The following is a 57,671-nucleotide window of genomic DNA, read 5'->3' on the forward strand; positions in this document are numbered from 1 at the left end:
ACCCGCTGCCTCAAGCGCTACATCGCCCGACAGCTCTACCGCACCATCACCAACCACCACCGAACCACTTGACAACCCCCACTCACAGATCGACGGGCGGGGGTGAGGGCGGGGCGGGACCGAGGTGGGGTGGGTTCGGTGTCGCGGGGGCGGGGCGGGCGGTGGCAGACTGCGCCAATGGGCGATACGACGGGTGACCGGCATCTGGTTCTCCTGCACGGCATGGGCGCCACCGGTGAGGTGTGGCTGCCCTGGGCGCCGCTGCTGGAGCGCCGCTGGCCCGGCCGCTGGCTCGCCAGCGATCTGGCCGGTCACGGCTGGTCGCCGCCGCTGCACGGCTACTCGTTCGAGGCCCTGGCCCAACGCGTGGCCGACGGGCTCGGCCCGGTCCGGCTCGGCCCCGACGACCGGCTCGTGCTGCTGGGGCACTCGCTCGGCGGGGTGGTGGCGCTGGCGCTCGCCGCCCGGCAGCGGGGTCTTCCGATCGACGCGGTGGTGGGCCTCGGCATCAAGGCGGTCTGGTCCCCGGCCGAGCTGGCGAAGTCGGCGGAGCTGGCCGCCCGGCCGGTCACCTGGTTCGCCACCCGCGACGAGGCGGCCCGGCGCTACCTGCGGGTATCAGGGCTGGCCGGACTGTTCGCCCCGGACCATCCCGTGGTGGAGGCGGGGCTGCGGCGGGAGGACGGCCGCTGGCGGCTCGCCATGGACCCGGCCGCGTTCGCGGTCGGGGAGCCCCGGCTGCCGGCGCTGCTGGCCGCCACCGACGTGCCGGTGCTGCTGGCCCGGGGCGAGCTGGACCCGATGGTGACCGACGCGCAGCTCAAGGAACTGGGCGTGCCGGTTGCCACGCTGCCGGGGCTGGGCCACAACGCGCACGTCGAGGACCCGGCGGCGGTGCTCGCCCTGCTCGACCCGTACCTCTGACCTGGCCTACACCACGGCGCGCGGCGCCGGGACCGCCCAGTCGGGTTCCAGCTCCCGGCGGGCGGCGGCGAGGAACGCCTCGGCGTAGGCGTCGGCGGGGAAGTCGCCCAGGTAGCGCGTCCGCGCGGCCCAGCGCTGCGCGGCCTTCGGGTCGGCGTCGAGCAGGTCGGTGAGCACCTCGTCCACGTTCGACATGTCCCGCCGCAGCACGTAGCCGGACGCCGCGAGCGGGAACCGCTCGACGAAGTGCTCGCCGTCGGCGCCGGTGTCGGTGACCGCGTACGGCTTGCCGGAGTAGAGCCAGTCGGAGATGACCCCGGAGACGTCGGAGACCAGCGCGTCGGCGCGGTTGACGCACTCGGTCAGCGTCAGCTCGCGGGCCGCTGCGGCACCCCACAGGTGCGGCCGGCCGGTCTTCGCCCGGTCGGCGGCGAGCAGTTCGGTGAGCCGGGCGAGCTGACGGGCCGAGGCCGGGTTCTTGCCGGTGTATGGGTGGGCGCGCAGGATCACCGCCACCTCGCGGTCGATCAGCCGGCGGATCAACGTCTCGGCCACCGGCAGCGAGCAGTAGTTGGCGTCGGCGTGGTGCCCGGTCCAGGTCGGGGTGTAGAGCACAGTGGGGTGCGCCGACGGGGTGACCGGCTCCCGGCGTACCTCGATCGCCTCGACCTGGGGACGGCCGACCACGACGAACTTGTCGGCGGGGATCTCCACGCCGGCGCGGGCGTACCTGTCGACAGCCGCCTGCCCGGCCACGAAGATCTTGTCGAAGATGGCCGAGACCGGGTTGGCGCTGGGGGCCTTGTCGCTGTCGCCGTGGTGCAGCTGCACGTGGGTGAGCTGGTTGAACCGGATCAGGTGGGCGTTCTTCGCGCCGTGGTTGACGTAGAACGCCACGCGCAGGCTCGGCACCAGCGCCTCGTCCAGCGCCTTCAGCGTGGGGCAGAGGACCACCGGGGCGCGGGTGGCGGCGGCCACCGCGGGCAGGAGCTCCGGCTCGCGCAGCACCACCACGAACGGGCGCCCGATCCGTTCCAGGTACGGCAGCCACATGGTGACCTGATATTCCGAGCCGGGCGGCGCGGAGAAGTGCAGCACGAACTCGGGCTGGTGGCGGCGCAGCGCCCGGCCGACCGGGCCACCGCCGGCGGGCGGCCGGAACCGCCGCCGGGCGAGGTCCAGCGCGACCGCCCCGCACCCGGCGCCCACCAGCAGTGCGGCGGCCAGCGCCGTCCAGGCCGGCAGCGCCAGGACGGCGGCGAGCGCCACCACGGCGAGCAGCACCAGCAGCGCGTCGCCGAGCCGGGCCGCGACCACAGGTGTCCAGGTGCGGACCGGGAGGTTGGCCGCGCGGAGCTCCAGCGCGCCGGCCTGCCGCAGCGGCCCGACCAGCAGCACCAGCCCGAGCAGCACCAGCGCGGTGGCGGCCAGCACCGGGTCGAAACCGTCGTCGAGACGGCGGGCGTAGCCGACCAGGATGCCGGCGGCGACGAGCACCGTCTCGGCGAGGCCGTCGGCGGACGGCCGGACCCGGCGCTCCCACGCGGTCGCGGCGAGCGCCGCGACGGCCAGGGCCAGGCCCCAGCCGGTGGCCCCGGTGAGTGCCACGACGAGGAAGGCCAGCACCGCCAGCCCGGTGGTCAGCACCCGGGCGAGCAGCTTGCGGACCAGGTCACCACGCATCTGGTACGTCCCGTCGGATTCAGGCGTCGGCGGACAGCTCGGACCGGTCCGGGCCCGGCTGGGCCGGTACCGCGGCGGCCTGCTCGCCCGGGGCCCGGCGCACGTCGACCACCTGGCCGGTCAGGTCGGAGATCAGCACGTCCAGGGACGCCTGCGCGACCGCCTCGGAGGAGAGCAGGGTGTGCTCCGGCTCCTCGCCGAACGCCCGCGTCCGCATCGGGGTGGCGGTGCGCTCCGGGTTGACGCAGTTGACCCGTACGCCGAACTCGGCCCACTCGTCGGCGAGCGCCTGGGTCAGGTTGACCAGCGCGGCCTTGGTGGCCGAGTAGAGCGCGTAGCGGGCCCGGCCCCGGGTGTACGAGCTGGACGTGTAGAGCAGCAGCTGGCCCTTTGTCTGCTGCAGGTACGGCAGCGACTGGCGCGCGATGGTGACCGGGCCGACGAAGTTGACGTGCAGGAGACGGTCCATCGTCTCCTCATCCATCTCGGCCAGTGCGCCCTTCTCCAGGATGCCGGCGGTGACCACCACGTGGTCGATCCGGCCGGTCGCCTCGAACGCGGTCTTCAGCGCGGCGGCCACGTCCTCGGCGCGCTCGACGTGCGTGCCGGTGGTGGAGCGGCTGAACGGGAAGACCTGGGCGCCGTAGCCCCGGGCCAGCTCGGCCAGGTCGTGGCCGATGCCGTAGCTGCCGCCGAAGACCACGATGGTCCGGCCGGTCAGCTCCTCGGCGTAGCTGCGGTGGTCGGTCAGCCGGGGCGCCTGGGCGGCGGCGAGCTGGAACAGCTTGTCGGCCAGGTGCACGTCGACCGGGTGGGTGACCTTGATGTTCTCGTCCGAGCCGTCGATCACCTTGATCGGCGTGCCGGGCAGGTAGCGCAGCACCACCCCGCAGTCGTCGGTGGCGGCGAAGTCGGGGTCGCCCTCGGCGCGGCGGTACGCCTCGCGGATCGTGCCGGAGCGGAACGCCTGCGGGGTCTGGCCGCGGCGCAGCCGGGAGCGGACCGGAATGTCGGTGATGCACTCGTCCGCGTCGACCTGGATGATCGTGTCGGCGGACGGGATGGCCACGTCGACGGCCGAGTAGGTCCAGAGCGCGTTCACGCACTCGCGCACGATCCGGGCGCTGACCAGCGGGCGGACCGCGTCGTGGAAGAGGATGTTGACGTCGCCCTCGCCGACCGCGTCGAGCGCGATGCGGGTGGTGTCGTTGCGGGTCTCGCCGCCCTCGATCACCTTGGTGACCTTGCGGAAGCCGGCGTCGGCGACGATGCGCCGCGCGTCGTCGACGTGCCCGGTGGCCATCAGCACGATGATCTCGTCGATCTCCGGCGCGGCCTCGAAGACGGCCAGGGTGTGCTCGATGATCGGCTTACCGGCGATCTTGAGGAGCTGCTTCGGGATGCCCAGCCCGAGGCGCGTGCCGGTCCCCCCGGCGAGGATCACGGCCACCGTACGTGCGGGGCGCCAGGGTGCCGGGCTCGCCGGCGTGGCGTCCGGTGCGGTGGTGTGGTCCTGCGTCATTGCCGTACCTCACTCTGGGTGAAAGGGGATGGATCCGAGAACCTTAACGCGGACGCCGGAGCGCACCGCCGCGGGCGGAACCCGGTGCGGTGCGCTCCGGGGCGCTACTTCTGGTTCTCGTACGCGTCGCAGACCTCCTTGGTGGGGCCGTCCATCTTCAGGACGCCGCTCTCCAGCCAGATGGTCCGCTCGCAGGTGTCCCGGATCGAGCCGATCGAGTGGCTGACCAGGAAGACCGTGCCGGCGCTGTCGCGCAGCTCGCGGACCCGCTGCTCGCTGCGGACCCGGAACTTGCGGTCGCCGGTGGCCAGCGCCTCGTCGATGAGCAGCACGTCGTGCTTCTTCGCCGAGGAGATCGCGAAGCGCAGCCGCGCGCCCATGCCGGAGGAGTAGGTGCGCATCGGCAGCGAGGCGAAGTCGCCGCGCTCGTTGATCCCGGAGAACTCGATGATCTCCGGGGCGATCCGCTTGACCTCCTCCGGCGGCATGCCCATGGCCAGGCAGCCGAGCACCACGTTGCGCTCGCCGGACAGGTCGTTCAGCAGCGCGGCGTTCACGCCGAGCAGCGACGGCTGGCCCTTCGTGTAGACCGCGCCGCGGGCCGGCGGGAGCAGCCCGGCGATGGCCCGCAGCAGCGTGGACTTGCCGGAGCCGTTGCTGCCGATCAGGCCGATCGCCTCACCCTCGTACGCGGTGAAGCTCACGCCCTTGACCGCGTGCACCTCGCGGATGTTCGGCGCCTTGGTGCGGGAGACGATCCGCTTGAGCGCGGAGACCGGGGTGGTGCCGCCGCTCGCGCCCTTGTGGATCCGGTAGATCACGTGCACGTCGTCCACCACCACAGTGGGGACGCGGCCCGAGTCGGTCACCGGGCCGGCGTTCAGCGGCAGGGTCTGCTCAGCCACGGCCGTACTCCTTCTCTCCGCGCCAGAAGTAGACGAATCCGCCGGCGCCCATCACGACCGCCCAGAACAGGCCGAGCGCCCACAGCTTCAGCGGCGAGCTGATCAGGTTCGCCTGGTGCGAGTCGAGCAGCGCGTAACGGGCCAGCTCGATGAAGACCAGCGGCGGGTTCCACTCCAGGACGTTCGCCGCCCAGCCCGGCAGGTGCTGGCGGATGAGCGACACCGGGTAGAGCACGCCGGAGGCGTACAGCCAGGTGCGCATCACGAACGGCATGATCTGCTTGAGGTCGGTGGCCTTGGAGCCGAGGCGGGCCATGACCATGCTCAGCCCGACGTTGAAGATCGTCTGGAGCAGCAGCATCGGCGCGATCAGCACCCAGCGCAGGGTGATCGGCTCGCCGGTGATCAGCACGATGACGGCGAGCACCACCATCGACATGAGCAGCTGCTGGAGCTGCACCAGGGTCACCGTGATCGGCAGCGCCGCCCGGGGGAACTGCAGCGCCCGGATCAGGCCCAGGTTGCCGGTGATCGCGCTGACGCCGTTCGTCGCCGCCGTCTGGGTGAAGATGAAGATGAAGATGCCCGTGCACAGGTACGCGATGAAGTTCGGCACGTTCCGGTGCTGGGCCAGGATCACGCCGAAGATCAGGAAGTAGACGGCCGCGTTGGTGAGCGGTGTCAGCACCTGCCAGAGCTGGCCGAGCTGGGTGTTGCTCAGCGAGGAGGCGACCTTCGCCCGCGAGTACGCGGTCATGAAGTGCCGGTACGCCCACAGCCGCCGGGCGTACTCGCCCAGGGCTGGTCGTTCCCCGGCCACCCGTAGTCCGTACCGCTGGGCCAGTTGGGCCCGGGTCAGTCCGGATTCGGGGTCGGCCACCGCGGTGTTGGCCATGTTCAGGCGCTCCGATCTTTCGTGCTGATGGGGAGCAGTGCGGTGAAAGAGATCCAGCGTGGCCGGGCGGGAGCCGCCTCGCTGCTGCATGGAAGGTAGTCCACCGAACGTCGGGACGCAACCGTACCGTCGTTGCGCTACATTGTTCCACGTGACGACCGAGAAGAGGCGTGCCCCGGCCGGCGCGGCGGTGCTGCGTGGCGAGATCACCAGCGCCATCCGCGCGGCGGTGATGCAGGAGTTGGCCGAGGTCGGCTACGGTCGCCTCTCCATCGAGGCGGTGGCCCGCCGCGCCGGTGTGAGCAAGACCGCCATCTACCGCCGCTGGCGTTCCAAGCTCGATCTGGTGCTGGACATGGTCTCGGCGGTGGCGGGCCGGAACATCCCGCTGCTGGACACCGGCAGTCTCCTCGGTGACCTGGAGATCCTGCTGCACGTGATGGCGCGCGCGTTGCGCCACCGGCTGGCCGCGCAGATCATCCCGGACCTGCTGGCCGAGGCCGCCCGCAACCCGCAGATCGCGGAGAAGTTGCAGGCCGCCCTGGACGACTACCAGCAGGCGGTGGGCCGGATCCTGATCGGCCGGGCGGTCGAGCGCGGCGAGCTGTCCCCGGCCACCGACCGGCGCGCCGCTGTCGATCTGATCGTCGGTCCGGTCTACTGGCGGATGGCGATCTCCCGGGCCCCGCTGGAGCCGGTCGAGGTGCCCCGGATGGCGGCCGCGATCGTCGCCGCCCTGCGGGTAGCATGCGTGGAGCCTGCGCGCGACGAGGTGGAAGTGTGAGCCCCGGGCCGCCCCCGGAGGTCCGTCGCCGATCATGAACAGAAGGTCACAACCAGTCGGACAATCAGTGCGAACGGCTGGTTTCCCCGACAGAGCGGTACCATCCCCCGAAATGTCTCCCATGAACCACGCGTCGACAGGAGGAAGCCCCATGGCCGGGCCGCATCCAGAGTTCATTCCCCCCGCACGGCCGATCATCGGCGAAGCCGAGATCGAGGCGGCCGTCCGGGTGCTGCGGAGCGGCCGGGTCGTGCAGGGGCCCGAGGTCGCGGCGTTCGAGGAGGAGTTCGGCGACCTGGTCGGCGGCCGGCACTGCATCGCCGTCAACTCCGGCACCTCCGCGCTCCAGCTCACGCTGATGGCACTCGGCTTCGGCCCGGGCGACGAGATCATCGTCCCCTCGTTCTCGTTCGCCGCCAGCGGCAACGCGGTCCGGCTGGTCGGCGCCGAGCCGGTCTTCGTGGACATCGAGCCGGGCAGCTTCTGTGTGGACCCGGAGGCGGTCGCCGCCGCGGTCACGCCGAAGACCGTCGCGATCATGCCGGTGCACCTCTACGGCCACCCGGCCGCGATGGACCGGATCATGGCGATCGCGCAGCAGCACGGCCTCGCAGTGGTCGAGGACGCCGCCCAGGCGCACGGCGCCGAGCTCAACGGCACCCCGGTCGGCGCGTTCGGCACCGCCGGCTGCTTCAGCTTCTACCCGACGAAGAACATGCACTCCCTCGAGGGCGGCATGATCAGCACCGCCGACGCCGAGCTGGCCCGTACCCTGCGGCTGCTGCGCAACCAGGGCATGGAGCAGCGGTACGCAAACGAGATCGTCGGCGCCAACATGCGCATGACGGACGTGGCCGCCGCCATCGGCCGGGTGCAGCTCACCCAGCTCGCCGAGTGGACCGAGCAGCGCCGCGCCAACGCCAAGTTCCTCGACTCGGCGATCACCGGCATGATCACCCCGCCGGTCGCCGACGGCGCCAAGCACGTCTACCACCAGTACACGGTGCGGGTGCGGGGCAACCGCGACGCCGCCCAGGCCCGCCTCACCGAGCTGGGCATCGGCAACGCGGTCTACTACCCGACCCCGATCCACCGGCTCAAGCCGTACCTCGGCACCGACGGCAAGCCCGGCCCGTGGGACCTGCCGGAGACCGAGCGGGCCGCCGCCGAGGTGGTCTCGCTGCCGGTGCACCCGTCGCTGAGCCAGGCCGACCTGGAGCGGATCGCCGAGGGCGCGAACCTGGCCGGCGGTGCCCGATGAGTGAAGGTGAAGGTCGCAAGCTGCGGGCCGGCCTGATCGGCCTCGGCGCGATGGGCCGCAACCACGCCCGCGTGCTGTCCAACCTGGACGGTGTCGAGCTGGTCGGCGTGGTCGACCCGGCCGGCGACGTCACCGGCACGCTGCGCGCTCCGGTCGTACCCGAGCTGAGCGACCTGCTCGCCCTCGGTGTCGACTACGCCGTGGTGGCCTGCCCGACGGCGCTGCACGAGCCGATCGGCATGGAGCTGGCCGCCAACGGCGTCTGCGCGCTGATCGAGAAGCCGCTGGCCCAGTCCGTCGAGGCCGCCACCCGGCTGGTCGAGGCGTTCGAGAACGCCGGCCTGGTCGCGGGCGTCGGGCACATCGAGCGCTACAACCCGGCGCTGCAGAGCCTGCGCACCCGCCTGGAGGCCGGTGAGCTGGGCGAGGTGTTCCAGGTCGTGACCCGGCGCCAGGGCCCGTTCCCGCACCGGATCGCCGACGTCGGCGTGGTGATGGACCTGGCCACCCACGACATCGACCTGACCGCCTGGGTGACCGGCCAGCAGTACAGCTCGGTCGCCGCCCGCACCGTCTCGCGCAGCGGCCGGCTGCACGAGGACATGGTCGCCGTGGTCGGCCAGCTCGCCGACGGCACGATGGTCAACCACCTGGTGAACTGGCTCAGCCCGCTCAAGGAGCGGTCCACTGTGGTCACCGGTGACAAGGGCTGCTTCGTGGCCGACACGCTCACCGCCGACCTGACGTTCTACGCCAACGCCGCCATCGACACCGAGTGGGAGGCGCTGCGCGCCTTCCGCGGTGTGGCAGAGGGCGACATGGTCCGCTTCGCCATCCCGAAGCGGGAGCCGCTGCTGGTCGAGCACGAGCGCTTCCGGGACGCGGTGGAGGGCAAGCAGAGCGACATCGTCACGCTGCGGCAGGGCCTGCGTACCGTGCAGGTCGCCGCCGCCCTGCTGGAGTCCTCCGCCGACGGCAAGGTCGTGTCCGTCGCGGCCAGCGGCAGCGACGCGGAGCCGGCACTGCGATGAGCCCGGCGCCGGTGCGGCGGACGGTCTCGGCGGTACGGCGGCGGATCCCCCGGCGGTGGCGCATCGCGCTCCGCCGGGCCGCCGCCGGCACGCGGCCCTGGCAGACCCCTTCGGTACGCGAACTGTGTGAGCTTCCCGCCGGCACGCCGCTGCTGGTGCACGCCGGCGGGATCACACGCGACCGGGCGCTGGACGGCGTGCTGCGCGCCCTGGCCCGGTTGCCCGAGGTCCACCTGGCGCTGGCCTGTGACGGGGCGGAGCGGGCGGCGGCACAGGACCTGATCAGCCGGGCCGGCAAGGCCCGGCGCCGGGTCCACGTGGTGCCGCGTCCGCGCACCGTGACGGCCGCGTTCCTCGCCTCCGCGGACGTGGCGGTGTTCGGGTTCGACCCGGACGCCGGCCTCGGCCTGCTGGACACCTTCCGCACCGCCGGGCTACCAGTGGTAGCGGCCGACAGCCGGGCGGTCCGCGAGCACCTGGCCCGGCACGGCATCGGCGATCTCTTCGCCCCCGGCTCGCTGCCCTCCTTCACCAAGGCGGTGGAACGGGCCCGGCAGCGCGGCGGCGATGAGCCGCCGGAGCCGCCGGTCGCGCCGATCGAGGCCGGCACGCCCGGCCCGTGGCGTCCGCTCGGCGCCGGGCCGATCCGGTTGGGGCTGGGCACGGCGAACTATGCCGGGCAGCTCTCCGCCCTGGCGGTGGCGATCACCACCGCGCGCGCCGACGTCGGCGTCGAACTGGTGATGGCCAAGCCGCCGGCCACCTACCGCTACCCGGCCGACCGCTACCTGAACTACCCCGGCGAGCACCGGCTCGACGTACAGGCCGCGCAGGCCGAGCGGGTGCTCGGCTGGTACACCCACCTGATCGTGGACGCGTTCCGCCCGGTGCTCGGCCGGGCCAACGGCGACGACATCTCGGCGGACCTGCCCGCGCTGCGCCGGGCCCGGCTCAAGGTCGCGCTGCTGGCGCACGGCAGTGAGATCCGCCACCCCGGCGCGCACCTGGAACGGCACCCCGAGTCCGCGTTCCGGGACGCGCCGGAGGACCTGATCGGGCAGCTCACCACGGTGACCGAACGGAACCGGCGCACCGCCGAGGAGAGCGGCCTGCCGTTCTTCGTGACCACCCCCGACCTGCTGGACGACGTGCCGTTCGCCACCTGGGCGCCGCTGATCGTCGACGTGGACGCCTGGGCCTGCGACCGCCCGGTGCTGGAACGCGCCCGGCCGGTGGTGCTGCACGCGCCGTCGAAACGGTGGACAAAGGGCACCGACCGGCTCCTGCCCCGGTTGCGGGAGCTGCACGACCGACGGATCATCGAACTGCGCCTGGTGGAAGGGCTACCGCACCACGAGATGCGTCGCCAGGTGCAGGAGTGCGACATCGTGGTCGACCAGCTGGTGATGGGCAGCTACGGCACCTTCTCCTGTGAGGGGATGGCTGCCGGCAAGGTAGTGGTGGCGTACCTCAGCGAGGGTCCGCACCGGGCCGCGGGAGTCGCGCCGCCGATCGCCAACGCCACGCCCGCCACGCTCGTCAAGACCATCGAGTCGCTGCTCGACGACAGGCCCGCCGCGGTCGCCCTGGCCGCGGAGGGCGCACGTTACGTCCGTGACCACCACGACGGGCGACGCACCGCCGAGGTCTTCGACGCGTTCCTGCGGTGACCGCCCACCCACCACCCCACGCCCGCCCCGTCAACGAGGAGAAACACCCGATGCAAGCTGGCGCTCACAGCGATGCCCGACCGACCCGGGGCCGGGTGGTGATGCTGGTCGACAACGGCGTCCACGGCGACTCCCGGGTGCAGAAGGCGGCGCGGTCGGCCGCCGACGCCGGCTGGGAGGTCTTCCTCCTCGGCATCCGTAACGCCCGCTCCGACGTCGACACCTGGCGCATCGGCGACGCCGAGGTGCGGCTGCTGCGCGTGCCCAAGCCGCTGCACCGGCTGCCCCGCGAGTACAGCCGGTCGCTGCGCCGGCCGCTGGCGTACGCGAACACCACCAAGGCCGCCTACCGGGTCCAGGAGATCAAGGCCTGGCAGGCCGACCTGTACGAGCGCCGCGTCCGGGCCCAGGCGCTGGGCGGCGGGCTGCCGGCCACCGTGGGCCGGGCGGCCCAGCTGCCGGCCCGCGCCGCCGCCACCGCGCTCGCCCGCTGGGTGCGGTTCCGCAGCGGCGAGACCCGCCGGCTGCGCAAGTCGCAGGCCGATCCGGAGGCGCTGTTCAGCCGCCTGCCCGTGCGGTTCTGGCAGGGGCTGATGGGCGACCGGTCCTGGCGCCGGCTGGACCCGGGCCTGTGGGACTTCGAGATCGCCTTCCGCAAGACGCTCGACGAGCTCAAGCCGGACATCATCCACGCCAACGACTTCCGGATGCTCGGCATCGGCGCGCGCGCGACCCTGCGGGCCCGGGCCGCCGGGCGGCGGACCAAGCTGGTCTGGGACGCCCACGAGTTCGTCGGCGGCATCACCGGCCGGGCCGACAACCCGCGCTGGCTGCCGGCCCAGATCGCCTACACGGCCGAGTACGCCGCCTACCCGGACGCGGTGGTGACCGTCTCCGACACGCTCGCCGACCTGCTCCAGGAGACCCACGGCCTGTCCGACCGGCCGGCCGTGGTGCTCAACGCGCCGATGGCGCCGCCGGCCGAGGCCGACGGCGACGTGCCGGACCTGCGGGCCCTGTGCGGCGTGGACGCCCGTACGCCGGTGCTCGTCTACTCCGGTGCGGTGAACCCGAGCCGGGGCTGCCAGATCATGGTGGAGGCGCTGCCGGAGCTGCCCGGCGTGCACGTCGCGTTCGTGACCATGAACCCGAACGGCGACAACCAGTTCTCCGAGGCGCTGCGGGAGCGTGCCGCCGAACTCGGCGTCGCGGACCGCGTGCACCTGCTGCCGTACGTGGCGCACTGGCAGGTGGTGCCGTTCCTGTCCGGCGCGGACGCCGGTGTCATCCCGATCCACCACAAGCCCAACCACGAGCTGGCGCTGATCACCAAGTTCCTGGAGTACTCGCACGCCCGGCTGCCGATCGTGGTCAGTGACGTGAAGACCATGGCGCAGACCGCGCGGGCCACCGGGCAGGGTGAGGTGTTCACCGCCGAGGACCGGGCCGACTACGTCCGCGCGGTCCGGGCCGTGCTCGACGACCCGGAGCGCTACCGGGCCGCCTACGACAAGCCCGGCCTGCTGGAGGGCTGGACGTGGGAGGCGCAGGCCCGGATCCTCGACGAGGTGTACGCCTCGCTGCTGGGCGCGTCGACGGGCGGGACGCGTCCGCCGTCGTCCCGGCGCCCCGAGGACGAGCGGGAGTACGCCGCCACGACGCGCTGACCCCCGGCACAAACGGTTCGGCCGGCCCCCCACAGGGGGAGCCGGCCGATCTCCGTCGTAAGCCGGTTCAGCCGGCGGTGGCCGGCGGCTCCAGCAGCAGCCGGTCGAAGTCCTTCTGCGTCACCGACCAGTCCCAGGTGCTCAGCACGTGCGACGCCGCGGCCCGGCCCGCCTCCCGCCAGACCTCCTCGGTGGCGGTGAGGGCCAGGATCCGCTCGGCGGCCTCCTGCGGCGTGCCCACCACCCAGTCGCTGGGGAACAGGCTCCGGGCGCTGTGCGGACGGCCGGCGAAGAACGGCCAGTCCCGCACCACCGGCACCGCGCCGCTGGCCGCGCCCTCGACGAGCGCACAGTGGAAACTCTCCCGCAGCGAGGTGCTGAGGATGACCCCGACGTCGGTGAGCGCGCCCGGCACGTCCGAGGTGCGGCCGGTCCGCACCACCGCGCCGGACGGCTCCAGCTCGGCCAGTTCGGCGTCGAGTTCCCGCACGTAGTCGGAGATCGCCGGGCTGAGTTCCGGGTTGAGGTCGTCGCCGACCAGCTTGAGGCGGTACCGCTCGTCGCGGCGGCGCAGCTCGCGCAGCACCGCCAGGGCCCAGCGCGGGTCCTTCGCCAGCGAGCTGAGCCCGACCAGCCCGAGGGTGAACCGGCTGTCCGCGGAGACCTTCGGCGCCACGTACCGGTGCAGGTCCATCGCGTTGCTGATCATGTGCGTCCGGGGCCCCTGCGGGGCGCGCAGCCGAGGCACGGCGGCCAGTGCCAGGTCGCGCAGGTGCTCGGAGACGAACACCACGTCGTCCACACGCGACCAGTCGGTCAGGTGCGGCCACCAGCTGAACGCCTCGAAGCTGTGCAGCCGGACGATCACCCGGGTGGTGCCCGGGTCGATCATCGTCAGCATGGCGGCGCCGAGGTTGCACCAGTCCACGAAGACCGTGTCCGCCCACTCCAGGTGAGGGCCCCACGCCTCCTGGACCTCGCCGGCCCGCTTCGAGGCCCCGGCGAGCATGTGGAGCGTCACGTTGGTGCGGCCGTTGCTGAGCACCGGGAGGATGGACTCCTCCATCAGGTTCAGCCGGCGGACCTCCACCCCGGGCATCGCCTCGTAGCGCTCCAGGATCGGCCCGAGGAAGTTGTCGTTCAGCCCGGTGAAGAAGAGCATCCGGTGCGGCCGGCCGGCCGGCGGGAACGCCGCCGGGCTCTGCCGCCCGCGCGGCGTCGCCATCGCCTTCCCGGCCTCGCTGTTGTGCAGCGGCGCGAGGAACTTCTCCGGATCCTCGGCCAGCGGCGAGGTGGTGCCGTCGAACTGCACGATCCGGTGGAACATCAGGTTGAACGCGCGCAGCACGTGCGGTGCGGCCTTGCCCGGGTTGCGCTTCTTGAGGAAGCCGTCGGCCAGCTTGAGCTGCCCCCGCACCACTGTCATCAGGTGCTCGGGCACCTTGCCCTGGCTCAGTTCCGCGTCCACGATCGGGCCGAGGAGCTGGCCCTTCGTCGCCGGGCTCGTGAGCCGGCCCTGCGCCGCCAGCGCCAGCCGCTTCGCGCTGGCGCCGTGCCCGGTCTTGAGCATGGTGCCGGTGACCCGACGGGCGATCTTGCCGCGGTGCCGTTCCGGCAGGCCAGGCGCGGTGACGGCGCCCTGCCAGAACCAGCGCACCGGGCCGAGCTTCATGGCCCGCTTGCCGGTGCTGATCTCGAACACCCGCTTCGCCAGGTCGACGGTCTGGCTGCGGGTGGCGCTCGCCAGCACGCTCGGGGCCGGGCCGACGGTGTTCAGCCGAGGACGGCGGTAGCGGGCCGGGTCGGCGGACCGCTTCTCCACCGCGCGCAGCGCCGGCGCGATGCCGTAGACGGCGTCGGCCCGCCGGTACCGCTGCGCGAGCTGCCAGACGGTGTGCAGTGCCTGCGCGTCCAGCGCGACCAGGACGTCGGCCCGCTTGGCGTGCCGGCGTACCCACGGGTCGCGCTGGGCGCGCAGCCACGGGCGCCGGGCCGGGGCCGCCCGCTTGACCATCCGGCCGAACCGGGGGCCCAGCTCCTTGGCGGTGGGCAGCAGGTGCACCTCGGCCAGCTCGGTGGCCGCCGGGATCTTCTCCACCGGGTCGAAGGTGGTGGCCACCCGTACGGTGACGCCCTTGTCGCGGAACTGCTGGAGCGCGTCGGTCAGGACCGCCACCCGTCCGGGGACGGTGCCCATAACCATCAGGACCTCGATCATGACCTACCTTCTCGGGCCAGGACGCGCGCGCCGGCGGGGGCGGGCTGTGCGGTGCCGGCCGGACCGCCGGCGCCCAGCACCAGGTCGGTCACCTCCCGGACGGCGGGGATGAGCTGCTCCTCGCGGGCGTACTGCCGCGCCTCGGCGCGGGCCTTCTCCCGTTCGGGCGCGTCGGCGGTACGTGCCATCGCGGCGGCCCGCCGGAAGGCGCCGGCCAGCTCGGCCGGGTCCAGCCCGACCGCGCCGGTCCAGAGCGGGTAGGTGGAGAGCACGGTGGAGGCGTCGTGGTCGGCCTCGTGGGCGGAGACCACCGGCAGGCCGGTGGCCATGTACTCGTACACCTTGCCGGACGTCATGTACCGGCCGCCGGTCACCATCAGCACCACCGCGTCCCAGCGGGAGTAGAGGTCGACCACCTCGGCCTTGGGCACCGAGCCGCCGACCAGCACGCCGTCGACGGCGGCGGCCCTGAGCAGCTCCGCGTGCGCGTTGTCGCCGCGCGCCCAGGCGGCGCCGATGTGGCCCCGTACCTCGAAGCGGGCGTCGGCCAGCGCCGGGTCCTCCGCGCGCGCCGTGCGCCAGCCCTCCAGCACGGCGCTCAGCAGCGGTACGGGAAGGTTCAGCGCGCCGAGGTAGCCGAAGGTCAGCGGCCGGTCCGGCGGGGCGGGGCGGACCTGGGCCGGGATGCTCGCCGCGTCGTAGCCGTTGCGCACGACGCGCATCTTGTGCGCCAGCTCCGGATAGCGCTCGCGGTACCAGCGGGAGATCGGCTCGTTGACGTTCCAGATGGCGACGGCGTTGGTGAGCAGCTTGATCTCCCACTGCCCGGAGACCGACTCGCGGGTGAACGCCTCACCGTTGTTGATCACGTCGACCGACCAGCCGTCGCGGAAGTCCACGACGTACGGCACCCGGTGCGTCTCCCACAGCTTCCAGGTCGCGGAGAGGTTGACGTACGGCGCGCAGGTGGTCACCAGCAGGTCGACGTGCCGCTCCTTGTGGATGCGGAGCAGGGCCTTCTCCAGCGCCGGACGCCAGCCGCCGAAGACCGGCTCGGGGAAGATCTTCAGGTTCTGCTTGCGCAGCTCGGCCAGGTAGTCCAGGTGCGCCAGGGCACGCTGCTCGGTGAACGAGCGGATGTCGGTCTCGAGGTCGTCGCGGAACAGCGGCAGCTTCACCACGCGCACGTTGGGGTCCACGCCCTGGGAGAGGGTGTGGTCGAGTCCGTACTCCCGTTCCCAGGCCTCGTCGGCGATGGTGACCGCGGTCACGTCCCAGCCCGCGGCGGCGAACTGGTTGGCGGTCTCCCGCATCCGGTAGGCGCAGCTCTTGGCCGCCGGTGGGAAGCCGATCGCGAGGTAGACCATGTGCGGCCGGGACCCGGACCGTCGCGGCCGGGGGAGTTTCAACGAGTCCCAGAGAGTTCGCCCGTTGTTCATCGATTCCGATCCTGGGGAGGTGGGGAGATGCCGTGTCACGGCCTGGACGGCTCGGCCGGACGCGGCGCCTGCTGTGCCCGGTGGCCGGTAACGACCGCCGGAGCGCCTGCGGACACTACAATAACGCCGTCGCGTGCGCCGGGCCCGCCGCCGCTCGGCCGCCACCCCGGGCGCCGTGCCCCGGATCACCGCACCTCCGCCGGGTGGCCCGGCCGGCCGGACACGCCGTCTCGGCCGGTCCTCGACCGCGGCCTCCGCTTTCGTAGACTCCTCAGCCATGACCGCGCCTGCGCCCGACACCCGCGACCGTGAGCCCGCCCCCACCGGCGGCGACGGGTCCGCGGCCGACGACTCGTCCGATCCGGGGTCGTCCACCCCGCGCCCGACGACGACCACGGCCCCGGAGCAGCCGGAGCCGGACACGGCGGCCGAAAAGCGGCGCGGCGGCCGGTGGCGGCGGGCCGACGCGCTCGTGGCGCTGGTCTACCTCGCCGGGGCGTTCTGGGTCACCGCCCGGGGCTGGCGCGACTACGACGGCCGGCTGCTCGGCAGCCGCCCGAACGACCAGGGCTTCAACGAGTGGATGCTGGCGTACGCGGCGCACGCTGTCACCAACCTGGAGAACCCGTTCTTCACCACGCTGCAGAACGCCCCGGCCGGCGTGAACCTGATGACGAACGTCGGGATGCAACTGCCCGGCCTGGTGCTCACCCCGTTCACCCTGCTGTTCGGCGCGTCCTTCTCCTATCTGCTGTTCATCACGCTGAACCTGGCCGGCACCGGGTACGCCTGGTACCACGTGTTGTCCCGGCACGTCGTCGGCTCCCGGGCGGCCGCGTTCGTCGGCGGGCTGTTCTGCGCCTTCGCGCCCGCGCTGATCTCGCACAGCAACGGCCACCCGCACATCACCGCGCAGTGGCTGGTGCCGTTCATCGTCTGGCGGGTGGTCGCGCTGTCGCGGGGCGAGCGGGTGATCCGCGACGGCCTGATCCTGGGCGGGCTGGTGGTCGCCCAGTTCTTCATCAGCCTGGAGATCCTCTTCCTGACCGCGCTCGGCTGCCTGATGCTGGTCCTGGCCTACCTCGCGTTCCGGCCCCGCGACGCGGTGCGCCGGCTGCGCCCGCTGCTGTCCGGCCTGGCGATCACCGGCGTGCTGGTGTCGGCCGCGGCGGCGTACCCGCTGTGGATGCAGTTCGCCGGTCCGCAGCACCGGGTCGGCCACCCCGGCACCCCGGACATCTACGCCCTGAAGCTCGGCTCGTTCGTCCAGTTCGCCACCAAGTCGCTCGCCGGTGGCCCGACCAGCGCGATCGGCTGGGCGCCGAACACCACCGAGCAGGCCAGCTTCTACGGCTGGTCCCTGGTGGTGCTCGCGGCCGGTGTGCTCTGGTGGCTGCGCCGGGAGACCACGGGCCGGGTGCTCGGCGCCGTCGCAGTGGTCTCGGCGCTGTTCTCCGTCGGCACCACCTGGACCGTCGGCACCCGCCGCACCGACGTCCCCGCACCGTTCGCCCTGGTGCAGGACCTGCCCGTGTTCGACTCCGTGGTGGTGTCCCGGTTCGCGCTGATCACCACGGTGGCGCTCGGCGTGCTGCTCGCGGTCGCCGGTGACCGGCTCGCCGCCCGCCGCACCGAACCCGCCGGCCGGCTGGCCGCCCGCGTCGGGGCCGTCGCGGTGGCCGCCGCGCTGCTGCCGATCATGCCGATGCCGCTCGATGCCAAGGGCCGCACTCCGGTGCCGGACTTCGTCACTGCCGGCACCTGGCGGGACCACGTGGCCCCCGGCCGCACGCTGGTCCCCGTGCCGGTGAACGGCATGACGTCGCTGTACTGGAGTTCCGCGGCGGTGGCCGGCTTCGCCGTCCCCGAGGGCTACTTCCTCGCCCCGGTCTCCGCCACCGACAACACCGGCCGCTGGGGCGTGGACCCGCAGCCCACGGCGAAGCTGCTCACCGCCGTCTCGCTCGGCGAGCGGGACACCGCGGTCGGCCCGGCCGACGTCGACCAGGCGCGCGCCGACGTCCGCTACTGGAAGGCCGACGCGGTGGTGCTGCCGGACCGGGGCGCCCGCCGCCACGACAACCTGAAGACCGTGCTGGACGCGCTGTACGGACCGGGGGAGCGGGTCGCGGACGTCTGGGTGTGGGACGTCCGGCCGTTCACCCGCTGACCGGTCAGGGCGACTTCGTCCAGATCATCAGCAGGTAGCCGCCGAAGTAGGCGGAGAACGCGACGAGTGTCGCCAGCACCGTGGCGGCCCGGGCCCATCCGGCCCGGGCCAGGCCCACGGCGGCGGGCAGCAGCAACGGGAACGCCGGCAGCAGGAACCGCGCCTTGGAGTGGTAGTAGCCGGCCGCGCCGAGCGTGGTGACGAGCATCAGGCCGCTGTAGAGCAGCAGCTGCCACGGCTGCCGGTCGATCGCGCTCAGCACGAAGAACATGATCGACAGCAGCGCCACCACGGTGACCACCAGCAGCGGCAGCGCCGCCACCTGGACCAGCGCCTGCTGCCCGCGGTCGACCGTGTAGACGCCGAAGTCGAACGTGGTGCCCCAGCCGGCGGACTGGATGTGGAACCAGCCGTCCAGCCGGCCGGTCCGGTCGCCCACCCAGGCCAGGTAGCCCAGCCAGCCGGCCGGGGCGAGCAGCAGCGCCGCCCACGGCCGCCAGCCGTCGCGCCGCCTGACGATCGCCAGCAGCGCGGCCAGCCCCACCACCGGGATCAGCGACGAGGCGGTGGGCCGGGTCAGGCCGGCGAACAGGCACACCACCCCGGCGGTGACCCAGTGCCGGCGCAGCAGCGCGTACAGCGTCCACGCGGCCAGCGCGGTGAACAGGCTCTCGCTGTAGCCCATCGACTCCACGACGGCGTGCGGCACGGCGCCCCAGAGCGCGGCGAGCAGGATGCCGGTACGCCGGTCGTGCAGGTGCGCGCCGATCGCGTACAGCCCCCAGGCGGCGGCCAGCGCGGCCAGCCACGCCACGATCAGGGCCGACTCGCGCGGGCTGAACGGGGAGACCCGCTCCAGGGCCGCGGTCAGGCCCGGGTAGAGCGGGAAGAACGCCATGTTGCTCTGGGTCTTCTCGTACGCGTCGTAGCCGTGCTGGACGATCCCCGCGTACCAGTTGCCGTCGGCCCGGGTGAGCCGCTCGACCGGGGACTCGCCCAGGTTGCGGGCCCACAGGTAGACGACGAGCAGGCCGATCAGCCGGATCACCGCGAACACCGCCAGCGCGGGTGCCGCGTCCCGGGCGGCGTCGCGCAGCCGCCGGACGGGGCCGGGCCGGACGCGTTCGGCTGTGGCCGGCCCGGTCGGCGGGGCTGGCGCGGGCCGGCTGGGTTCCTCGGTGGTCACCACGTCCATTGTGCGGTCCCGTTCGCGCTGAGCTGGGGTTGTCCGAGGGCCCGCGTGGCGCGGCCGGCGACCCGGCGAACGACCCGCAGCGGGCGCCGGCCGTTGAACAGGATGGAGGGTAGCAACCGGTCCGGCAGATCGTGGGGTACCGGCGGCGGTGGGCGTTCGCGTCGCGACCGCTGTCGTAGACTCGCTCGGGTCCGCGGGCGCGGTGCTGGCGACGACGAAACGAGCAGGAATGGGATCTGACGGCACGACCGCAGCGGCGGGCACCCGGGGACGGGTCGTGATGCTGGTGGACAACGGGGTCATCGGGGACTCCCGGGTGCAGAAGGCGGCCCGCTCCGCCGCCGACGCGGGCTGGGACGTCGTGCTGCTCGGCCGGGCGCCGGCCGGTCAGCCGCAGAGCTGGCGGCTCGGCGCCGCCGAGGTACGCCTCGTGCCGATGCCCGAGCCGCTGGCCCGCCGCCGGCACGAGTTCCGCCGGGCCTGGCTGCGGCACCCGCTTGCCTATCCGCCCAGCGGCATCGCGGCGCACCGTACCCAGGCGGTCAAGGCCTGGCGCGCGGACCTGACGGTACGCCGGGCGGCGCTCACCGTCGCGGCCCGCGAGTCCGGTGTGGGCCGGCCCGGCGGGCTGCCCTGGGCCGCGTTGCGCGCCGAGGAGAAGCTGTCCGGGCTGACCCGCAAGTGGGTCGGGTTCCGCAACCGTCAGCTCACCCGGGCCCGCAAGGGCCGCAAGCTGGACGGTCCCTGGGACCGCGCGTACACGCTGTTCTGGCGGAGGCTGCGCGGCGACGGCGCGTGGCGGCGCCTGGAGCCGGGCCTGTGGGACTACGAGCTGGCCTACGGCCCGGTCGTCGACGAGCTGGCGCCGGACCTGATCCACGCCAACGACTTCCGGATGCTCGGCGTCGGCGCCCGCGCGAAGGTCCGGGCCGCCGCGAAGGGCCGGCGGATCGCGCTGCTCTGGGACGCCCACGAATATCTGCCCGGCGTGCAGCCGTGGCGCGACAACGCCCGCTGGCTGCCCGGCAACGTGGCGCACGAGCGGGAGTACGTGCCGTACGCCGACGCCACCATGACCGTCTCCGGCGGCCTGGCCGACCTGCTGCGCACCGAGCACGGGCTGGCCGAACGGCCGGCGGTCGTGCTGAACGCCCCGGCGGTGGACGAGCTGCCCGCCGACGCGGCCGAGCCGGCGCCGGACATCCGCGCCCGCTGCGGGCTCGGCCCGGACACCCCGCTACTGGTCTACAGCGGGGTGGCCGCCGCCAAGCGCGGCCTCGGGGTGATGGTCGAGGCGCTGCCCCGGCTGCCCGGAGCGCACGTCGCGCTCGTGGTGAACAAGCCCGACTCGGCGTACGTCCGGGGCCTGGTCACCCGGGCCGGCGAGCTGGACGCGGCGGACCGGCTGCACGTGCTGCCCTACGTGCCGCACCACCAGGTGGTCCGCTACCTCAGCGGCGCCCAGGTCGGCGTCATCCCGATCCAGCACTGGCCGAACCACGAGATCGCGCTGATCACCAAGTTCTTCGAGTATTCACACGCCCGCCTGCCGCTTGTCGTCTCCGACGTGCGCACCATGGCCGAGACTGTCCGGGAGACCGGTCAGGGCGAGGTGTTCCGCGCCGAGGACGTGGCCGACTTCGTCCGCGCGGTCACCGCGGTGCTCGCCGACCCGCAGCGCTACCGTGCCGCGTACGACCGGCCGGGCCTGCTGGCCGGCTGGACCTGGGAGGCGCAGGCGCGGGTGCTCGACGAGGTCTACGCCCGGCTGCTGCCCGGCGCGCCGCCCCGTCCGGCGTCGCCGTCGCCCGCCCCGGTGCGACCGGCACAGGTGGAGGTGGGGGCGTGAGCGGGCCGGACGTGACAGTGGTGGTGGCGGTCTACAACACCATGCCCTACCTGACCGCCTGCCTCGACTCGCTCGTCGGGCAGACCATCGGCCTGGACCGGCTGGAGGTCGTCGCCGTCGACGACGGCTCCACCGACGGCAGCGGCGCGGAACTGGACCGCTACGCCGAGCGGTACCCGGGCACGGTCCGGGTGCTGCACCAGGCCAACTCCGGCGGCCCGGCGGCGCCGAGCAACCTGGCGCTCGACCACGCCCGCGGCCGGTACGTCTTCTTCATCGGCTCGGACGACCACCTCGGCCCGGAGGCGCTGGAGCGCCTCGTCGACGCCGCCGACCGGTGGGACTCCGACGTGGTGCTGGGCCGGATGGTCGGCACCAACAAGCGGTACGTGCACCAGGCCGTCTACGCCACCACCCAGGAGCGGCTCGACCTGTTCGACAGCGACCTGCCGTGGTCGCTGTCGAACACCAAGCTGTTCCGGCGGGAGCTGGTCGAGCGGTACGGCCTGCGGTTCCGCACGGACATGCCGATGGGCAGCGACCAGCCGTTCACGCTGGAGGCGTGCTTCCGGGCGAAGAAGGTGTCGGTTCTCGGCGACTACGAGTACTACTACGCGGTCAAGCGGGACAACGCCCAGAACATCACCTACGCCAGCCGGTTCTCCGAGCGGCTGCGCTGCGCCGAGGAGCTCGTCGGTTTCGTCGCCGGCCTGATCGAGCCCGGCGCGCGGCGCGACGCGGTGCTGGTGCGCCACTTCACCTGGGAGGTGGCGAAGCTGCTGCGCGAGGAGTTCCTCACCCTCGACCCGCAGGAGCAGCGGCACGTCCACGACCGGGTCCGCAAGCTCGCCGAGGCGTACCTGACCGACGGCGTGACCGCCCGGATGGCGCCGGAGGAGCGGCTGCGGGTGGCGGTGGCGCGCGACGGCGACCTCGACGCCCTGCGCACGTTGATCGAGCAGCAGTCGGACCGGTCCCTGCCCGATGTCGTCGTCGAGGGTGACAGCTGGTACGCCGACCACGTCGGCTTCCGCGACCCGGCGTTCGGCTATCCGGACGACTGGTACGACGTGACCGGCCGGGTCGCCGCGCTGCTGGCCAGGCTGACCGCGACCGGGCTGGCCTGGGGGCGCGACGCCGCCGGTGCCCGCGCCCTGGTGATCACCGCGCGCAGCCGCCGGGCCGAGCTGGCCGAGCTGAGCGCGGACGCGCTGCGCGTCAGTGTGGGCGATCTGACGGGTGTCACGTCGGTGGAGTCCGCCGCGCCCGGTACCGTCGTACGGACGGATTTCGCGGTGGACCGGTTGCTGGCGGTCGTCGCGGCGGCCGGCGAGCGTCGTATCGTACGCGCCGAGGTCTCCGCCCTGGGCGGGACGGGCTCGGCGCCGCTGCGCGCCGACCGCCCGGTCGGCGCACCCCGGCTGGTGGTCCGGCGCGGAGTCCGGTGGCACCTCGTCACGCCCACCACGAACCACAAGGGCCAGGTGATCGTCGCGATCACGCCGGTGACCCCCGGTCGGTTCCTTGCCCGCCTGCGCCGAATCTGGCCCTCTGGAGGAAAGTAGTTCATGAACATCTGCGTCGTCGCGCTCGGCAAGATCGGTCTTCCCCTGGCCGTGCAGTTCGCGTCGAAGGGGCACCGGGTGATCGGCGCCGACGTCTCCGAGCGGGTCGTCCAGCTGGTCAACGACGGTGCCGTGCCCTTCCCGGGTGAGGCCGACCTGGACGTCAAGCTCAAGGAGGCGGTGGCCGCCGGCCTGCTGTCGGCCACCACCGACACCGCCACCGCGGTCGCCGAGTCGGAGGCGGTCGTCGTGGTCGTGCCGCTGTTCGTGGACGCCGAGGGCGTGCCGGACTTCGGCTGGATGGACGACGCCACCCGGGCCATCGCCCGTGGGCTGAAGCCGGGCACGCTGGTCAGCTACGAGACCACGCTGCCGGTCGGCACCACCCGTAACCGGTGGGCGTCGATGCTCGCCGAGGGCTCCGGCCTGACCCCCGGCGCCGACTTCCACCTGGTGTTCAGCCCGGAGCGGGTGCTCACCGGCCGGGTCTTCGCCGACCTGCGCCGCTACCCGAAGCTGGTCGGCGGCATCGACGAGGCGTCGGCCGCGCACGGCGTCCGGTTCTACGAGGCGGTGCTCGACTTCGACGAGCGCCCCGACCTGGACCGCCCCAACGGCGTCTGGGACCTCGGCTCGGCCGAGGCGTCCGAGCTGGCCAAGCTCGCCGAGACGACCTACCGGGACGTGAACATCGGCCTGGCGAACCAGTTCGCCCGCTTCGCCGACACCGTCGGCGTGGACGTCACCAAGGTCATCGAGGCGTGCAACACGCAGCCGTACAGCCACATCCACTCGCCCGGCATCGCGGTCGGTGGCCACTGCATCCCGATCTACCCGCGGATGTACCTGTGGAACGACCCGGCCGCGACAGTGGTCCGCTCGGCCCGCGAGGCAAACGCGGCCATGCCGGAGTACGCGGTCGACCTGCTCGCCGCCGCGTACGGCGACCTGACCGGGGTGGGCGTGCTGGTGCTGGGCGCCGCCTACCGGGGTGGCGTGAAGGAGACCGCGTTCTCCGGTGTCTTCCCGACCGTGGAGGCGCTGCGCCGCCGGGGTGCGGTGCCGTACGTCTCCGACCCGATGTACACGAACGAGGAACTGGTCGCGCACGGCCTGCCCGGCTACGACGGCGAGCCGCTCGGCGCCGCCGTCATCCAGGCCGACCACGCGGAGTACCGCACCCTCGCCCCGGCCGACCTGCCGGGCGTGACGGTGCTCGTCGACGGCCGCCGGGTCACCGACCCGGCGCGCTGGACCGGCGTGCGCCGGGTGGTCATCGGGGGCTGACCCCAGAGGCTCCACGGGCCCCGGCCGTCGCGGACGGCCGGGGCCCGTCGCGTGCCGCCGTCGCAATCACGCCGTGCGGAGTTCATCTGCCGGACACCCCGGCAATACTTGTGTCATGTGATCCGTTTAGGGTCGCAGCCGTCGGAAATCGACCCGGACCGACATCGGTGGGGCAGACAGGGAGCGTGTCGTTGTTCAGCAGAGTACGCAGCCAGCAGGGTCTCGCCGCGGTCGGCGCGACGCTTCTCGGCTACGCGGTCATGGTCCTCGCCGGAGTCCTCGGCCTGGTGGTCCCGTACGCGGTGGCCGCGGTGGTCGCCGTCGCCGGTGAGCTGGCCCTGGCCGGGCGGCACACCGGGACCGCCACGCTGCTCGACAAGGCCGGTCTCGGCACCACCTTCCGGCGGCTGGTCCGGGATCTGTCGGTGGTCCTGCTGGTGGTCGCCACGGTGCGCCCCGGCGTGGCCGGCACCGTCGCCGTCCTGCTGCTGCCCGCCGCGCTGTGGACGGTCGCGGTCGCCACCGGCGCGGTGACCAAGGTGATCGACGGCCGGGTCGACCCGCCGGCGTACACCCGCAACATCGACCTCGGCGCGCTGCGGCGGGTCCCGGTGCCGCCGGCCTGGGCGCGGCGGCTGGCCGGGTTGCGGATGCCGCTGCTGAACGTGCTGCTGGTGCCGGCCGCGGTGCTCGCCGCCGCGCTGGACCGGGTCGCCCCGGTCGTGGTCACCGGCCTGGTCACGCTCGCCGCCGGCCTGGTCACCGCCGCGGTGCTGGCGCTCACCGCGCTGCGCGGCCGGGGCAAGGCCCCGGGTGTGCTGCCCGCCGTGCACGACTGGATGGCCCGGGAACGGCCCGAGGTGGCGCTCTACTTCGCCGGCCCGGCCAAGGACGTCTACCAGGCCAACATGTGGCTCGCGCCGGTGGAGGCGACCGGCCGCCGCGCGGTCGTGCTGCTGCGCGCCGCGGACGCGTTCGGGCAGCTCGCCGACACCCGGCTGCCGGTGATCTGCGTGCCGGCCGGCGTCGACTTCATGAACCTGGACCTGAGCTCGCTGCGCGTGGCGCTGTACGCCGCGAACGTCGGCGCCAACATCCACCTGCTGCGGGAGCCGGGCGTGAAGCACGTCTTCGTCGGCCACGGCGACAGCGACAAGCAGGCCAGCGTGAACCCGTACAGCAAGGTGTACGACGAGGTCTGGGTGGCCGGTCCGGCCGGGCGGGAACGGTACGCGCGGGCCGACGTCGGCGTGCTGGACCGCGACATCGTGGAGATCGGCCGGCCGCAGCTGGCCGGGGTGCACACGTTCGGCTCCGGCGCCGCCGACCACCGTTTCACGGTGCTGTACGCGCCGACCTGGGAGGGCTGGCTCGACGACGACCCGTACCACACCTCGCTGGTGCTGATGGGGGAGCGGATCGTGTCCGGCCTGCTCGCCGCCGGGGACGTGCGGGTGATCTACAAGCCGCACCCGCTGACCGGGACGCGCTCGCCGAAGGCCCGCGCCGCGCACGAGCGGATCGTGTCCCGGATCAGCGCGGCCGGCGGCGAGACCGAGCCGTCCGCACTGGACGGCGCCGCGCACCTGGTGGTCACCGGCCGCACGCCGGGGCTGTTCGACTGCTTCAACGTCACCGACCTGCTGGTCAGTGACGTGTCCAGCGTGGTCTCCGACTTCGTGCAGAGCGAGCGGCCGTACGTGGTGGCCAACCCGGCCGGCCTGCCCGAGGACGAGTTCCGGCGGCAGTTCCCGACCGCGCGGGCGGCGTACCTGCTCTCGGCGGACTGCGGCGAGCTGACGAAGATCCTCGACGTGACCCGGGCCGGCGACGACCCGATGACCGGGGCGCGGCGGGAGCTGAAGGAGTACCTGCTCGGCCCGGCCGGGTCGAACCCGATGGACCGGTTCCGGGACGAGATCGGCCGGCTCTGCGGCTGAGGCGTACCGGCTACGGGGCGACGACCGGCGCGGTCGCCGCCCCGTACCGCGTTCAGCCCTGGTGCGGCGGGTTGTCGACGTCGCGGGAGACGACCTCGCCCTTGGCGTCGACCCAGCCCTTCGGGCGGGCCGGGTTGCCGGCCACCAGCTGGTACGGCTTGACGTCGCGGGTCACCACCGAGCCGGCGGCGATCATCGCGTACTCGCCGACCTCGATGCCGCACACGAGCGTGGCGTTCGCGCCGATCGACGCGCCCCGGCGGACCAGCGTCGGGGTGATCGTCCAGTCCGGGTTCTGCGCGCGGGGGCGGAAGTCGTTCGTGAACACCGCGCACGGGCCCACGAACACCTCGTCCTCGATGGTCACGCCCTGGTAGACCGAGACGTTGTTCTGGATCTTCACCAGGTCGCCGACGGTGACGCCCGCGTCGACGTAGACGTTGCGGCCGATCACGCAGCCGGCGCCGACCTGGGCGCTGGACCGGATGTGCGCCAGGTGCCAGACCTTCGTGCCGTCGCCGACCTGGGCGCCGTCCTCCACGTCGGCCGTCGGGTGGACGAAGACGGAGGCGGACCGGTCGTTGCTGTCAGTCATCTCAACTCGCATCATGCAGGGCGCGTCGCGCCGACGGGCGGGCTCGACGCAGCATAACGAGCGCTCACCCGAGCAGTTCGGCCACCGCGTCGGCGGCCGGCCGGTCGGCCGGCAGCGGGTGCGCGGCGACCACCGCGTCCACCGGCAGCGCGGCGTACAGGTGCGGGAACCGCGCGCCGCCTCGGGACACCTCCCAGCGCAGCGCGTCGCCGAGCCGGGACTCGTCCACCGCGAGCACGGTCAGGCCGGTGACCCCGGCGAAGAACCTCCGCGCGGTCTCCACCACCTGGTCGGCGGCGGACAGGTGCACGTAGCCGTCCTGCCGGTCCATCGCGGTGCCGGCGAACCGCCCGTCGGCCCGTGCCCGCGCCCACTCGTCGTCGGTGAGAATCTTGTAGATCACCACCGCAGCCTAGAGCGGCCTCGCGTCCCGGCGGCGCGTCTGCCACCATTCGCAGGGCAACACGTCGAGCGGAGGGAGGCACGGGTGCGGATCCTCCTGGTCGAGGACGACCGCCGGGTCGCCGCGGCGTTGTCGTCGGCGCTGACCCGGCGCGGCTACCAGGTGGAACACGCCGCCACGGTGGCCGCCGCGCTCTCCGCCGCCCCCTGCGACCTGGTGCTGCTCGACCTGGGTCTGCCCGACGGCGACGGCACCGAACTGTGCCGCGAGCTGCGGCGGCGCAGCAGCCGGCTCGGCATCATCGCGGTGACCGCGCGCGGCGAGGAACGCGACCGGGTGCTGGGGCTGCGACTGGGCGCCGACGACTACGTGGTGAAGCCGTTCTCCATGGTGGAGTTGCAGGCGCGGATCGAGGCGGTGCTGCGGCGGGCCGCCCACACCGCGCCGCAGCGCAACCTGATCGAGGCCGGGGCGGTCCGCATCGACGTGGGCGGCCGGACGGTGAACGTGGCCGGCCGGGACGTCACGCTGACCCGCAAGGAGTTCGACATCCTGCTGTCCCTGGCCCGCCAGCCCGGGGTGGCGGTGCCGCGCGAGCGGATCCTGCTCGACGTGTGGGGCACCACCTGGGCCGACCGGCACACCGTCGAGGTGCACGTCGGGTCCTTGCGCGGCAAGCTCGGCGACCCGACGCTGGTGGAGACCGTACGCGGGGTCGGCTACCGGCTCCGCGACGCGTGAGGAGGGGCCCGTGCGCCGCCGGCTGGTGATCAGCTACCTGCTGTTGATGGTGCTGGTCCTGCTCGCCCTGGAGACGCCGCTGGCGGCCACCCTCGCGACCCGGGAGACCGACCGGGTACGCGCCGACCGCCTCGCCGACGCCACCCGCTTCGCCTCGCTGGCCGGACCGGCGTTGCGCGGTGGCGGTTCCGGCCCGCTGGACGGGGAACTGGCCGCCTACGACGCGCTGTACGGCATCGGTGCGGCGGTGGTGGACCGGGAACGGCGCACCGTTGTCGCCTCGACCGGCTGGAAGCCGGACGAGGGCGCCGGCCCGGCGCTCGACACCGCGCTCTCCGGACAGCAGTTCAGCGGCCCGGAGTCGGTGTGGCCCTGGGACAGCGGGCCGGTGGTGACGGCCGTACCGATCAACGACGGCGGCGAGGTGCTCGGCGCCGTGGTCACGACCAGCCCGGCGGACGGCGTGCGCCGCTCCGTCACCGTGTGGTGGCTGCTGCTGGCCGGCATCGGGCTGCTGGCGGTGCTGGCCTGCGTCTCGACCGCGTTCGGGCTGGCCGGCTGGGTGCTGCGCCCGGTCACCGAGCTGGACGCGGTCACCCACGAGATCGCCGAGGGCCGCCGCGCCGCGCGGGTCCGCCCCCGGGTCGGCCCGCCCGAACTGCGCCGGCTGGCGACCAGCTTCAACCACATGGCCGACGCGGTGTCCGACGTGATGGACCGGCAGCGCGCCTTCGTCGCGCACGCCAGCCACCAGCTGCGCAACCCGCTCACCGCGCTGCGCCTGCGGGTGGAGGAACTGGGTCCCAGCCTCACCGACCCGGACGGACGCGCCGAGCACCAGCTGGCGCTGGAGGAGACCGACCGGCTCGCCACCGTGCTCGACGCGCTGCTCACCCTGGCGCGTGCGGAGCGGGAGGAGAACCAGCGGGTCACTGTGGACGCCACCGCCACGGCCGCCTCCCGGGTGGCGGCCTGGCTGCCGCTGGCCCGGCACCGCGAGGTCGCACTGCGCCTCGACGCGACAGACGCGCCGGTGTACGCCTGGACCGTGCCGACCGCGATCGACCAGGCGCTGGACGCCCTGATCGACAACGCGGTGAAGTTCAGCGGCGCCGGGGGAGAGGTGACGGTGACCGTACGCGCCGACGGCGGCGGGACGGTGCTGACCGTCGGCGACACCGGCCCGGGCATGACGGCGAGCCAGCTCGACCAGGCCACCGAGCGGTTCTGGCGGGCGCCGGACGCGCAGAACGTGGACGGCGTGGGTCTCGGCCTGACCATCGCGGCGGTGCTCGTGGACGCCTCCGACGGCCGGCTCACCATGCGTCAGGGCGAGCCTCGGGGCCTCGTCGCCGAGCTGTGGTTCCCGGCGCCCGCCCCCGGCCCGCCCGAGGTCGTCGCCCCGCCCGAGGTCGCCGGCCCGCCCGAGGCCGTCGGGCCGCCGGAGGCCGTCGGGCCGGTCTGGCGCTGACCCGTCGTCAGGGCTTCGCGTCGCGATACCACTGCGCCGCGCCCGGGTGCAGTGGCAGCGGGGTGGTGACGATGGCCGACCGGGGGCTCATCCGTCCGGCCGCCGGGTGGGCTGCGGCCAGCTCCTGCCGGCGGTCCATCAGCAGCCGGGTCACCTCCCGCACCAGCGCGGCGGGCAGGCCGGCGCGGACGATCAGGTAGTTCGGGTTCGCCACGGTGCTGACCGGGTCGGCCCGGTACACCGAACGCGGCACGTCCCGGGTCACGTAGACCTGCCCGTACGCACGGCGCAGCGGCTCGGTCCAGGCGCCCAGGTCGACGATCCGCAGCGAGGTCCGCTGGGCCAGGTCGGCGACGCCGCGCACGGGTAGCCCGCCGGAGAAGAAGAACGCGTCGATCCGTCCCTCGCGCAGGGCCGCCACCGAGTCGTCCAGCCCCAGGTGCTCCTGGCGTATCCGGTCGCCGTCGAGCTGGGCCACCGCCAGCAGGCGGGTCGCGGTGATCTCCGTGCCGGAGCCGTCGGCGCCCACCGACACCCGCCGGCCGCGCAGGTCGCCGAGCGTGCGGATCGGCCCGCCGGCGCGGGTGACCAGGTGCAGCAGGTCGTCGTAGACCCGGGCCACAGCCAGCACCGACGGGTGCTCGGGCTCGCGCGGCGGCAGCACGTCGGCCTGGGTGAAGCCCAGTTCCGCCTCCCCGCCGCCGACCAGCCGGACGTTCTGCGCCGAGGCGGCGGTTACCACCACCTCGGCCCGCACGCCTGGTAGCTCCCGGTTGAGCAGCGCCGCGAGCGACTGGCCGAAGGCGTGGTAGACGGCGGTGGGGCTGCCGGTCGCGATCCGGATGCGGGTCGGCTCGGACGGCTCGTCCCGGCACGCGGTGAGCCCGGTGACGAGCAGGAGCACCAGCACGAGCGGGGCGGCGGCGCGCACAGGCCAGTGTCGGCTCACGGGCTGCACTCTGCGCCGTGCACCCGTCGCCGCGCAAGCCCGGACCGTGCACCTGCCGCCCGGGAGCCCGGACCGGGCCGGTCAGTTCGCCGGGGCCAGCTCCGCGCTCTCGGTGATCCGGTCCCGGTGCTCGCCGTTCGCCACCACCACGAGGAAGCAGCCCGAGCCGGGCCGCAGCGCCGCCGGCACGTCCAGCAGCGCCGCCCCGCGTACCAGCACCGCCGCCAGGTCGCGGTCGGCGAGCCGGATGCCGAGGCAGTGCCGGCGTACGTGCCGGCCGCCGGCGAGCAGTGCCGCCCGCCAGGCCGCCGCGGCCAGCCGGGGCCGCCACAGCCGCCGCGCCGCCGAGGCGCCGGGGAACGGCCCGCCGAGCAGCTCCCGGCGGCCCTGCCGCCAGCCCGTGGCCAGCAGATTCGCGTACGCCGCCCGGTGCTGCTGCGGCACCGAGAGCCGGTGCAGCTCGTAACGGCGGCGCAGGCCACCGGTGGTCAGCTCGTGCTCCACCGGCACGTCGAGGCGGCCCAGGAGCTGCCGCATCCGCTGTGCCGCGTCCTCGCGGTTGAACTCGGCGATCCCGGCCCGGTGCGATCCGGAGTCGAGCCGGCGCACGCCGGCGGCCGGTGGCGGGGTGCAGCGCACCATGCAGGCGATCTCGAAGGCGTCGGTCAGGGTCAGCCAGTCCAGCGGCGGTGGCGACGGGCTCGGGCGGTCGAGCAGCGTGGTGAGCATCGGCGCGGCTCCTCGGTCAGATTCGGGGTGCCTCTACCGTGGCCCCCCAGCGCCGGACCGGGAACCGCTGCGCCCGAGCCTTGAGCAAAATTTGCGGGAAGCGCGCGCCTCAGAGTTCGGTGACCACGAGGTCGACCTGCCGGGGGCGGCCGGCCGCCCGGGGCGCCTCCTCGACCGTGTACTTCAGCTCCCGCAGCGCCCCCACCAGCGCGTCGGCGGTGCGCGGCCGGGCGTCGGCCAGCAGCAGATCCCGCACCAGCCGGCCCTTCGTGGCCTTGTTGAAGTGGCTCACCACCGACCGGGTGGGCGTGGCGTCCACGGTGCGTTCGTGCAGCACCCGCACCGTCACCGTGCGTTCGGCGAGCGCGCCGCGCGGCGTCCAGGTGGCCGCGTACGCGCCGGAGCGCAGGTCCAGCACCGGGCCGCGTCCGGCGGCGGGCTCCAGCACCGGGCCGAGCGCCTCCCGCCAGTACGCCGACAGCGCACCGAGCCCCGGCAGCCGCGCCCCGATCGGGCAGCGGTACGGCGGGATCCGGTCGGCGAGCCGCACCGCGCCCCAGAGCCCGGAGCTGATCAGCACCTGGCGGCGGGCCGCCCGTTGCGCGTCGGGGGGCAGCGTGTCCAGGCCGAGCGCCTCGTAGAGCACCCCGGTGTAGAGCCGTCCGGCCGGTGCGGTGGCCGCCTTCCGCAGCCGGGCGTTGCGCCGCAGCTCGCCGCGCTGCCCCTCGGTCAGGCCCAGCGCGGTCCGGGCCGCCGCCTCGTCCGGCCCGGCGCACAGGTCGACGAGCGCGGTCAGGACCGCCTCCCGGGCCGGGTTCAGCTCGGTCAGGGACAGCCGGGACAGGTCCAGCCGGCGGCCCGTGCCGGCCTCGGCCTTCCCCTCCGACGGGGGCAGCAGGATGAGCACCGGCACAGCGTACGGGCCGGGTTCAGCGCCACGGCCGCACGGCACGGTCGGGGTGGTACACGCGACTGCCGCCCACCTCGGCGACCACCGCCGCGTCGGCCCGGTCGCCCAGCAGCCGCCGCAGCGTGCGCTCGGCCGGGGAGCCGGCCGTCACCACGTACCCGGGCCGCTGGGCGCGCGCCACCCGCCGCCAGTACGCCGGATAGCGGTTCTGCCCCGGCGTGAGCGCGCCGTCGAGCACCCCGCACGCGACAGTCTCCCCGGTGTTGAAGATCAGCCGGTTGCAGGTCCAGTAGTCGCCGTACACCTCGCGCAGCCCGGCCCTCTCCACCGTGTCGGCGAGGCGGCGGGCGGTGCGCTCCTCGTCCCGCACCGCCGGCACACCGGCCAGGAACGCCACGGTGCCGGCCAGCGTGGCGGCGGTCAGCCCGGCCAGCACCACAGTCGCCGTGACGCCGCCGATCCGGGCGGCCCGTCCGGCGGTGGCCCGCAGCGCGTGCGCGGCGGCCAGCCAGAGCGGCCACAGCACGGCCGGCAGCGAGATCTGGAGCACCGACAGGTAGCGGGCGTTGCCGAGCGGGTCGGTCGCGGCGAGCGGGCTGCGCACGTACGCCAGGAGCGTCAGCGCCGCGCCCGCGACGAGGCCGAGGATCGCCGCGGCCCGGACCCGCGCGGCATGGTCGGCGGCCCGGCGGTACGCGCGCAGGCCGAGCGCGGCGGCGGCCACCAGCAGCACCGGGTAGAGCAGGCCGAACCACTGCGCCCAGCGTGCGCAGCCGTCCATCGGGCACATGCCGGACGCCAGCGGCACCCCCTCCAGCAGCCCGCCGCGCAGCCGTTCGGCCAGCGGCGGCGCGACCCCCTCCTTGGTGCTGATCTCGCGGAACACCGACAGCGAGTCCTGTCCGGGCGGCGCGACGAGGTTGTCCTTGATCACCGGGGCGATCCCGGCCAGGAAGCCCACGACCAGCAGCACGCCCGGCCAGCCGATCAGGTCCCGGGGCACCGCCACCGCCAGCACCACCGCCGCCACCAGCAGGTACGGCGCGATCAGCCAGTCCGACCAGAGCGCCAGCCCGGCGAGCAGCCCGAACGCGCCGGTGGCCAGCCAGTGGTGCCGGATCCGCCGGTCACCGAGCGCGACCGCGATCAGCAGCATCGCCAGCACGGCCGGCTTGACCTCGGGACGGCCGCCGACCGCCGTGAGCTGGTCGCGGACCACGCGTTCCGAGCCGAGCGCCAGCAGACCCACCACGGCGACGGCGAGCCAGGGGGAGAACAGGCGGCGGGTCAGCCGGTACGCCAGCCACAGGAAGACCGCGAAGAGCGCGAGCAGCGGCAGCCGCAGCAGCGGCCAGGCCGGCCCGCCCCAGCCCACGAGCGGCGCGGCCAGGTACGACTCCAGCATGCCCATGTAGCGCTGGCCGTAGAGGAAGACCGGCCGTTCACCGCGCCCGGCGATGTGCAGCGCGGCCAGGCCGAACGTGGCCTCGTCGCTGTTGGACGCGGGCACCGTGAGCAGCGTCAGCACCAGCCGGTAGCCGACCCCCGCGGCGCCGAGCAGCAGCGCCACCAGCGCCGGCGCGTCCGGACGCGGTCGCACCGGGTCCCGCTTCGTCGTCGACACGACAAACGCCCCCGTCGTCGTCCCGACCGCAGTCTGTCACGGCGGCGGCCGGCGCCGGGCCGGATCGGCGTGGATCACTCGCGTGGCCCGGCCGGGCCGGTTGTGGCACTGTTGCCGTGTGCCGCCCACACCACCGGACCAGTTGGCCGTTCCGCAACTGCACCGCGCCGCGCGCTTCGAGGACGCCGTGCACGGCCTGGTGGAGCGCCGGTTGCGGCGCACTGGGTGGCAGCCCAACATCATCGCGTACGCGGGCTACGGCGCCCCGGGCTGGGCGCGCGTGCTCTGCCGGGTGCTGCTCGGGCGTCCGGACACCCGGCGGCGGGGCCGGCTGGACAAGGTGCGGGGCTGGCGCAGCTTCGCCACGCTGCCCGCCAAGCACATCACTGTGACGATCGAGGCCGACGGCGTGCGCCAGGAGGTGACAGCCGACCGCAGCGGCTTCGTCGACACCGTGATCGAGGGCGACTTCACCCCCGGCTGGGGCTGCGTACGCCTCAGCGTCGCCGACGCCGAGCCGGTGGAGGCGCTGGTCCGCATCCTCGACCCGGCCGTCCGCTTCGGCATCCTCTCCGACATCGACGACACGGTCATGGTGACCGCGCTGCCCCGGCCGCTGCTCGCCGCGTGGAACACGTTCGTGCTGGACGAGCACGCCCGCACCGCGGTGCCGGGCATGGCGGTGCTGTACGAGCGGCTGGCCACCGCCCACCCGGGCGCGCCGGTCTTCTACCTGTCCACCGGCGCCTGGAACGTCGCGCCGACGCTCACCCGGTTCCTGTCCCGGCACCTCTACCCGGCCGGGCCGCTGCTGCTCACCGACTGGGGTCCGACGGCGGACAGGTGGTTCCGCAGCGGCCGGGAGCACAAGCGGGCCACACTGGCCCGGCTGTCCCGGGAGTTTCCCGAGGTGCGCTGGCTGCTGATCGGCGACGACGGGCAGCACGACCCGGAGATCTACCGGGAGTTCGCCGCCGCCCACCCGGACAACGTGGCGGGGGTGGCGATCCGGCGGCTGTCGCCGACCCAGTCGGTGCTGGCCGGCAGCCTGCCCGCCCCGGCCGGACGGTCGTCGTCGGGCCCGATCGGCCAGAAGTGGCTCAGCGCCCCCGACGGCGCCGGCCTGTGGAAGCTGCTGCGCGAAGCCGACCTGGTCTGACCGCTCACAGCGTCGATCATGAGGTTGACGACCTTGTGGAGATCCACAACTGCGTCAACCTCATGATCAACTCGGGCGGAGCCAGAGCACGCCGAGCGGGGGGACGCGCAGGGAGACCGAGGCGGGCAGGCCGTGCCAGGGGATGTTCTCGGCGTGCACCTCGCCCAGGTTGCCGACACCCGATCCGCCGTAGTGGTGGGCGTCGGTGTTCAGCGCCTCGGCCCACGTACCGGCGGCGGGCAGGCCGATCCGGTAGTCCTCAAGCGGCAGCGCGGAGAAGTTCGTCACGCACACCAGCGTCTGCCCGTCCGGGGCGATCCGGATGAACGACACCGTGTTGTTGGCGACGTCGTCTCCGGCGATCCAGCGGAAACCGGCCGGGTCGGTGTCCTGCGCCCAGAGCGCCGGACTCGCCCGGTAGACCCGGTTCAGGTCGGCCACCAGGCGCTGCACGCCGGCGCGGGCCGGGTCGTGGGTGAGGTACCAGTCGAGGCCGCGCTCCTCGCTCCACTCCCTGTCGTCGGCCAGCTCGCAGCCCATGAAGAGCAACTGCTTGCCCGGGTGCGCCCACATGTACGCCAGCAGCGCCCGTACCGTCGCCAGCCGCTGCCAGGTGTCGCCGGGCATCTTGCCGGTCAGCGAGCCCTTGCCGTGCACCACCTCGTCGTGGCTGATCGGCAGCACGTAGTTCTCGCTCCACGCGTACGCCAGGGAGAACGTGAGCTGATGGTGGTGGTGCTGCCGGTAGATCGGGTCCTTCGAGGTGTAGAGCAGGGTGTCGTGCATCCAGCCCATGTTCCACTTGAACCCGAACCCGAGCCCGCCCTCGGAGGTCGGCTTCGTGACCCCGGGCCAGGCGGTGGACTCCTCGGCGATCATCAGCACGCCCGGGTGGTGCCGGTAGACGGTGGCGTTCACCTCCTGGAGGAACGCGATGGCCTCCAGGTTCTCCCGGCCGCCGTGCACGTTCGGCGCCCACTGCCCGTCGGAGCGGGAGTAGTCCAGGTAGAGCATCGAGGCGACCGCGTCCACGCGCAGCCCGTCGATGTGGAACTCGTCGAGCCAGTAGAGCGCGTTGGCGACCAGGAAGTTGCGCACCTCGTTGCGGCCGAAGTCGAAGACGTACGTGCCCCAGTCGGGGTGCTCGCCGCGACGCGGGTCGGGGTGCTCGTACAGCGGGGTGCCGTCGAAACGCGCGAGGGCCCACTCGTCCTTGGGGAAGTGCGCCGGCACCCAGTCCAGGAGCACCCCGATGCCGGCGGCGTGCAGCCGGTCCACCAGGTGGCGGAAGTCGTCCGGGTCGCCGAACCGGGCGGTCGGCGCGTAGTAGCCGGTGACCTGGTAGCCCCACGAGCCGCCGAACGGGTGCTCCATCACCGGCAGGAACTCCACATGGGTGAAGCCCATCTCCAGCACGTACGCGGTGAGCTGCTCGGCCAGCTCCCGGTAGCCGAGGCCGGGCCGCCAGGAGCCCAGGTGCACCTCGTACACGCTCATCGGCTCCTGGTGCGGGGCCTGCCGGGACCGGCGCGCGAGCCAGTCCGCGTCGCCCCACTCGTACCGTGACCGGTGCACCACCGACGCGGTGGCCGGCGGCACCTCGGTGCGCGCGGCCATCGGGTCGGCCTTGTCCCGCCACCGGCCGTCGGCGCCCAGGACGCGGTACTTGTAGCGCGCGCCCACCGGCATGCCCGGCACGAAGATCTCCCACACACCGCTGGAGCCGAGCGACCGCATCGGCCAGCCGTCGTCCGGCGCCCAGCCGGTCACGTCGCCGACGAGCCGCACGGCACGCGCGTTCGGCGCCCAGACGGTGAACGCGACGCCCTCGTCGAAGACCCGGGCGCCGAGCGCCGCCCAGAGCCGCTCGTGCCGGCCCTCGCCGATCAGGTGCAGGTCGAGGTCGCCGAGGGTGGGCGGATAACGGTACGGGTCGTCGTGCGTCGTGCCGTCCACCTCGACCCGGTAGTCGAGCACCTCGCCGGGGACCACCGCCTCGAAGACACCGGCGTCGTGCACCCGCTTCATCGGGTGCCGGTCGCCGTCGACGAGCACCGTCACCTCGCCCGCGCCCCGGCGCAGCGTCCGGATCGTGGTGCTCCCGTCGGCGGGATGCGCGCCGAGCACGGCGTGCGGGTCGTGTACCTCGCCGGCGATCAACTGGTCCATCGGGTGTCGTCCTTGTCGGCCGGTGCGGTCGGGGCGGTGCCGCCGGAGAGGTCGGCGGGTACGTCTTCGACTGTGAGGTCGGGCGCGGCCGGGTGCTCCGGCTCGGCGGGGGCCGGTGCGGCCGGGCGGCGCACGGTGAGCACGTGCGCCGGTTGCAGGTACGGGTCCAGGCGCACGGCGTTGCGCTGCCCCCAGTCGTACTCGGCACCGGTCAGCTCGTCGCGCACCGTGAACCGCTCGTGCCAGTCCAGCCCGAGCGCCGGCATGTCGAGCGTGGTGTTGCCCCACTGCACCTCGTGCGAGTCGAACGAGCACACCACGATCACCGTGTTGCCGGTGGCCGGGTCGTGCTTCGACCAGCACAGCAGCGCCGGGTTGTCGATGTCGTGGAACCGCAGGTTGCGCAGCTGGTGCAGGGCGGGGTTGTCCCGGCGTACCCGGTTCAGCGTGGTGATGAACGGCGCCAGCGACCGGCCCTGCGCCAGCGCGGCGTCCCAGTCCCGGGGCCGCAGCTCGTACTTCTCGTTGTCCAGGTACTCCTCGGCGCCCGGCCGGGCCACGTGCTCGAACAGCTCGAACCCCGCGTACATGCCCCACGAGGGGGAGAGCAGCGCGGCCAGCACCGCCCGGATCTTGAACATCGGCGGGCCGCCGTGCTGCAACGACGAGTGCAGGATGTCCGGCGTGTTCGGCCAGAAGTTCGGCCGCATCCAGTCGACCGAGGCGACCAGCTCCTCGCAGTACTCCCGCATCTCGGCCGCCGTCGTGCGCCAGGTGAAATAGGTGTACGACTGGGTGAAACCGATCTTGCCGAGCCCGTGCATGATCGCCGGCCGGGTGAACGCCTCGGCCAGGAACAGCACGTCCGGGTCGACCTTCTTGACCTCGGCGATCAGCCAGTGCCAGAAGTCGAACGGCTTGGTGTGCGGGTTGTCCACCCGGAAGATCCGGATGCCCTCGCCGACCCAGTGCAGCACCACCCGCAGCACCTCGGCCCGGATGCCCTCGGGGTCGTTGTCGAAGTTCAGCGGATAGATGTCCTGGTATTTCTTCGGCGGGTTCTCCGCGTACGCGATGCTGCCGTCGGCGCGGGTGGTGAACCACTCCGGGTGCTCGGTGACCCACGGGTGGTCCGGCGCGCACTGCAACGCCAGGTCCATCGCCACCTCGAGACCCTGCTCGGCGGCGGCCGCGACGAAGTCGCGGAAGTCCTCAGGCGTACCCAGATCGGGGTGGATGGCGTCGTGGCCGCCCTCGGCCGCGCCGATCGCCCACGGCGAGCCCACGTCGTCCGGCCCGGCGGTGAGCGCGTTGTTGCGGCCCTTGCGGTTGACCCGGCCGATCGGGTGGATCGGCGGCAGGTAGAGCACGTCGAAACCCATCGCCGCGACACCCGGCAGCCGCTCCATGGCGGTGGCGAACGTGCCGGAACGGGCGGGCGCGTCGACGGTGGCCGGGACCGCGCCCTCGGAGCGGGGGAAGAACTCGTACCAGGCGGAGAAGAGCGCCCGGGGCCGGTCCACCCAGAGCGTGCGCTCCTCGCCGGTGGTGACCAGCTCACGGACCGGGTGCTCCCAGAGCAGGTCGGCCAGGTCCAGCGCCGCGCTCACCCGCCGCGGCAGCTCCAGCCCGTCGTCGGTCAGCGCCCGCGCGGCCTCGCGTACGCGCTCACGGTCGCCCTTCGGCACCAGGTCGAGCGCGGCGGTCAGCACGCGTGCGCCCTCGGCCAGGTCGTTCGCCAGCTCGGCCGCGCCCTGACCGGCGGCGAGCTTCTTGGTGACCGCGTTCTGCCAGGTGAGGTACGGGTCCTGAAACGCCTCGACGGCGAAGCGCCACAGGCCCACCGCGTCCGGGCGGATGGTGGCGTGCCAGCGGTCCTGGCCGGGCTCGCCCGGGCGCATCCGGGTGAACGGGCGGGCCGCGCCGTCCGGGCCGAGCCAGACCACGTTGCACCCGAGCGCGTCGTGGCCCTCGCGGTAGGCCCGCGCCGACACCGGCACGACCTCGCCGACCACTGCCTTGGCCGGGTAGCGACCGCAGGAGACGACGGGGGAGACGTCTTCGATCGGGAACCGTCCAGTCACCCGCTCAACCTACTGCGCGAGATCCTTTCGCGCTCGGTTGCGCGCTGCTTCCACGGCGACGCGCCCACCCGGGTGGGCGGGCCTGCCGGGTCAGCGCCGGGCCCGCCACGCCTTGGCACGCCGCATGTAGCGCAGCACCCCGCCCGGCCCGGTGGAGACGGGCCAGTCGTCGGTGCGGAAGTAGGCGTCCGAGCCGCCGTCCAGGAAGATCACCGAACCGCAGAGGAAGTCGGCGGCCGGCGACAGCATGAACGCCACCCACTCGCCGACGTCCGCCGGCCTGCCGCGCCCGCCGATCGGCACCGGCAGCCCCTCGACCGCCTCCTTCTCGCCCCGGGCCATCTGCTCCTCCAGCAGCGGGGTGGCGATGATGCCGGGGGCCAGGACGTTCACCCGGATGCCGGCGCCGGCCCACTCCGGCGAGATCGCGGCGCGGCGTGCCCACCGCGTCACCGCCAGCTTCGAGCTCGCGTACGCGAACGGCGCCGAGCGCTTGCCGAAGCGCCCCACCACGCGCAGCGCCCGGCCGGCGTCTCGGTCGAGCAGGGCCCGCACGGCGCGCTCCGGCACCATCGGGGTGAGCGTGACGGAGTTCGAGCCGAACACCACGACCTTGCTGTTGCCGGCGGCGGCCAGCGTCGGTCGCCACGCCTCGAGCAGCTCCACCACGCCGAAGAAGTTGACCTGCTGCACGAGCCGGTCCCGGCCGGGGATGCCGCCGAGCCCGGCGGCGCAGACCGCCCCGTCGAGCCGCCCTCCGGCGCGCTCCAGCACCTCGGTGGCCGCCGCCGCGCGTCCGGCCGGCGTGGAGAGGTCGGCGACGACCTCCACGTCCCGCAGGTCCACGCCGACGACTGTGTGCCCGTCGCGCCGCAGCCGCTCGGCGGACGCCCGGCCCATGCCCGAGGCCGCGCCGGTCACCGCATACGTACCCATGTCGGTTCCTCTCCGCTTCGCCGACGGCCGGTCCGGGTCGGCCCCGTGCGTCCTGCCGGATGCTGGCACGCCGGGCGGCCCCGGGTGCGGCGATCGCGGCAAACCGTGCCTATTTCGCCGTCCGGCGACCCTCGGCCTGGTCGGCGGGGAGCTTGCCCGCCGCGTGCCGCCCGACGATGTAGCCGTAGACCAGGCCCTGGCCGATGGTCGCCCCGGCCCCCGGGTAGGTGCGGCCGAAGGCGTTGGCGGCGGCGTTGCCGATCGCGTACAGCCCGGGGACCGGGGTCCCCTCGTCGGACAGCGCCCGGCCGAGGCCGTCAGCCCGGATCCCACCGCAGGTCCCGAGGTCGGACAGGACGACCCGGACGGCGTACAGGGTGCCGGCCAGGGGCCGCAGGTTCGGGTTCGGCGTCATCGTCGGGTCGCCGTAGTAGCGGTCGTACGCGCTGGCGCCACGCGCGAAGTCCTCGTCGACGCCGGCGGCGGCGAGCTGGTTGAACCGCGCCAGGGTGGCGCTCAACGCGTCGGCGTCCACGTCCATCGACCGGGCGAGGTCACCCGGGGTGCCCGCGCGGTGCGCGACGCCCGCCGCGTACCAGGACTTCGGCAGCGGGGCGCGGGGGAACTGCGTGCCGGCGAAGACGTAGCTGTTGCGGTACCGCTGGTCGAAGACCAGCCACATGGCCGGCAGCGCCGCGCGCTCGCGGGCGAGGCCGAGCACCCGCTGCCCGAACGTCATGTAGTCGCAGGACTCGTTGACGAACCGGCGGCCCGTGCCGTCCACCATGAGCGACCCGGGCAGGGAACGCTCGGCGAGGAGCACCGACGGCGCGGCGTCGCCGACCGGCGCGACGGCGGGGAACCACCACGCCTGCTCCATCAGGTCGGTGCCGGCGCCCGCCTCCTGCGCGGCGCGGATCCCGTCGCCGGTGTTGCTGTCCGCGCCGAGGCTCCAGTCGCCCAGGTCGCGGTGGTGGTGGGCGTGCCGCAGCGGCAGGTTGTGGTCGAAGCCGCCGGTGGCGAGCACGACACCCCGCTCGGCCCGTACGGCGAACGTCGTCTCCCCGTGGCGCAGCTCGGCCCCGACGACCCGGTTCCCCTCGACCAGGAGCCGCTCCAGCGACGTCTCGGTCCAGACCGGGATGCCGGCGCGGCGGACGCCGGCGAAGAGGCCGGCGGCGATGGCCTGGCCGCCGGCGGCGTACTCGCGCCCGAGCGCGAGGCCGCCGAGGCCCTGGGCGAGGCGGGTCACGATGCGGGGCAGCGCGCGAACCGGGGTCTTCGCCATCAGGTTGAGCCACTTGTAGTCCGCACCGGTGACCGGCATGGGCACTGGTGCGGAGAGGACGGCGGGACGCAGCCGCGCGCGGTCGGCGCCGAGGACCTTCAGGTCGAGCGGGCGGCACTCGCAGCTCCGGCCGGCGGCGGTGCCGCCGGGCAGCTCCGGGTGGTAGTCGGAGTAGCCGCGGGCCCAGAGGAACCGCATCGGGGTGGTCCGCGTGAGCATCTCGATCGTGGCGGTGCCGTGCTGGAGGAAGCTGCGCCAGCGCTGTTCGGGCGCGGAGCCGTCCACGACGGCCTCCAGGTACGCCGCGCCGCGCTCGGGCGTGTCCCCGGAGCCCTCGGCGGCCAGCACGGGATTGGCGGGGATCCAGAAGGCGCCGCCGGAGCGCGCCGTGGAGCCGCCGACCCAGCGCGACTTCTCCACGACCACGACGGAGAGGCCGGCCTCGTGGGCGCTGAGCGCGGCGGCGAGGCCGGTGCCGGAGCCGATCACGACGAGGTCGACGGAGGTCGGCCGGGGCTGCCGGGGTACGGACATCGGGGAACTCCTTGCTACGGGGCGACGACGGGCCGGGTACCGGCGGCGACGAGCGCCGTCGTCCCCTCGGCGTCCAGGGGGCAGTGGGTGCCGGTGAAGATGCTGGCGGCGCAGAGGTTGCAGTGGGTGCAGCGCGACCGGGTGGCGGCGTCGCGGCTGATCTTGTTGATCAGATCCGGCTCCCGGAGCAGGGCGCGGGCCATCGCGACGTACTCGAAGCCGTCGCTCATGGCCGTGCGCATCCCGTCGAGGTCGGTGACGCCGCCGAGCAGGATCAGCGGCATGGACAGCTCCCGGCGGAACTGGAGCGCGAGGTCGCGGAAGTAGAGCGGCTGGTAGGGGTAGTCGCGGAACAGGAACCGGCCGAACATCTTCATGCCGAGCCGTAGCAGCGGCGGCTGGGGCGCGGCCATCGCCGCGAGCGGGATGTCGCCCCGGAACAGGAACATCGGGTTGAGCAGCGAGGACCCGCCGGTGAGCTCCAGGGCGTCCAGGTGCCCGTCGGTCTGCAGCATCCGGGCGAACGGGATCGACTCGTCGAGATCGAAACCGCCGCGTACGCCGTCGCTCATGTTCATCTTGGCGATGACGGCCACGTCGTCGCCGACGGCCTCCTTGACGGCGGCCAGGATCCGGCGCGGGAACTCGGCGCGGTTGGCCAGCGCACCGCCGAATTCGTCCCGGCGTCGGTTGAGCTTCGGCGACAGGAACGATCCGGCGAGGTAGGTGTGGCCCAGGTGCACCTCGACGGCGTCGAAGCCCACCTCGCGCGCCGCCGCGGCGGCGCTGCCGTGTGCGGCCACGATGCGGCGGATGTCGTCGTGCGTCGCGGCGCGGTCGAAGCCCATCGCCAGGGGGTTGAACCGCGCCGACGAGGCGAGCGAGGGCAGCCCGTTCGAGCGGGAGTTCGCCACCGGCCCGGCGTGCCCGATCTGGGCGCTGACCTTGGCGCCGGTGGCGTGCACCGCCTCGGTCAGCCGCCGCAGCCCGGGCAACGCCTCGGGCCGCCAGTAGACCTGCCCCCGTTCGGTGCGCCCCTCGGGCGCGACGGCGAGGTAGGCGACAGTCGTCATGCCGACGCCGCCGCGGCCCACAGCGGTGTGGTACTCGATCAGGCGGTCGGTGACCAGGGCGTCCGGGGTCGCCCCCTCGAAGGTGGCGGACTTGATGACCCGGTTACGCAGGCGAACCGGACCGAGGGTGGCGGGGGCGAGCGGGTCGGGAGTCGGGCGCGTGGCGGTCACGGGGCTTCCTCGGGTGGGGTGATGCGGATGTCCAGCCGACGCAGCAGGGCGTCGACGGCGTGGGCGGGCGAGCCGTCGGGGCCGCCGTGGGCCCAGTCGTACAGCGCGGCCTGGGCCGCCTCGCGGTACGCGGCGGCGACGGCGTGGCAGATCGCCCTCGGCGCTCCCGGTTGACGCCGGGCGATCTCCCGGGCGAGGGCCTCGGTCCAGGGCGCGTAGGCGCGGCCGGAGGCTTCCGCCAGCTCGGGTTCCTCGGCGACGACCCGCATCCAGTACCCGCCCGCGCTGAGCACGAGCGCGTCGTCGGAGACGGAGGCCACCACGGCGGCGCGCAGCGCGTCCGACAGCGGGATGTCGAGGGGCAGCGTGTGGAACGTCTCGGTCAGCCGCCGGGTGGCGGCGGGCACCCCCACCCAGGCGAGGGCGGCCTTGGACGGGAAGTGCCGCATCAGGGTGCGGGCGCTGACCCCGGTGGCCGCGGAGATGTCGTCCCAGCCGGTGGCGCCGTAGCCCTTCTCCGCCCAGAGCCGCAGGGCCGCGGTGCCGACCGCTTCGGGATCGAGCACCGTGGGCCGGCCACGTCGGCGCCGCGCGGGCGAGTTGTCCGAGGCCATGGGGCCAGTGAAGCATTTTTGGCAGGAAGCGTCAATAATCGGCGACCGGCCGGTGACGAGCTCCGCGTCTAGCTCGTCCGCCGCGCGACGAACACGAACTCCCGGCCGGGGCGATCAGGCGCCTCCCGCACGTCGAGCACCCGGTATCCGGCGGCGGTCAGGCTCGACTCGACCTCGTCGCGGTCGCGGAACCGCAGCGTCGAGTCCGACGTGACCACTGCCCCGTCGGCCAGGAACCGGTAGGTGAAGCGGAAGGAGACGAACGGCAGGTCGATCGCGGTGACCCGGAAGCGCCGTTCCACCCGTCCGACGCCCGGGACGGATCGGATGACCGGGCCGGCATCCGTCGCCCACTCCTGCCAGGCGCGATGGTCGGGACGCCGGGTCTCGAAGACGAGATGCCCCTCCGGTCGGAGTGCGGCGTGGATGCTCTGGAGCGTCCGTCCCACGTCGTAGCGCTCGCCCTCCAAGCAGTGCATCTGTGCCGGGCGCGGCGGGCCGGCACCCGTTAAGAAGGGGCCCTTCCTCTACCGGAGGCGTTAAGAAGGGGCCCTTCCTTACACCCCCACCGAGCGGTAGACCTCCAGCGTCTGCCGGGCGATCGCGTCCCAGGAGAAGTGCTCCACCGCGCGCCGCCGCCCCGCCGCCCCGAACGCCGCGATCCGGTCCGGGTCGGCCAGCAGCTCGTTGATCCGCGCGGCCAGGTCGGCCACGAAACGCTCCGGGTCCAGCGGGGTGCCGGAGCCGTCGCCGGCCTGCTCGATCGGCACCAGCAGCCCGGTCTCGCCGTCGGCCACCACCTCGGGGATGCCGCCGGTGGCGGTCGCCACCACAGCCGTCTCGCAGGCCATCGCCTCCAGGTTGACGATGCCCATCGGCTCGTACACGGACGGGCAGGCGAAGACCGTGGCGTGGGTGAGCACCTGGATCACCTCGTGCTTGGGCAGCATCGCCGCCACCCAGATCACCCCGGACCGGGTGGCCCGCAGCTCCGCCACGAGACCCTCCACCTCGGCGGCGATCTCCGGGGTGTCCGGCGCGCCGGCCAGCAGCACGAGCTGGGTGTCGGCGGGCAGCTCCCGGGCCGCGCGCAGCAGGTACGGCAGGCCCTTCTGCCGGGTGATCCGCCCGACGTAGACCACGCTGGGCCTCGCCGGGTCGATGCCGAGCCGGTCGAGCACGTCGGTGCCCGGGTCCGGGGCGTACTGCGCGGTGTCGATGCCGTTGTAGACCACGCGTACCCGGTCGGGGTTCACCGCCGGGTAGGCGGTGAGCACGTCGCGGCGCATGCCCGCGCTCACCGCGATGATCGCGTCGGCCGCCTCGAACGCGGTCCGCTCGCACCAGGAGGAGAGCGCGTACCCGCCGCCGAGCTGCTCGGCCTTCCACGGGCGCAGCGGCTCCAGGCTGTGCGCGGTCACCACGTGCGGCACCCCGTGCAGCAGCTTCGCGGTGTGCCCGGCCAGGTTGGCGTACCAGGTGTGGCTGTGCACCACGTCGGTGCCGGCGGTCCCGGCGGCCATCTCCAGGTCGACGCCCATGACCCGCAGCGCGGCGTTCGCGCCGGCGAGCGGGGCCGGCTCGGCGTACGCGGTGACGCCCTTCTCGTCGCGGGGCGCGCCGAAGCAGTGCACCCGCACGTCGGTGAGCCGGCGCAGCTCACGGGCGAGGTATTCCACGTGCACCCCGGCGCCGCCGTAGACCTCCGGCGGGTACTCGCGGGTGAGCAGGTCGACGCGCATCGGTGCCATGCCCGCACCCTAGTGCAGAGCGCCACGTCGCACCGGGTGCGCAAGTGTGGGCGTCCGAGTGGTGAAGTCGGTTCGGGGTGGTTAGCGTCTGGGCATGGCTGCCAAGGTGCTCGCGATCGTCCTGGCCGGCGGGGAGGGCAAGCGCCTGATGCCCCTGACCACCGACCGGGCGAAGCCCGCCGTCCCCTTCGGCGGGATGTACCGCATGGTCGACTTCGTCCTGTCGAATCTGGCGAACGCCGGCTTCCTCAAGATCGTCGTGCTGACCCAGTACAAGTCCCACTCGCTGGACCGCCACATCACCAAGACCTGGCGGATGTCGACGCTGCTGGGCAACTACGTCACGCCGGTGCCCGCGCAGCAGCGCCGCGGCCCGTGGTGGTTCGCCGGCTCGGCCGACGCGATCTACCAGAGCTTCAACCTGATCAACGACGAGCAGCCCGACTACGTGATCGTCTTCGGTGCCGACCACATCTACCGGATGGACCCCCGGCAGATGGTCGAGGACCACATCGCCTCCGGCGCCGGGGTCACGGTGGCCGGCATCCGGCAGCCGCTGTCGACCGCCGACCAGTTCGGCGTGATCGAGGTCGGCGAGGACGGCAAGCGCATCCGCGCGTTCCGGGAGAAGCCCACCGACGCGGTCGGGCTGCCCGACGCGCCGGACGAGATCTACGCCTCGATGGGCAACTACGTGTTCACCACCCGGGCGCTGTGCGAGGCGGTCGAGCGCGACGCGGCGGACAAGACGAGCAAGCACGACATGGGCGGCAGCATCATCCCGATGCTCGTCGAGCGCGGTGAGGCGAACGTCTACGACTTCAAGGACAACGAGGTGCCCGGCAGCACCGACCGCGACCGCGGCTACTGGCGGGACGTGGGAACGCTCGACTCGTTCTACGACGCGCACATGGACCTGATCAACGTGCACCCGGTGTTCAACCTCTACAACTTCGAGTGGCCCATCTACACCGAGCAGCCGCCGTACCCGCCGGCCAAGTTCGTGCACGCCTGGGGCGAGCGGGTGGGCCGCGCGGTCAGCTCGATGGTCTCGCCCGGCTCGGTGATCTCCGGCTCGCTGGTGGAGAACTCGATCGTGGCGCCGAAGGTGAAGGTGCACTCCTGGGCGCACGTCGACGGCGCCGTGCTGATGGAGGGTGTCCAGATCGGCCGGCACGCGGTCGTCCGGCGCGCGATCCTGGACAAGAACGTCCACGTCCCGGAGGGCGCCGAGATCGGCGTCGACCTGGAGAAGGACCGCCAGCGCTACACCGTGTCCGACAACGGCATCGTCGTCATCGGCAAGGGCCAGCGCGTCGAGCCCTGAGCATTCCCGCCGCATCCCGAGGAGGATCCCGCAGTGGCCCACCCCCGTGCCGGCCAGCCCGCACAGCCCGACGACCTGGTCGACGTGCCCCGGCTGGTCACCGCCTACTACGCCGAGCACCCGGACCCGGACGACCCGGCGCAGCAGGTCTCCTTCGGCACCTCCGGGCACCGCGGATCCAGCCTGCGCAACGCCTTCAACTCCGACCACATCCTCGCCGTCACCCAGGCGCTCTGCGACTACCGGCGCGAGCAGGGCCTTTCCGGGCCGCTGTTCCTCGGCCGGGACACCCACGCGCTCTCCGCGCCCGCCGAGGCCGACGCGCTGGAGGTGCTCGCCGCCAACGACGTGACGGTGCTGCGCGACAGCCGCGACGGCTACACCCCGACGCCCGCGGTCTCGCACGCCATCCTCACCCACAACCGGGGGCGCACCAGCGGCCTCGCCGACGGCATCGTCATCACCCCGTCGCACAACCCGCCGTCCGACGGCGGGTTCAAGTACAACCCCACCCACGGCGGGCCCGCCGACACCGACGCCACGAAGTGGATCCAGGACCGCGCGAACGCGATCCTCGCCGCCGGGCTCAAGGAGGTGAAACGCATCCCGTACGCGCGGGCGCGCGCCGCCGCGACCACCGGGGAGTACGACTTCCTCGCCCGGTACGTCGACGATCTGCCCGCCGCGCTGGACATCGACGCCATCCGCGACGCCGGGGTGCGCATCGGCGCGGACCCGATGGGCGGGGCGAGCGTGGCGTACTGGGGCGAGATCGCCGAACGGCACCGCCTCGACCTCACCGTGATCAACCCGCTCGTGGACCCGACCTGGCGGTTCATGACGCTCGACGGCGACGGCAAGATCCGGATGGACTGCTCCTCGCCGAATGCGATGGCCTCACTGATCGCCGCCCGGGACGACTACGCGGTCTCCACCGGCAACGACGCCGACGCCGACCGGCACGGCATCGTCACGCCCGACGGCGGCCTGATGAACCCCAACCACTACCTGGCCGTGGCGATCGGCCACCTGTTCCGTACCCGGGAGCAGTGGGGCCCGGCCGCGGCGGTGGGCAAGACGCTCGTCTCCTCCTCGATGATCGACCGGGTCGCGGCCGACCTCGGCCGCCCGCTGCTGGAGGTGCCGGTCGGGTTCAAGTGGTTCGTGCCCGGCCTGCTCGACGGCACCGTCGGCTTCGGCGGCGAGGAGAGCGCCGGGGCGTCGTTCCTGCGCCGCGACGGCGGCACCTGGACCACCGACAAGGACGGCATCCTGCTCTGCCTGCTCGCCGCCGAGATCATCGCCACCACCGGCCGTACGCCGAGTGAGCACTGGGCCGAGCTGGCCGACCGCTTCGGCGCGCCCGCGTACGCCCGCATCGACGCCCCGGCCGACCGGACGCAGAAGGCCGTCCTGGCGAAGCTGTCGCCGGAGCAGGTCACCGCCACCGAGCTGGCCGGTGAGCCGATCACCGCGATCCTCACCACCGCGCCCGGCAACGGCGCGGCGATCGGCGGCCTCAAGGTGACCACCGAGTCGGGCTGGTTCGCCGCCCGCCCGTCCGGCACCGAGGACGTCTACAAGATCTACGCCGAGTCGTTCCAGGGCCCGGAGCACCTGGCCCGGATCCAGGAGGAGGCCAAGGCGCTGGTCGACGGCGTGCTCGCCACCACCTGACCCGGCTCAGCGGGGCGGGGGCAGCTCCCGGCGGTTGAGCTGCTCCCGCAGCCCGTCCGGCAACAGCTCCCGCAACTGGTCCGGCAGCAGCGGCAGGTCCAGCAGGCTCAGCTTGAGCTGGTTGCGCTCCTGGTAGCGGCGCGGGTCGAGGCGGACCACCCGGCCGGCGTCCTTGACGTACCGGATGTGCACCGAACCCTCCGTCGCCGCCTGCCGGATCAGCAGCCCGTCCATCTCCACCGCCACCGGCGCCGAGTCCGCGCGCAGCTCCAGGTGCACCGTCTCGTGCGCGGAGAGCAGCACCGAGCGGGAGATCCCGGCCATCGGCGCGGACGGTGTCACCACCATCGCCTCGGTGGCCGGTGAGATCAGCGGCCCGCCCGCGGCGTAGCTGTACGCGGTCGAGCCGGTCGGCGTGCTCACCACCAGCGCGTCGCACCGGTAGTAGCCGTATCGCTGGCCGTCCACCGCCAGGGTGGCCGTGACGAAGCCGGCGCCGGGCTGCCGGACCAGGGCGATGTCGTTGAACGCCACCACGTCGTCGCCGCAGACGTCGCAGGCCAGGCAGGCGTGCGACTCGATGGTGAAGTCGTGTTCCACCAGCCGTTCCAGCGCCCGGGGCAGGTCCGGCGGCTCCACCTCGACCAGGAAGCCGAGCCGGCCCAGGTGCACGCCGAGCACCGGCTTCGGGTCGCGGACGGCCATCCGCAGCGCGCCCAGCATGGTCCCGTCGCCGCCGATGCTGATCAGCGCGGCGCAGCGGTCGGCCAGTTCGTCCGCGGCGACCGCCTCTACCGAGGCGGGTAGGCGCGCCCGGTCCTCGGCGCGTACCGCCAGGGTGATCCGGTGCCGGGCGGCCCAGTCCGCGATGGTCCCGACCACCTCGGAGACGTCCCGGGTGGGGTGCAGCACCAGCCCCAGCACATCGCCCGCCACCGCTACAGCTCACCACAGTGGCGTGCCGCCCGCCGGGCTTACCAGGAGCCGTGAAGCCGGGACAGTGCCCCGAACAGGTGATTTCCGTACCCCCGTGCCGGTCCGGCTCGTTGGACGCGAGGTAGGGCGGGGGGACGAGTGGAGAGTCGATGCATGTCGTGATCATGGCGGGCGGCGCGGGCGTGCGGCTGCGTCCATACACCTCCACGCTGCCCAAGCCGCTCGTGCCCATCGGTGAGAGCTACGCGATCCTCGAGATCGTCCTGCGGCAGCTCGCCGACCGCGGCTTCACCCACGTCACACTGGCGATCAATCACCTGGGCGCCCTGATCCGGGCGTTCGTCGGCGACGGCTCCCGGTTCGGGCTGACCGTCGACTACGTCGAGGAGGAGCGGCCGCTGTCGACGATCGGCCCGCTCTTCGGCATCCGGGACCGCCTGCCCGAGCACTTCCTGGTGATGAACGGCGACGTGCTCACCGACCTCGACTACGCGGACCTGCTGGGCACCCACGCGCGCTCGGGCGCGCCGCTGACGGTGGCCACCTACCGGCGTACCGTCAAGATCGATTTCGGTGTCCTGGAGCTGGCCGGCGACAAGATCACGTCGTTCTCCGAGAAGCCGGTCCTGCACTATCGGGTGAGCATGGGCGTCTACGGGCTCTCCCGCAGCACCATCGCCCACTACCAAGTGGGGCAGCCGTTCGGGTTCGACCAACTGGTGCTGGACCTGCTGGGCCGGGGCGCACCACCGGCCGGCTACGAGTTCGACGGCTACTGGCTGGACATCGGCCGCCCCGAGGACTACGACGAGGCCAATCGGTGCTTCGGCGAGCTCCGGGACCTGCTGCTGCCCGCCGGCACCCCGGCCGGGGCATGATGCGTGTCCTCCTCTTCGGCGCCTCCGGCTTCATCGGCGCTCACGTACGCCGGGAACTGAACGCCACGGCGGACCTGGTGTGCCCGTCACGCGATGAGTGCGACCTGGTCGCCGCGACGCCGGAGGCGCTGCGGGCGTTGCTCGGCACGCTGCGGCCGGACGCTGTGGTCAGTTGCGCCGGAGCGGTGAGCGGCTCGGCCGAGGATCTGATCCGGGCGAACACGCTGACAACCGCCAAGCTCGTGGACGCGGTCGCCGACACCGTGCCCGGCGCGCGGCTGGTCCGTCTCGGCTCCGCCGCCGAGTACGGTCCGGTCCCGTCCGGCGCCCCGGCTGCCGAGGACCGTCCCGTGACGCCGGTCAGTGCCTACGGCGTGAGCCAGGCGGCGGCGACCCGGCTCATGGAGCTGGCGGCAGCGGCCGGCCGGGTGGACGCGGTAGCGCTCCGTGTGTTCAACCCCGTCGGTCCCGGCATGCCCCGCACGACACTGCTCGGCCGGGTGGCCGCCCTGCTGTCCCACCTCACGGCCGGCGAGGACCTGCGTACCGGCCCGCTGGACGCGTACCGGGACTTCGTTGACGTGCGGGACGTGGCCGCCGCGGTCGGGCGGGCGGTGACTGTCACCGCGCCGCGGGCCCGTGTCCTCAACGTGGGGAGCGGCCGGGCGGTGCCGGTACGCGATGCGGTCCAGCTGCTGGTGTCGGTGTCCGGCCGCTCGGTCCGCATCCGGGAGGACCGCCCACCGTCTCCCCGCTCCGGCGACGTGAGCTGGACATGCGCCGACGTCGGCCGGGCGGCCTCGGTCCTGGGGTGGGCCCCCGAACACGACCTGTCCGACTCGGTCGGTGCGCTGTGGAGCCAGACGGCTTTAGCGGCGACACCGGCTCGTTGACCCGACCGGTGCCGGTTCTGCCCGGACCGGTGAAGAGGAGGAGCGAACCATGACGGCAGACTCGACCGGCGGCCCGGTGGTGGTGACCGGAGCCGGTGGCTTCATCGGATCCCACCTGGTCGAGGCGCTCGCCGCCGCAGGCCACCGGGTACGTGCCCTGGTGCACTACAACGGCGCCGGGTCGCACGGCTGGCTGGACACGTTCGGCCCGGACCAACTGGCCGGCGTCAAGGTCGTCGCGGGCGACATCCGCGACCGGGGGATGGTGCAGCGGCTCGTCGACGGCGCCTCCACCGTCTACCACCTCGCCGCGCTTGGCGGCATCCCGTACTCGTACCTCGCTCCCCAGTCCTACGTGGACACGAACATCACCGGCACGCTCAACGTGCTGGAGAGCGCGCGGACGGCCGGAGTGGGCCGGGTGGTGGTCACATCCACGAGCGAGGTGTACGGGACCGCCACCACCGTCCCGATGACCGAGCAGCACCGGCTGCGCGGTCAGTCGCCGTACTCGGCCTCGAAGATCGGCGCGGACAAGCTGGCCGAGAGCTACCACCTCAGTTTCGGCCTCCCGGTGGTCACGCTCCGCCCGTTCAACACGTACGGCCCCCGCCAGTCCACCAGGGCGGTCATCCCCACCATCATCAGCCAGCTGGCGAAGGGTGGCGGGGCGGTCCGGCTCGGCGCGCTGCGTACCACCCGCGACCTGCTCTACGTGACGGACACCGTAGCGGCCTTCCAAGCCGTGGGCACGGCGCCGGACGACGCGGTCGTGGGCGGTGTGTTCCAGGCAGCGACCGGCCGGGAGACCTCGGTCGGTGACCTGGTCCGCAAGATCGCTGCGATGTTCGGCGTCCAGCCGGAGGTGGTGGTCACCGAGTCCCGGCTCCGTCCCGCGGAATCCGAGGTGGAACGCCTGCTCGGCGACGCCGGCCTGCTCCGATCGCGGACCGGATGGCAGCCGGCCACCAGCATCGACGAGGGTCTGAAGGCGACGGTCGAGTGGTTCCTCGATCCGGCCAACCTCGTGCGCTACCGCTCCGATCGAGCGGTGTGACGGTTTCCGCACGCTTGTGGGGCGGCCCTTCGTCGCCCACTTCTCCACCTCGCCGGCCGGACGGCCGGTGCCGCAGGAGGCTTGAACGTGATGGTGATGCAGGACAGCCGCCGGTCGTCGGCGATCGGCACGGTCCGCGGCCCCGGCAGCCCCGGTGGGCTCGTCGGGGTGGAGACGCCGGCGTGGCGCACGAATGGTCTCGTCTCGGCGGTGCTGCGCGCCACCGCCGTGGTGCTGCTGCTCAACTTCGACCAGTTCCCGCGTCTGGTCGGCCGCGGGTTCCTGATCGCCGCAGTGGTGCTCGCGGTGCCGTTGCTCCTGCACGAGATCCTCCGTCCGGCCACGCGTGCCCGGACCATGATCTTCTGGACCCTCGTGATCTTCGGCGTCCTCGCGGCGCCGGGGATCCTGCACCCCCCTGAGACGGACTACGGCCGGCAGAAGTTCCTGCTGCTCGTGACGTTGACCGTGTTCGCCACGCTGGCGGTGGCGGTGCTGCGCGGGCGACGCGATGTCGAGATGTTCGCCGCCGTGTTCGTGTTGTCGGGGGTCGTGCTCGCGATCGCCACGCTCAACGGCGATCCGCAGGACGGCCGGGCCGACGGCTTCGGCTCCAATCCGATCTGGCTGGCCCGGGCCATCGGCGGCGCGTTCGTCGCGCTCACCTGGCTCTACCTGCAGAAGCGGGTGGCGGCCTGGTGGGCGGCGGGCCTGGCCGTGCTCCTCGGCCTCGGTCTCCTGGCGACCGGCTCCCGGGGACCGCTCCTGGCCACCGTGGTAGCCCTCTTCGTCCTGGTGCTGGCCGGGTTCCGTCTGAAGATCCGGCGGGGCCAGCGCGAGTGGGTCGGCGTGGGTCTGATGGGCGCTCTGGTGGCCGCCGTCGTCGCGCTGCCGTCGATCCTGCCGCCCCGGGTCTACGCGCTCCTGACCGACCCGAGCGAGGAGCTGTTCGACACCGCCCGCGCGGAGATGCGCGAGGTCAGCGTGCCGATGATCGCCGAGCATCCCGGTGGTGTCGGCTACGGCAACTGGGGCGACTACTCCGGCATGTTGATCCACAACTATCCGCACAACCTGTGGCTGGAACTGCCGGCCGAGGCGGGCTGGCTGGTGGGCGGAGCCTTCATCCTGGCCACGGTGGTCGTGGCGGCGGGGCTGTGGCGCGCGTCCAGACGCGACCCGGTCGCCGGGTTCGTGCTGGCCGTACTGGCGTTCAACGTGGTCGCGGTGTCGACCTCCGGAGACGTGAACGCCGGCCGTCCGCTCTTCGCCGCGCTGGCGCTCGGCGTGCTCGTGCTGGCCGGCGCGACGCTGCCCGCCGGCGTACGGGCCCGCGCCAGGCGAGTCCGTACGCCGTCCGGCCGGGGGGTCGCTGGGTGAGGTGGCGGGCGCGGCTAGCCATGTCCAGCGGCCGACGCGGAGTGCTCGGCATCGCCGCCGGATCGGCCGGCGGCCAGCTGCTGGCGCTGGCGGCGGTTCCGCTGCTGACGAGGCTCTATCGCCCAGCCGACTTCGGCGTCCTCGCAGTGGTCGCCGCGCTCGTGGTCACGGTGGGCACGGTTGCCGCGCTCCGGTTCGAGATGGCCGTTCCGCTGCCCGAGCGCGAGGAGGACGCCCGTGCGCTGGTGCGGCTCGGTCTCGTCGCGGCCGCCGGCACGGCGGTACTGGGTTCGCTCGTCGTCCTGCTGGCGGGGGACCGGGTGGCCCGCTGGTTCGGTCAGCCCGAGCTGGCTCACTGGCTCTGGGTGGTGCCGCCCTCCGCCGCCGCGATGGGTGTCGTCCTCGTGCTCAACCAGTTCGCGGTGCGGCATCGGCGGTACGGGGCGATCGGCCGGCGCAACCTCTTCCAGCCTCTGTCGGTGGTGGTCACCCAGATCGTGACCGGTGGGGCAGGGCTTCGTCCCGGCGGTCTGGCGCTCGGCTTCGGGTTCGGTCAGGTCGCGGCCGCCGCGGTCCTGCTCCGGGACGCCCGCCGGCGCGGCGCGGTCGCCGGGGCCGGCCGGCGGACGTCACGCCTGCCGGCGGTGGCACGTCGGTACCGGCGCTTCCCGCTTCTCCTGGCTCCGTCCGGTCTGCTCAACGTTCTCGGCACGCAGTTACCGGTGCTGCTCATCGCCTACTACTACGGTTCCACGGTGGCGGGCTGGTTGGGACTTACCCAGCGGGTGATCGCCATGCCCGCCGCCCTGGTGGCGTCCGCGGTGGCCCAGGTCTACCTGGGGGAGATCGCCCGGATCGCCAGGGAACAGCCCCGGCGCGGTCGGCGCGTGTTCCTCGACGCCAGCCGGAGACTGGCCCTGATCGCGGGTCCCGGCGCACTGCTCGTGCTGGTCGGCGCGCCGGCGGCCTTCAGCCTGGTCTTCGGTCCGCAGTGGCACAGCAGCGGCGCCTACGCCCAGGCCCTGGCCGTCTTCATGGCGGCTCAGCTCGTCGTCTCGCCGCTGTCGCAGACGCTCGTCGTGTTCGAACGCCAAGCTCTGCAACTCGCCTGGGACGCGGGCCGTGTCGCGGTGGTGGCGGGAGCCGTCTCGGTGGTGGCGCTCGCGGGCGGGTCACCGCTGACCGCGGTCTGGGTGTTCGGGGTGTCTGGCGCGCTGGCATACGGCGTCGGGTGGCTGATGTCGCTGCGGGTCGTGACGGCGGCCGGCCGGGACGTCGGCCGTGCTCGTCCCGCGCCGGAACTCGTGCCGCAGAGCTGAGGCATTCACGTTCTCCGTCACGTCCTGTACGGAAAGAAATCGTTTATCCCTTCATGAGGAACGCTTATCCGGAGCCGGCACCGCGCCTGCTGATCGTCTCTTATCACTTCCCGCCGGCGGAGACAGTCGGCGCACGGCGGCCCGCGGCCCTCGCGGCGTTCGCGAAGCAGCACGGGTGGGACGTCCGGGTGTTGACCGCAGTCGGGGCGGACCAGGGCGGCGCGCCCGTCCCGGTGCCCGAGGAGCACCTGATCCGGATCGCGCCGTCGCCGCGGCTCCGCCGGCCCGGCCGGAGTGCGGGAGAGCCGGTGCCGGACGGCGCCGCCCCACCGCCGTCCCGGCTCGGCTGGATCCGCTCCGGTGCCGATCGACTCCTGGTCAAGGCCGGCATGGAACTGTTGCTGCCGGATCCACAGCTCAACTGGATCCGGCCACCGGTACAGAACTTCGACCGGGGCGCCGCCGGATGGCGCCCGGACGTCATCCTGGTGTCCGGCCCGCCCTTCTCCGGATTCGTCGTGGCTGCCGCACTCGCCCGGCGGTTCCGGGTGCCATGGGTCGCTGACTACCGGGACCTGTGGTCTGTCGGCAACGAGTACTGGGTGCGCTCCGCACTGCGTCGAGCGGTCGACAAGAGGCTGGAGCGGCGCGTGCTGCGGAGCGTGGCGGCGTGCGTGACGGTCTCGGAGCCGCTGGCCGAGACGATCCACCGCACCTTCGGGGTGCAGACGCACGTGGTGATGAACGGCATCGACCGCCGGCCCGTACCGATGGAGTCCTTCGCGACCTCGGTCGGCGTCGAGGCGTCGGCTACCACACTGACGCTCGCACACACCGGCTACATCTATCCGGGAAAGCGTGATCCGAGCCCGCTGATCGACGCGATCGCCCTGCTCGGAGCGGACGCAGCGAAGGTGCACCTGATCTTCGCGGGGGAGGACCACGGCATCACCCGCGCCGCCGCTGAACGGGCCGGCGTGACCGACTCCGTCACCCTTCTCGGCCAGGTCTCGCCGGAGAAGTCGTGGCGGATCCAGGCGGACGCGGACGCGCTCGTCCTGCTCATGTGGAACGATCCGCGAGACGCCGGCACGGTGACCGGCAAGATCTTCGACTACCTCCAGGCCCGCCGCCCCGTCCTCCTGCTCGGTTACGAGCACGGCGTGGCCGCACGCCTGCTGCGCGAACGGAGCGCGGGGGTCGTGGCGAACGACCCGGCCGCGATCGCAGCCCGGTTGCGGGAGTGGCTCGCCGTGAAGGAACGTACCGGACGGGTGCCGGCAGTCCCGGCCGCTGCGCTCGACGGGCTGTTCCGTGAGGATCAGCTCGGCCGCTACCTCGACATCCTCCGGGACGCCGCGCGAGGGGGCGTCCGGCGTCCCGTCACCTGAGCGGTCCCGACGGACGGCGCCCGCAGCGGTTGATGCGTGTGCCGTCCGGTGCGCGGCATGTCAGCGTGCGGCGGGATGTCAGCGTGCGGACGGAAGGGAAACCGGTGCTCGGCCCACCCGGCCGGCGGCGGTCTCGGCGACGGCCCGGTAGAACGACGCCCGGCGGGCGTCGAGCGTCTCGGCGGAGAAGTCACGGGACCGGCGGAGGTTGCGGGCCGAGGCTGCCGCGAGCCGGTCCGGGTCGGCCAGTATCGCGGTCACTGTGGAGGCGAGTGCGGCCGGGTCGTCGGGCGGCACCAGGCAGTCCGGTTCGAGCAGCTCCGGAATGCCGCCGGCGGTCGAACCGACCGCCGGCAGTGCCCTGGCCATCGCCTCGATGAGCGCCCGGGGCAGGCCCTCGGTACGCGACGGCATCACGAACAGGTCCGCCGAGTCCAGTTGGCGGCGGACCGCGTCGGCGTCGGGTAGCGGGCCGGTGAAGCTCACCCGGTCGGCCACTCCCGATCGGGCGGCCAACTGCTCCAGATGGGGACGGTAGGTGCCCACGCCGACATGCACGAGCCGGGCCCGGGGCCCGTCGGCGGGCATCAGCGTCAGCGCGGAGATGAGCGTGTCGATTCCCTTGTAGAGCTGTTCGAGCGAGCCGACCGACACCAGTGTCGCTACTGGCGGAAGCTGCCGGACCGGCCGGGCCTGCGGCACGAACGCCGCCGGTGGCAGGTCGACGCTGGAGATGCCGGCCGTGGGCGTGGTCGGCAACGCGGGGTAGCGGAGTTGCAGGCGCCGTTCCGTCTCGTACGCCACGGCGGCGGCCTCGCGGCACTGCCGGCGCAGCGTCCGGGTGGACAGCGTGCGCAGCAGCGGCCGCAGCGGATGCCGGACCACCCCCGGGGCTAGCACGTCGTACGGATCCCCGATCACTTCGAGCGCGTACGGAAGGCGGGCCCGGTCGCGTGCCCGAGCCAGCAGTGAGCCGATCGGCGAGGGCACCCGGAGCACCACGGCGTCCCGGGGTTCCGCCGCCGCCGACACCGCTGCGGCGATCGCCCGCCGTCCCAGCAGGTAACCCCGAGGCCCGACGTAGTACGGCAACGCCCAGACGTCGACGCCGTCCCCGTCGGCCCGGGCCGCGGCCGCCGGTCGCTGCGCGACGTCCCGCACCCGGGCGGCGACGCGTACGTTGTCGAAGGCGACCAGGTACCGTCGCCAGATCGCGTTGTCCGGGCCTGCTTCGACCCAGACCGCGCCGTCCGGAGTCCGGCTGAAGCGCGACTCCGATGTCACCACGACCCGCATCAGGCTCTCCCGCCGGTCCGGCAGGCGGCCTCCACCACGTCGGCGACATCGCCGGCGGCAAGCGTGTTGTCGAAGTGCCGCAGCGCGAACCGCTGGGCCCGCTCACCCCGCAGCCGGAGCCGGCCGTCGGTGAACTCGTCGTAGGCCTGCCGCAGTCCGGCGACCAGCGCTGCCACGTCGTTGCGTGGCACCACCCAGCCGGTCGTCTCGTCGACGGTCTCGGGCAGACCGCCGGCGTCGCTGACGATGCTGGGCACCCCGGTGGCGCCCGCCTCACAGGCGGCGCCGTGTCCCTCGGACAGGGAGGGACT

The 57,671-nt window shown here is 73.4% G+C and carries 46 protein-coding genes (1 of these 46 running past the window's edge); 22 read left to right on the plus strand and 24 right to left on the minus strand.

Going from position 1 to position 57,671, the window contains the following annotated elements:
* The first annotated feature begins 177 nt into the window (after window positions 1–177).
* A complete protein-coding gene (locus AB0D28_RS23270; protein WP_357388893.1) occupies window positions 178–924 on the plus strand; it encodes an alpha/beta hydrolase in 747 nt (248 codons plus the stop codon).
* 6 nt (window positions 925–930) lie between these two features.
* Here the strand turns inward: AB0D28_RS23270 and AB0D28_RS23275 are convergent, their stop codons facing one another.
* From AB0D28_RS23275 to AB0D28_RS23290, 4 genes are all read right to left on the minus strand, one after another.
* On the minus strand, window positions 931–2,607 hold the full coding sequence (locus AB0D28_RS23275; RefSeq protein ID WP_357388895.1) for a CDP-glycerol glycerophosphotransferase family protein: 1,677 nt from the start codon (window positions 2,605–2,607) through the stop codon (window positions 931–933).
* 19 nt (window positions 2,608–2,626) lie between these two features.
* Entirely contained in the window at window positions 2,627–4,129 is a 1,503-nt protein-coding gene (locus tag AB0D28_RS23280) for a bifunctional cytidylyltransferase/SDR family oxidoreductase (RefSeq protein ID WP_357388897.1), read from the minus strand.
* Window positions 4,130–4,233: 104 nt separating this feature from the next.
* On the minus strand, window positions 4,234–5,034 hold the full coding sequence (locus tag AB0D28_RS23285; protein WP_013285259.1) for an ABC transporter ATP-binding protein: 801 nt from the start codon (window positions 5,032–5,034) through the stop codon (window positions 4,234–4,236).
* Window positions 5,027–5,929: an ABC transporter permease gene (locus AB0D28_RS23290; RefSeq protein ID WP_357388899.1), complete on the minus strand. Its 903-nt coding sequence runs from the start codon at window positions 5,927–5,929 to the stop codon at window positions 5,027–5,029. Before AB0D28_RS23290 ends, AB0D28_RS23285 begins: the two co-directional genes overlap by 8 nt.
* 151 nt (window positions 5,930–6,080) lie before the next feature.
* Between AB0D28_RS23290 and AB0D28_RS23295 the strand changes: the two genes are divergently transcribed.
* The 5 genes from AB0D28_RS23295 to AB0D28_RS23315 all read left to right on the plus strand — a co-directional run bounded on the left by AB0D28_RS23295 (window position 6,081) and on the right by AB0D28_RS23315 (window position 12,342).
* Entirely contained in the window at window positions 6,081–6,713 is a 633-nt protein-coding gene (locus AB0D28_RS23295; protein ID WP_357388901.1) for a TetR/AcrR family transcriptional regulator, read from the plus strand.
* A gap of 151 nt (window positions 6,714–6,864) precedes the next feature.
* Window positions 6,865–7,974 carry a DegT/DnrJ/EryC1/StrS family aminotransferase gene (locus AB0D28_RS23300; protein WP_357388903.1) on the plus strand — a complete coding sequence of 370 codons (1,110 nt, stop codon included), beginning with the start codon at window positions 6,865–6,867 and terminating at the stop codon, window positions 7,972–7,974.
* Complete coding sequence (locus tag AB0D28_RS23305; RefSeq protein WP_357388905.1) at window positions 7,971–9,005, plus strand: Gfo/Idh/MocA family oxidoreductase; 1,035 nt, start codon at window positions 7,971–7,973, stop codon at window positions 9,003–9,005. The genes AB0D28_RS23300 and AB0D28_RS23305 overlap by 4 nt, the downstream gene beginning before the upstream one ends.
* A complete protein-coding gene (locus tag AB0D28_RS23310; RefSeq protein ID WP_357388907.1) occupies window positions 9,002–10,675 on the plus strand; it encodes a glycosyltransferase in 1,674 nt (557 codons plus the stop codon). Before AB0D28_RS23305 ends, AB0D28_RS23310 begins: the two co-directional genes overlap by 4 nt.
* A 50-nt stretch (window positions 10,676–10,725) precedes the next feature.
* The gene (locus tag AB0D28_RS23315) at window positions 10,726–12,342 is read left to right on the plus strand and encodes a glycosyltransferase family 4 protein (RefSeq protein WP_357388909.1); all 1,617 of its coding nucleotides are present in this window, start codon (window positions 10,726–10,728) and stop codon (window positions 12,340–12,342) included.
* A 67-nt stretch (window positions 12,343–12,409) separates the two neighbouring features.
* Here AB0D28_RS23315 and AB0D28_RS23320 read toward each other — a convergent pair whose 3' ends face one another.
* Complete coding sequence (locus tag AB0D28_RS23320) at window positions 12,410–14,560, minus strand: glycosyltransferase family 1 protein (RefSeq protein WP_357388911.1); 2,151 nt, start codon at window positions 14,558–14,560, stop codon at window positions 12,410–12,412.
* Window positions 14,557–15,999, minus strand: a complete 1,443-nt coding sequence (locus AB0D28_RS23325; RefSeq protein WP_357388913.1) for a glycosyl transferase — start codon at window positions 15,997–15,999, stop codon at window positions 14,557–14,559. The genes AB0D28_RS23320 and AB0D28_RS23325 overlap by 4 nt, the downstream gene beginning before the upstream one ends.
* Before the next feature lie 277 nt (window positions 16,000–16,276).
* Here AB0D28_RS23325 and AB0D28_RS23330 point away from each other — a divergent pair, with 277 nt between their 5' ends.
* The gene (locus AB0D28_RS23330; RefSeq protein ID WP_357388915.1) at window positions 16,277–18,169 is read left to right on the plus strand and encodes a hypothetical protein; all 1,893 of its coding nucleotides are present in this window, start codon (window positions 16,277–16,279) and stop codon (window positions 18,167–18,169) included.
* Window positions 18,170–18,173: 4 nt separating this feature from the next.
* Here AB0D28_RS23330 and AB0D28_RS23335 read toward each other — a convergent pair whose 3' ends face one another.
* The gene (locus tag AB0D28_RS23335; protein WP_357388917.1) at window positions 18,174–19,364 is read right to left on the minus strand and encodes a hypothetical protein; all 1,191 of its coding nucleotides are present in this window, start codon (window positions 19,362–19,364) and stop codon (window positions 18,174–18,176) included.
* A 280-nt stretch (window positions 19,365–19,644) separates the two neighbouring features.
* On the opposite strand from AB0D28_RS23335, the gene AB0D28_RS23340 reads away from it, so the two are divergent.
* The 4 genes from AB0D28_RS23340 to AB0D28_RS23355 all read left to right on the plus strand — a co-directional run bounded on the left by AB0D28_RS23340 (window position 19,645) and on the right by AB0D28_RS23355 (window position 26,005).
* On the plus strand, window positions 19,645–21,213 hold the full coding sequence (locus AB0D28_RS23340) for a glycosyltransferase family 4 protein (RefSeq protein WP_357388977.1): 1,569 nt from the start codon (window positions 19,645–19,647) through the stop codon (window positions 21,211–21,213).
* Window positions 21,210–22,778, plus strand: coding sequence for a glycosyltransferase (locus AB0D28_RS23345; RefSeq protein ID WP_357388919.1), 1,569 nt, complete (start codon window positions 21,210–21,212; stop codon window positions 22,776–22,778). Before AB0D28_RS23340 ends, AB0D28_RS23345 begins: the two co-directional genes overlap by 4 nt.
* Window positions 22,779–22,781: 3 nt before the next feature.
* Window positions 22,782–24,065 carry a nucleotide sugar dehydrogenase gene (locus tag AB0D28_RS23350; RefSeq protein WP_357388921.1) on the plus strand — a complete coding sequence of 428 codons (1,284 nt, stop codon included), beginning with the start codon at window positions 22,782–22,784 and terminating at the stop codon, window positions 24,063–24,065.
* Between the two features lie 191 nt (window positions 24,066–24,256).
* Complete coding sequence (locus tag AB0D28_RS23355; protein WP_357388923.1) at window positions 24,257–26,005, plus strand: CDP-glycerol glycerophosphotransferase family protein; 1,749 nt, start codon at window positions 24,257–24,259, stop codon at window positions 26,003–26,005.
* 52 nt (window positions 26,006–26,057) lie between these two features.
* On the opposite strand, the gene AB0D28_RS23360 is transcribed toward AB0D28_RS23355, so the two are convergent.
* Entirely contained in the window at window positions 26,058–26,600 is a 543-nt protein-coding gene (locus tag AB0D28_RS23360) for an acyltransferase (protein WP_357388925.1), read from the minus strand.
* Window positions 26,601–26,664: 64 nt separating this feature from the next.
* On the minus strand, window positions 26,665–27,003 hold the full coding sequence (locus tag AB0D28_RS23365) for a DUF952 domain-containing protein (RefSeq protein ID WP_357388927.1): 339 nt from the start codon (window positions 27,001–27,003) through the stop codon (window positions 26,665–26,667).
* An 84-nt stretch (window positions 27,004–27,087) separates the two neighbouring features.
* Between AB0D28_RS23365 and AB0D28_RS23370 the strand changes: the two genes are divergently transcribed.
* Complete coding sequence (locus tag AB0D28_RS23370) at window positions 27,088–27,744, plus strand: response regulator transcription factor (RefSeq protein ID WP_357388929.1); 657 nt, start codon at window positions 27,088–27,090, stop codon at window positions 27,742–27,744.
* A gap of 10 nt (window positions 27,745–27,754) precedes the next feature.
* Entirely contained in the window at window positions 27,755–29,215 is a 1,461-nt protein-coding gene (locus tag AB0D28_RS23375) for a HAMP domain-containing sensor histidine kinase (protein WP_357388931.1), read from the plus strand.
* 7 nt (window positions 29,216–29,222) lie between these two features.
* On the opposite strand, the gene AB0D28_RS23380 is transcribed toward AB0D28_RS23375, so the two are convergent.
* From AB0D28_RS23380 to AB0D28_RS23395, 4 genes are all read right to left on the minus strand, one after another.
* A complete protein-coding gene (locus AB0D28_RS23380; RefSeq protein ID WP_357388933.1) occupies window positions 29,223–30,164 on the minus strand; it encodes a TAXI family TRAP transporter solute-binding subunit in 942 nt (313 codons plus the stop codon).
* Between the two features lie 81 nt (window positions 30,165–30,245).
* Window positions 30,246–30,893, minus strand: a complete 648-nt coding sequence (locus AB0D28_RS23385; protein ID WP_357388935.1) for a hypothetical protein — start codon at window positions 30,891–30,893, stop codon at window positions 30,246–30,248.
* A 109-nt stretch (window positions 30,894–31,002) separates the two neighbouring features.
* Window positions 31,003–31,806: a peroxide stress protein YaaA gene (gene yaaA / locus AB0D28_RS23390; protein WP_357388979.1), complete on the minus strand. Its 804-nt coding sequence runs from the start codon at window positions 31,804–31,806 to the stop codon at window positions 31,003–31,005.
* Between the two features lie 16 nt (window positions 31,807–31,822).
* Window positions 31,823–33,427: a hypothetical protein gene (locus AB0D28_RS23395; protein ID WP_357388937.1), complete on the minus strand. Its 1,605-nt coding sequence runs from the start codon at window positions 33,425–33,427 to the stop codon at window positions 31,823–31,825.
* 118 nt (window positions 33,428–33,545) lie between these two features.
* Here AB0D28_RS23395 and AB0D28_RS23400 point away from each other — a divergent pair, with 118 nt between their 5' ends.
* A complete protein-coding gene (locus AB0D28_RS23400; RefSeq protein ID WP_357388939.1) occupies window positions 33,546–34,586 on the plus strand; it encodes a phosphatase domain-containing protein in 1,041 nt (346 codons plus the stop codon).
* 66 nt (window positions 34,587–34,652) lie between these two features.
* Here the strand turns inward: AB0D28_RS23400 and glgB are convergent, their stop codons facing one another.
* The 8 genes from glgB to glgA all read right to left on the minus strand — a co-directional run bounded on the left by glgB (window position 34,653) and on the right by glgA (window position 45,206).
* Window positions 34,653–36,755 (minus strand): 1,4-alpha-glucan branching protein GlgB, encoded by a 2,103-nt coding sequence (glgB, locus tag AB0D28_RS23405; RefSeq protein WP_357388941.1) that lies wholly within the window; start codon window positions 36,753–36,755, stop codon window positions 34,653–34,655.
* Entirely contained in the window at window positions 36,743–38,839 is a 2,097-nt protein-coding gene (locus AB0D28_RS23410; protein ID WP_357388943.1) for a maltotransferase domain-containing protein, read from the minus strand. The genes glgB and AB0D28_RS23410 overlap by 13 nt, the downstream gene beginning before the upstream one ends.
* 90 nt (window positions 38,840–38,929) lie before the next feature.
* A complete protein-coding gene (locus AB0D28_RS23415) occupies window positions 38,930–39,775 on the minus strand; it encodes an SDR family oxidoreductase (protein ID WP_357388945.1) in 846 nt (281 codons plus the stop codon).
* A gap of 109 nt (window positions 39,776–39,884) precedes the next feature.
* The gene (locus AB0D28_RS23420; RefSeq protein ID WP_357388947.1) at window positions 39,885–41,597 is read right to left on the minus strand and encodes a 3-ketosteroid-delta-1-dehydrogenase; all 1,713 of its coding nucleotides are present in this window, start codon (window positions 41,595–41,597) and stop codon (window positions 39,885–39,887) included.
* A 14-nt stretch (window positions 41,598–41,611) separates the two neighbouring features.
* Window positions 41,612–42,841: an NADH:flavin oxidoreductase gene (locus AB0D28_RS23425; protein WP_357388949.1), complete on the minus strand. Its 1,230-nt coding sequence runs from the start codon at window positions 42,839–42,841 to the stop codon at window positions 41,612–41,614.
* A complete protein-coding gene (locus tag AB0D28_RS23430; RefSeq protein ID WP_357388951.1) occupies window positions 42,838–43,455 on the minus strand; it encodes a helix-turn-helix domain-containing protein in 618 nt (205 codons plus the stop codon). Before AB0D28_RS23430 ends, AB0D28_RS23425 begins: the two co-directional genes overlap by 4 nt.
* Before the next feature lie 68 nt (window positions 43,456–43,523).
* Window positions 43,524–43,925, minus strand: a complete 402-nt coding sequence (locus tag AB0D28_RS23435; RefSeq protein WP_357388953.1) for a hypothetical protein — start codon at window positions 43,923–43,925, stop codon at window positions 43,524–43,526.
* An 87-nt stretch (window positions 43,926–44,012) separates the two neighbouring features.
* Window positions 44,013–45,206, minus strand: coding sequence for a glycogen synthase (glgA, locus tag AB0D28_RS23440; RefSeq protein ID WP_357388955.1), 1,194 nt, complete (start codon window positions 45,204–45,206; stop codon window positions 44,013–44,015).
* Window positions 45,207–45,300: 94 nt separating this feature from the next.
* On the opposite strand from glgA, the gene glgC reads away from it, so the two are divergent.
* Both glgC and pgm read left to right on the plus strand, forming a co-directional pair.
* The gene (gene glgC, locus AB0D28_RS23445) at window positions 45,301–46,533 is read left to right on the plus strand and encodes a glucose-1-phosphate adenylyltransferase (protein ID WP_194800913.1); all 1,233 of its coding nucleotides are present in this window, start codon (window positions 45,301–45,303) and stop codon (window positions 46,531–46,533) included.
* Between the two features lie 33 nt (window positions 46,534–46,566).
* On the plus strand, window positions 46,567–48,210 hold the full coding sequence (gene pgm / locus AB0D28_RS23450) for a phosphoglucomutase (alpha-D-glucose-1,6-bisphosphate-dependent) (protein WP_357388957.1): 1,644 nt from the start codon (window positions 46,567–46,569) through the stop codon (window positions 48,208–48,210).
* Window positions 48,211–48,216: 6 nt separating this feature from the next.
* Here the strand turns inward: pgm and AB0D28_RS23455 are convergent, their stop codons facing one another.
* Window positions 48,217–49,146 (minus strand): NAD(+)/NADH kinase, encoded by a 930-nt coding sequence (locus tag AB0D28_RS23455; protein WP_357388959.1) that lies wholly within the window; start codon window positions 49,144–49,146, stop codon window positions 48,217–48,219.
* A 149-nt stretch (window positions 49,147–49,295) separates the two neighbouring features.
* Here AB0D28_RS23455 and AB0D28_RS23460 point away from each other — a divergent pair, with 149 nt between their 5' ends.
* The 6 genes from AB0D28_RS23460 (at window position 49,296) to AB0D28_RS23485 (ending at window position 56,064) form a co-directional block, all read left to right on the plus strand.
* A complete protein-coding gene (locus AB0D28_RS23460; RefSeq protein WP_357388961.1) occupies window positions 49,296–50,024 on the plus strand; it encodes a sugar phosphate nucleotidyltransferase in 729 nt (242 codons plus the stop codon).
* Window positions 50,021–50,917, plus strand: a complete 897-nt coding sequence (locus AB0D28_RS23465) for an NAD(P)-dependent oxidoreductase (protein ID WP_120570687.1) — start codon at window positions 50,021–50,023, stop codon at window positions 50,915–50,917. Before AB0D28_RS23460 ends, AB0D28_RS23465 begins: the two co-directional genes overlap by 4 nt.
* Window positions 50,918–50,966: 49 nt before the next feature.
* Window positions 50,967–51,974, plus strand: a complete 1,008-nt coding sequence (locus AB0D28_RS23470) for an SDR family NAD(P)-dependent oxidoreductase (RefSeq protein ID WP_357388963.1) — start codon at window positions 50,967–50,969, stop codon at window positions 51,972–51,974.
* 90 nt (window positions 51,975–52,064) lie between these two features.
* Entirely contained in the window at window positions 52,065–53,354 is a 1,290-nt protein-coding gene (locus tag AB0D28_RS23475; RefSeq protein WP_357388981.1) for an O-antigen ligase family protein, read from the plus strand.
* Between the two features lie 20 nt (window positions 53,355–53,374).
* On the plus strand, window positions 53,375–54,673 hold the full coding sequence (locus AB0D28_RS23480) for an oligosaccharide flippase family protein (protein ID WP_357388965.1): 1,299 nt from the start codon (window positions 53,375–53,377) through the stop codon (window positions 54,671–54,673).
* 53 nt (window positions 54,674–54,726) lie between these two features.
* Window positions 54,727–56,064, plus strand: coding sequence for a glycosyltransferase (locus tag AB0D28_RS23485; RefSeq protein WP_357388967.1), 1,338 nt, complete (start codon window positions 54,727–54,729; stop codon window positions 56,062–56,064).
* A 78-nt stretch (window positions 56,065–56,142) separates the two neighbouring features.
* Here the strand turns inward: AB0D28_RS23485 and AB0D28_RS23490 are convergent, their stop codons facing one another.
* On the minus strand, window positions 56,143–57,360 hold the full coding sequence (locus AB0D28_RS23490) for a glycosyltransferase (RefSeq protein WP_357388969.1): 1,218 nt from the start codon (window positions 57,358–57,360) through the stop codon (window positions 56,143–56,145).
* Window positions 57,360–57,671: the end of a glycosyltransferase family 4 protein gene (locus AB0D28_RS23495; RefSeq protein ID WP_357388971.1), read on the minus strand. Its footprint extends 897 nt past the window's final position; only the last 312 of its 1,209 coding nucleotides appear in the window; its start codon lies beyond the right edge, outside the window — the gene reads right to left on this strand; it ends in the stop codon at window positions 57,360–57,362. Before AB0D28_RS23495 ends, AB0D28_RS23490 begins: the two co-directional genes overlap by 1 nt.

Source organism: Micromonospora sp. NPDC048169, assembly GCF_040652815.1.
GTDB lineage: Bacteria > Actinomycetota > Actinomycetes > Mycobacteriales > Micromonosporaceae > Micromonospora.

Bases quoted from the DNA above. Each gene is read 5' to 3' on its own strand.
- AB0D28_RS23300 (WP_357388903.1), top strand. From the start codon at position 6,865: ATGGCCGGGCCGCATCCAGAGTTCATTCCCCCCGCACGGCCGATCATC.
- AB0D28_RS23310 (WP_357388907.1), top strand. From the start codon at position 9,002: ATGAGCCCGGCGCCGGTGCGGCGGACGGTCTCGGCGGTACGGCGGCGG.
- AB0D28_RS23270 (WP_357388893.1), top strand. From the start codon at position 178: ATGGGCGATACGACGGGTGACCGGCATCTGGTTCTCCTGCACGGCATG.
- AB0D28_RS23315 (WP_357388909.1), top strand. From the start codon at position 10,726: ATGCAAGCTGGCGCTCACAGCGATGCCCGACCGACCCGGGGCCGGGTG.
- AB0D28_RS23330 (WP_357388915.1), top strand. From the start codon at position 16,277: ATGACCGCGCCTGCGCCCGACACCCGCGACCGTGAGCCCGCCCCCACC.
- AB0D28_RS23350 (WP_357388921.1), top strand. From the start codon at position 22,782: ATGAACATCTGCGTCGTCGCGCTCGGCAAGATCGGTCTTCCCCTGGCC.
- glgC (WP_194800913.1), top strand. From the start codon at position 45,301: ATGGCTGCCAAGGTGCTCGCGATCGTCCTGGCCGGCGGGGAGGGCAAG.
- AB0D28_RS23335 (WP_357388917.1), bottom strand. From the start codon at position 19,364: ATGGACGTGGTGACCACCGAGGAACCCAGCCGGCCCGCGCCAGCCCCG.
- AB0D28_RS23290 (WP_357388899.1), bottom strand. From the start codon at position 5,929: ATGGCCAACACCGCGGTGGCCGACCCCGAATCCGGACTGACCCGGGCC.
- AB0D28_RS23465 (WP_120570687.1), top strand. From the start codon at position 50,021: ATGATGCGTGTCCTCCTCTTCGGCGCCTCCGGCTTCATCGGCGCTCAC.
- AB0D28_RS23470 (WP_357388963.1), top strand. From the start codon at position 50,967: ATGACGGCAGACTCGACCGGCGGCCCGGTGGTGGTGACCGGAGCCGGT.
- AB0D28_RS23430 (WP_357388951.1), bottom strand. From the start codon at position 43,455: ATGGCCTCGGACAACTCGCCCGCGCGGCGCCGACGTGGCCGGCCCACG.
- AB0D28_RS23485 (WP_357388967.1), top strand. From the start codon at position 54,727: ATGAGGAACGCTTATCCGGAGCCGGCACCGCGCCTGCTGATCGTCTCT.
- glgB (WP_357388941.1), bottom strand. From the start codon at position 36,755: ATGGACCAGTTGATCGCCGGCGAGGTACACGACCCGCACGCCGTGCTC.
- AB0D28_RS23280 (WP_357388897.1), bottom strand. From the start codon at position 4,129: ATGACGCAGGACCACACCACCGCACCGGACGCCACGCCGGCGAGCCCG.
- AB0D28_RS23275 (WP_357388895.1), bottom strand. From the start codon at position 2,607: ATGCGTGGTGACCTGGTCCGCAAGCTGCTCGCCCGGGTGCTGACCACC.
- glgA (WP_357388955.1), bottom strand. From the start codon at position 45,206: ATGGCACCGATGCGCGTCGACCTGCTCACCCGCGAGTACCCGCCGGAG.
- AB0D28_RS23305 (WP_357388905.1), top strand. From the start codon at position 7,971: ATGAGTGAAGGTGAAGGTCGCAAGCTGCGGGCCGGCCTGATCGGCCTC.
- AB0D28_RS23490 (WP_357388969.1), bottom strand. From the start codon at position 57,360: ATGCGGGTCGTGGTGACATCGGAGTCGCGCTTCAGCCGGACTCCGGAC.
- AB0D28_RS23420 (WP_357388947.1), bottom strand. From the start codon at position 41,597: ATGTCCGTACCCCGGCAGCCCCGGCCGACCTCCGTCGACCTCGTCGTG.
- AB0D28_RS23385 (WP_357388935.1), bottom strand. From the start codon at position 30,893: ATGCTCACCACGCTGCTCGACCGCCCGAGCCCGTCGCCACCGCCGCTG.
- AB0D28_RS23320 (WP_357388911.1), bottom strand. From the start codon at position 14,560: ATGATCGAGGTCCTGATGGTTATGGGCACCGTCCCCGGACGGGTGGCG.
- AB0D28_RS23340 (WP_357388977.1), top strand. From the start codon at position 19,645: ATGCTGGTGGACAACGGGGTCATCGGGGACTCCCGGGTGCAGAAGGCG.
- AB0D28_RS23360 (WP_357388925.1), bottom strand. From the start codon at position 26,600: ATGACTGACAGCAACGACCGGTCCGCCTCCGTCTTCGTCCACCCGACG.
- AB0D28_RS23460 (WP_357388961.1), top strand. From the start codon at position 49,296: ATGCATGTCGTGATCATGGCGGGCGGCGCGGGCGTGCGGCTGCGTCCA.
- AB0D28_RS23325 (WP_357388913.1), bottom strand. From the start codon at position 15,999: ATGAACAACGGGCGAACTCTCTGGGACTCGTTGAAACTCCCCCGGCCG.
- AB0D28_RS23475 (WP_357388981.1), top strand. From the start codon at position 52,065: ATGGTGATGCAGGACAGCCGCCGGTCGTCGGCGATCGGCACGGTCCGC.
- AB0D28_RS23480 (WP_357388965.1), top strand. From the start codon at position 53,375: ATGTCCAGCGGCCGACGCGGAGTGCTCGGCATCGCCGCCGGATCGGCC.
- AB0D28_RS23415 (WP_357388945.1), bottom strand. From the start codon at position 39,775: ATGGGTACGTATGCGGTGACCGGCGCGGCCTCGGGCATGGGCCGGGCG.